This is a genomic window from Leptospira alexanderi serovar Manhao 3 str. L 60 (assembly GCF_000243815.2).
In the GTDB taxonomy this organism is placed as follows: domain Bacteria; phylum Spirochaetota; class Leptospiria; order Leptospirales; family Leptospiraceae; genus Leptospira; species Leptospira alexanderi.
This window is the reverse complement of record NZ_AHMT02000017.1, coordinates 100,001-157,671: the sequence shown is the minus strand read 5'-3', so window position 1 is coordinate 157,671 and position 57,671 is coordinate 100,001. Positions and strand designations below refer to the sequence as shown.

Genomic DNA, 57,671 nt, shown 5'->3' with positions numbered 1-57,671 from the left:
CTCAGCTTTAATTCTTTGACCTTCGCTTTAACGAGATCTCCCACTTGAACCGCGTTGGCTCCTTTGAGTTTTTTGATCCCAATCGCAACGGCAGAAATTCCGTTAAACCGGGAAATTCTTCTGATCTCGCCTAACCCGTCTTCGACGGTTGCGATATCTTTGAGTCGAATCGATCTAAAAAGAGGAGAGCCACTTCTTGAATTTAAAAATATGTTTCCAAATTGTTCCGCGGTGGGAACCTCCCCCACCGCTCGAAGACTGATTTCATTCGTTCTGTTTTCCAATCTTCCCGAAGGAACTTCCAAGTTCTGTTCCTTGAGCGTGTTGACAATATCGTCCACGGCGATTTCGTTTCTGGAAAGTTTGAGCGGATCCAAATAGACGTTGATCGTTCGATCGACGTAACCTCCGAGGATGATTTCACCGACTCCCGAAATTTCCTGAAACTTATCTTTCAGAAAATCCTTCACGAAAAGCATCTTTTCCTTTTCGGTCTTATCGACCGCGGTCACGGAAACCCAGATGATCGGAACATCGTCCGGATTGGATTTTGTAATCACCGCCGGGTCCAATTCTTCCGGAAGTTTATTGGAAACCTGAGCCAGTTTTGTTTGAATCTCCTGAACGGCAACATCCACGTTCCGACTGAGTTCCAACTCTACGGTTATAGTTGCGGAACCGTCCGAAGAAATTGAACGAACCTCGGTAACTCCTTCGACAGCCATTAAAGCTTCTTCGATCGGATCAACTACGTCGGTTTCCATAACTTGGGCGTTGGCGCCGACGAGTGTGAGCGAGACGTTGACTACCGGAAAGTCAACGTCGGGCATTTGAGAAACGCCCATTCTGGAAAATCCGACCGATCCAAAAATAATAATCGCGGCCATCATCATCCAAGAGAAGATCGGATTTTGTATCGATACAGTGGAGAGCAAGAAAAACCTCTTCAGAATTTAACAAAAACAAAAGTTCTAAAGCAAACTTTGAATATCAATTCGACCTGACTTTTCGACCTCGGGTCCTATTTTTTATCCAGCGAATCTATTATAATTAATTCTCAACTCCCCTTGACAGGAAAAACAATACGATCTCATTCTGGAAGATATGGAACAACTTAGCTCCAGAGAACGATTGATACAAACCACAGCGCAACTTTTGCAAGAGAAAGGTTATCACGGAACCGGGTTGAAGGACATTCTTAAATTAAGCGGAACTCCGAGCGGTTCGCTTTATCATCATTTTCCCGATGGAAAGGAAGAATTAACTGCAGCCGCGATTCAGAGAGCGGGGGAACGTCTCGAAAAACAAATCGAAGCTACCATTGAAAATCATCCCGATCTTTATAGAGCTTTGCGAGAATTTACGAATCATCTTTCGCAGGAACTAATCGACTCCCGCTTTCAAAAAGGTTGTCCTATTGCAACTGTGGTTTTGGAAATCGCAGCTGAAAACGATCGAATCCAAAAGGTTTGCTCGAGTATATATCTCAAATGGCAAAATTTATTGAGCTCTTTCCTACAAAAATCGGAAATGAAAGAAGATCAGGTGAAATCTGTCTCGATTCTTCTTTTGGCAGTCGTAGAAGGGGCTTTGGTATTATGTCGTGCTCACCGTAGCATAGAACCCTTGGAAATCGTTAGAAAACAACTGGAAAGTATTTTGAGCACTCTAATTCCTGCTTAAGGGAATGTAATTGACCGCTTTTATCTTCCAATAAAATCAGTAGATCGATCTATTTACTTTTAGGGAGCGAAGAATGAATATTTTTATCACAGGAGCTTCCGGTTTTGTAGGGGAAGCGGCGACCCGAATTTTATCTAAAAAACATACTGTTAAAGCAATGTCCCGGTCGGAAAAAGCCGACGCCATTATTTCCATGGTAGGAGGAAAGCCGGTTCGTTGTGAACTCAATTCCGTGGATTCAAATTCTTTGAAAGGAATCGACGTCGTCATTCACAGCGCGGCTTATGTGGAACAATGGGGACCGTTTCAGGATTTTTGGAAGGTCAACGTGGACGGAACCGCTCAACTTCTGGAGGCGTCTCGCAAAGCGGGAGTCAAACGATTCATCTTTATTGGAACCGAAGCCGCCCTCTTTTACGGACAACCGATGATCGACATCGATGAGTCGTATCCTTATCCGAAAAACTCTCCCTTTCCCTATTCAAAGACCAAAGCCGAAGCAGAGAAGCTTGTATTAAAAGCGAATTCTTCTGAAATGCAAACTCTTTCCATCCGTCCTCGTTTGATTTGGGGACCAGGTGATAAAACAGTTCTCCCCGTTCTTTTAAAGATGATCGCAGATGGGAATTTTTCTTGGATCGACGGCGGCAAGGCTCTTACCAATACGACTCACATTTATAATCTAATTCATTCGATCGAACTTGCTCTTACAAAAGGCCAGGGCGGTAAGGCTTATTTTGTCACCGACGACGAAGTATTCAATTTTCGTAATTTTCTAGAATCTCTTCTCGCGACTCAGAAGGTAGTTGCTCCGAATCGTTCTATCCCGGGTTGGCTTGCTCGTTTTTTAGCGAGGATTTTAGAAGGAGTTTGGAAACTTTTTAGAATTAAAAACGAACCTCCTTTGACTCGTTTTAGTGCGAGTATCATGTCCCGAGATTGTACGATCAAAATCGATCATGCTAAAAAAGATTTGGGTTATTCTCCCCTGCTGACGGTTCACCAAGGTCTTGCAGAAATGCCGATTCTTGGTTCTTAAATCTCGGAATTTTTTCGTTTTTGGTATCGGAAATTCCGATCAAGATATAGGATTTTTCTTGTACTTTTTTGATTCTCCCAAAACCTGCATTTTATAAGGCATTGAAAAAGGTCTTTACGAAATCGAATTCAAATATAAAATGCGACATAATAAAATTATAAGAGCCCAAGTTGGATATGAGTAGCATCGAAACTGAAATTTCGGAAAAAAATCTTAAGAAAAAGACAGAAATCGAATTTCACAAACCTACTCTATCCAGGGAAGATTTGAAAACAGTTCTTGAATGTCTAGTTGAAGACCACCTCACAACCGGAAACGTGACGATACGTTTCGAAAAAGCGTTCGCTTCCACCTTTCGTTATAAACAAGTCATTTCCAGCAACAACCTCACCTCTGCATATCACCTTGTCCTTCTCGCACTTGATATCCAAGCAGGTGACAAAGTAGCCCTCTCCACCTTTGCGCCCGTTTCCGCGCTAGATGCGATTTTTCTCTTAAAAGCAATTCCAGTCGTAATCGATTTGGATAAAAATTCTTTTCATTTGAGTCCAGAAGGACTCACAAAAGCACTCCAAAACTCTTCCATAAAAGCGGTTCTTTTGGATCATCCTTTCGGGTCCGTTGTAGACGCAAAACGTTACGATTTTCAGGAAATTCCAGTCATCGAAGACATTTCCGAAGTTTTAGGCGCTCAAAGCGCAACATTCACTCCGGGAAAACAGGGTAATATCGCTGTTTGCGGACTTTCCGTAGATCAGATGATTACAACCGGAAACGGTGCGATGATTATTACCGATCAAGAATCTTTGGCTAAAAAAATCCGCACAATGAAGGCCGGTAAAGAACCTTACCAAAGAAAAGAAGGACAACCTAAATTAGACTACAATCTCATCGACTACCAAGCCGCTCTCGGAATCGAACAACTTTCCAAAATCGGAATCATCTTAGAAAGAAAAAGAAAGATCGCACAAGTTTATCTTCAGTCTATTTCGGGAAGTTCGGTAAAAACTTGGTATGGGGATCCGAATCTGGATACGTTTAACCGTTTTATCATTCTTGCACCGGGAAGTTACGAACAGGTTGAAAGATACTTTCGTTCCTTACAGATTGGAACCCAAAAAGTAGCAGAAGAACCGATTCATCATATTTTGGAACTTCCAAATTCGGATTTCCCGAATGGAGAAAAACTCTTTCAAAGAGGTCACTGCATTCCAATTTATCCCAACCTGACAAAAGATAATATCCAAAGAATCTCTCAGGCGATCCGTAGAATTTATTGAACGATTACCCTAAACCAATGTGGCTGGCGTGAGCCATAGAAGAACAATGGGATTAAACTCTAAAGAGTAAAATTTAGTTCTTTATATCAAGAATCTTCCATCACAAATACAGATTTTAACAAAATCGAATTCTTTTCGAATTTGTCTTCGAACAAGCTCATCTCCAAGCTAAACATACTCACTTACTGAATTCGTAGATTCGACAAAACATTTTAAAATGCGCTCCAAAAGTCCCTTCTTCCCGAAGCGCTTGTTTCAAAAATATGATCAATTATTTTTAAGAGATGCTTAAAATTTCCTCACAGAAATTTGATATTGATTTCTTTTTTAAGAAGCTCGACGTTCCTTGGTAAGTTATACTGAGGTAGTCCATGAATATCGCCCAGCTTTCGATCAAACGACCTATTTTTATTTGTAGTATCGTTCTTCTGATGCTTCTCACTGGTTGGGTGGCTCTGGGAAGAATGGGAGTGGACCTTTTTCCAGACGTAAACATCCCGATTGTTTCCGTTACCACAATTTACCCGGGAGCGGGTCCCGAAGAAATAGAAGAACTCGTTTCTAAACCTTTAGAGGAAGAACTCTCCTCTATTGCCGGTTTGAAAAAAATTTCTTCCAGAAATCAGGAAGGCGTTTCCGTCGTATTCGGCGAGTTTACACTTGCAACAGACATCAAATACGCGGAACAACAATTCAGAGATAAAGTCGGGCTCGTAAAACCGAAACTCCCGACCGGAATCAAAGAACCGAAGGTAGTCCGTTTCGATCCGGCGGATCAACCGATCGTTCGACTCGCACTTTTCGCGGAACTAGATCAAGCAAAACTCTACGACATCGCTAAAGAAACGGTAAAATCTAAATTAGAACAAGTTGCGGGCGTCGGTTCAGTTAAGATCGTCGGTGGAACTCGAAGAGAAATCCAAATCGAATTAGATAGAAACAAACTAACTTCTTATCAAATGCCCGCGGTTGTAATTGCAAACCGTCTGAAAACCGCAGGTTTAAACGTTCCAGTCGGAAAATTTGAAGCAGGTGTTAAAGAAACTTCTTATAGAACTCTGGGAAGATACGAATCCTTATCTCAAATTGAAAATACAATCGTTTCCTTCAGCGGTGAAGTTGGAAATGCAGTTCTCATCAAACAACTGGGAATCGTTCGAGATGGAACGGAAGACGAAGAAACGATCGGTTACCTTTGGGCGTCGAAGGAAGGAGCCGTCGAGGAAAAAGTTTCGTTCTTCACCAAGATCGGAAATTTCTTCAGAGGTAAGAAAGAAAATACCGCCATTGCTAAAGAAACAAAACCTGCTTTGTTCATCGACGTTTACAAACAATCGGGAGCCAATACAGTCGCGGTTGCGGACGAAGTTCTAAAACGAATCGTTAAACTCAACGAAGGAATTCAAAACTTAGACGGAAAACCAAGGATCCGTTTGATTCGTGACGGATCCAGATGGATTCGTTACAACGTCGAGGACGTGACCGAAGCGATCATAATCGGGATTCTTCTCGCTGTCATTACGGTTTATTTCTTTTTAGGAAATTTCCGTTCTACGATCATTACGGGACTTGCTCTTCCGAACTCCATGCTCGGCGCATTCGTTTTAATGTGGGCGATGGGTTTTACCATCAACGTGATGACTCTTTTAGCTCTTTCCTTGGCGGTAGGTCTTCTCATAGACGACGCAATTGTAGTTCGAGAGAATATCTTCCGGAAACTGGAGGAAGGAAAAGGGGTAATGGAAGCGGCCGAAACGGGGACCACGGAAGTAACGTTAGCCGTTATCGGAACGTCTTTAACGGTGATCGCCGTGTTCTTACCTGTAGGGTTTCTTTCCGGTATTGTAGGTCAGTTTTTCAAACAGTTCGGCTTAACCGTAGTTTTCGCAATGCTCATTTCTCTCTTCGACGGACTTGCAGTAGCACCGATGCTTTCCGCCTATTTCGCCGGTAAGATTGATCACCATGCAAAACCGAATAAGGCAGTAGAACTTTTCGATAAATTCCAAACCTGGCTCGAAAGACAGTATGGGAAAGTAATGAAAGTCGCTCTGAAAAGACCAGGAATGGTACTTTTGGCCTCCCTTGGAATTTTCATTCTTTCGATTTTATCTTTGAAGCTTGTAAAGAGCACGTTTTTACCCGCAAACGATCAGGGAGAATTTCTAGTTACCTTGGACCTTCCTCCCGGAACGAGTCTTCAAGGAACCAAACAAGTCGCGGATCAAGTTCTTGAAATTTTGAAGAAAATTCCCGAAATGGATATGATCGCGGTTACGATAGGCAAACCGGACGGAGGAGAGCCAAACGCGGGAACTCTTGCAGTTGCATTAGTACATTCTAAAAAACGAAAACGCACTACAACTCAGGTCAAGGACGATATTCGTGAACTTTTAAAACCGTTCGCATACGCAAGACCAGCAGTATCCGATTATAGCGCGGTCGGAGGCGGAATTCAGTATCCGTATCAGCTTGTAATCAAAGGGGAAGATCTGGCTGAGATGGACGCGTATTCCAAAAAGGTCGTAGCGAGATTGAAATCTCTTTCCGATCTGGCGGATATCGATACGGATTACAGAGCGGGAAAACCGGAATATCAAATTCATTTGGACAATTTGAAAATGCAACTTGTCGGGGTGCTGCCTGGCGTCGCAGGTTCCGAACTTCGTTATCAGATTGCGGGGGATCAAGTCAGTAAATTTTACGACAATGGAATCGAATACGAAGTGAAGATGAGACTTCGTCCCGACCAAAGAAACCTAAAAATGGCCTACGGACAAACCAAAGTGCCGAATATCGCCAATAAACTCATTCCACTTTCCGCAATCAGCGTTGGAAAGGAAGCGGCAGGTCCCTCTCGAATCAACCGGATTGACAGAGCGAGAACGATCGTCATCAATGCGAACTTAGCACCGGGAGGAGCGGTTCAGGATGCGACTAAGATCACCGATGAAATTTTAAAGAAAGAACTTCCTCCGCCTCCGGGGATTCGATATAATTTCCAAGGACAATCGGAAGACTTCAAAGAACTTTTGGCAAATATCGTACTCGCGTTCGGACTGGCGCTCGTATTTATCTATCTCGTGCTCGCCTCCCTATACGAATCGTTTATCACTCCGATCACGATTCTATTTGCAATTCCTCCGGCAATTTCCGGAGCATTCTTCGCGCTCGCATTGACGAACGAGATGCTCAACCTCTTCTCAATGATCGGTTTGATTCTCCTCATGGGACTTGTGGCAAAAAACTCGATTCTTCTTGTGGATTATGCGATGCAAGCAATGAGAGAAGGAGGAAAATCTCGAAACGACGCGATTTACGAAGCGGGGCTCGTTCGACTCAGGCCGATTTTAATGACTTCCCTTGCGATGATTATGGGAACGGTTCCGATCGCTCTTGGATTCGGGGAAGCGGCAAAATCCAGAACCGCTATGGGGATTGCGATCATCGGAGGGTTGATTCTTTCAACCATCGTAACACTCGTGGTCGTACCTGCGATCTTCGGATTCATCGATCGATTTAGAGAATGGATCGAAAGTAAATTCCGACCGGACTACGATATGAACGCTTCGTTGATTGAACACGAACATTTTTCCAACGGACAAGAGTTCTACAAAAAAGAATGGGCTGTCACTCCGGAAGTGAAAGTGGAACTTCCTAAAAAATCAGTTTCCAAAAGATCTAAAAAATAATATTAAAATTCTTGAATGGAAAATTCGCTTGAAGCGAATTTTCCGTAGATTTCCAACCGTTTACGAACAAACCTAATTGAAACAACATCGAAATCACATTTCTTTCCGAAAATTTTGATCGATATATGACAAAATGATATTCTTTATGATTTTAATTTGTTCGTAAGAATTACGTAAAAACGGAGAGAAAAACCAAAGTTGATCTTGAAAAAACAAAATCCATTCCGGTTATTCTCCTAAATGAACAACATTGCCAAACCCTTTTGAACTTTCTGTAAAAAAGAGCCACTCTACGAGTCGTTCGACAAATTGTGTAGAGTTCATTAAAAAAATGGAATAAAAAAATTCAATTTTGAAATAAACCGTAATTTGGAATCAAGTATGACAAGGCTTCGGAAAGATATGTTACTTCCTACGAAACATTTAAGAATCAAATTCCTGAATATCATTCATTCTTCTCCGTCCAATAAAAAAAGTATCTCTAAGAAAAAATTAAAATTTGAATCCTAAAATTTCAGTTATCATAGAAGAGACGTTCTTTACCAAATAACTTTTTCCATATTGATTTGTGAGTTTCTTTTTGAGATATTTCTTATAGCTCAAAATCAGGGGAAGATTTTTGTAAAAAATAGAAAGCTCTAAGCAGTTCAGCGGAGTCACTTTTTTCGGAGACGATGAGAGAGTTCAGAGATTGGAAAATTGATCAATAGAGTTGTTGAAAAATTAATTCTCTATCCGTTTCTGCCCTATTGAAATGGACGTTTGAAGCAGTTTTGTTAATCTGAATCATGGAATTTTTCAACAACTCTAATAATCGGTTCCAACAACTTTTAGGCATAGGAGTAGAATCCACAAAACAAATATACTGTTACGATTTTAAAATAAGAATATACGAGTTCACTTAAATCCGACCAAAGAATAAAAAGACTGCCGGAATCCTCATATTTTTCAAGACATCAGCAAGCAAATCGAGTTATCCGAACAACGGGGGAAACTAAAAAGCACTGATGGAAAACACGCAAAACGCAATCTGGTCCGTGGACAAAAATTACAGGATTCTAACGACGAATCGTCTTTTTCAAGAATTCATATTCAATATATATAAAATAGATCTGAAAATAGGAAATAACGCTTTAGAACAATTCGGGTTCGATACCTCCGCCACTTGGAAGGATATCTACGATTCCACTTTCGACGGCGTTCCAGTTCGAAAAGAGTGGGAAATTCCAAATCAAGAGGGAAATTCAAGTTATTATGAAATTCTAACTTCTCCTATTTATAGTTCAACTGAAAACACTCGAATATCATATCCGAAAGATCAGGCATCTCTTTCGGATATTTTATGCGACGAAGGATCAAAAAACGTAGGAGAGATCCTCGGAGCGACGCTTTACATTCGAGACATCACCGAAAAAAAGGTATTAGAACAAAAAACCGCCAACCTCATCAAGAATAAGAACCGGCTGTTGACTACGGTAGTGCATGATCTTAAGAATCCGATTAACGGAATTCTGAGTCTAATCGAACTTTTAAAAGAACAAACTGATAATCAAAACAGCACGGGACTTCTCAACATGATATCTCGAGCGGCCAATAAATCCTTAAACATCGTACAAGATCTGTTACAGATTGCGGAGATGGAAAATGAAAATTTCAAACTTAAAACGGAAAAAACGAATTTAAACTATCTTATTGAATCGCTCGTAAAACAAAATTGCCCTGAAGCTGAAAATAAAAAGATCAAACTTCACACAAGACAGGAAATCAATCCACTCCCAGTAAAGATCGAACTGTTGAAATTCCAAAGAGTTTTGGAAAACCTAATTTCCAATTCATTAAAGTTCACGAAAGAAGGCGGAGAAATCCTCATTCATTCTTACACTCAAAATAATAAAGCGATGATGATAGTGAAAGACACGGGGATCGGAATTCCTTACGGCCTTCAGTCCTCAATCTTCGATCAGTTCACAAAAGCCAGAAGACAAGGACTTAAAGGAGAAGAGACTACAGGGCTCGGAATGTTCATCGTCAAAGTTATCGTGGAACTTCATAAAGGAAAAATCACTTTAGAAAGTGAAGAAGGACTCGGAACTAAATTCATTGTAGAAATTCCATTGGATGCTTGAATCAATAGTTTAAATTCCAAACCATTTATTTCTTTTTGCAGAAGGAATTAAATTTGATCTAAAAATATCAAACATCAATTTTGGAAATCAAGAAAACCAACGGATTCAAAAATCCGGAGAAATCGAGAGGAATCGTATGAAACTTGCAAAGGAAATGATTACTTCTAAGGATTCAAAAATCGGAGTGATGAAGTTAGTGCCGGAGGGACCGATGACGCTGACACTTCCGTTGATACATGAGATGGGTAACATTCTAGGAGAATTCGCCACGGATCAGGATATCCGAGCAGGAATCATTTCTGGACCCGACGGAGACTTTTGTCTCGGGCTCGATCCGGACGCAATTCTCAATTCTTCTACCGACGAAATTTCAAAGATAATGGCCGGAATTTTTGAAATGTTCGGATCACTCATTAGCTTTCCAAAACCTTTGATCGCGGAAGTCGGCGGAAACGCCGTCGGAGGCGGAGCGATCATTGTGTACACATGTGATTACAGATACATGGTGGATGGAAAAGGAAGAATCGGATTTGCGGAACCTCTGGTCGGCTTGCCCATCACAAAAACGTTGATCCTTAGGATGAGACAGGTTATGGTACCTTCCTCCGTATCCGAAGCAGCAATGGAAGGCGCGCTTTACAAACCGGCGGATGCGGTTCAAAACGGATTGTTAAGCGAAGTAGGAACTTCTTTGGAAGAACTGAGAAAAAAATCGCTGAGTAAAATCAACGTCCTTAACCGAATTCCCGCGTCGGCAATGGTCGAAACAAAAAGAACTTTGAACAAAGAAGCCTTAGAAGCGGCAAAAGCCGCACCGAAAGAACTCGCGGAACTTTTTAAAAAGCAACCCGCAATGATCAAAAACCTTCTGGAAGCGATGAAGGCAAACAAAGAAAAAAGAAGGCCTTCGCTGACTCATGAAGCAAATTACACATAAACCGATCATAAAAATTGAAAACTCAAAGAGTAAGCTATACGATCGATAAACTACGCTCAAAAATGATTTTGAACTCTCACAAATCATTTCGGGCGTTCCCGCTTTAATTTTCCCAAATTGAATATCCGAAAAAAACGCGGGGCCAGGCTGTTCCAGGTTCCTCGCGAACGACTCATCTCTCGCCGAAGTAATCGATAAGATAAAGTAAAACGCTCGGAAACGACAACGTTGTGTGCCTTTCACATCTCCGCAATAATCCTCAGAGTCCGGCGCTTGAGTTCAAAGAACGAAGTGAGTGGCCGCAATCTGAAAAAATCAATACGATTCTCTCAAACGGATTGCAATTTCAATACTTAGAACATTACTTTTTTCTTCTATAAAACTTCAATCCAGACCAAATATCCGAAACGGCACATACTTTTACGTCCACGATTCCCAATTCCAATCCGATATTACGAACGATATTTTCATTCAGATCGGTCGGGACCTTGGAAGAACCCTTCGGCCAGGAAATCCAAATCATCCCCTTTTCACTCAAATGCTCAACCAGTTTCGGAAATCGTTTCCGAAGTTTTTCGGATTCTTTTACAAATACATGCAAATAATCTAATGAATCTTTTAGAGTTTTTGAAATTTCCACATCTGCAAGATGATCCTTAAGTTCTTTTCGAACGTCCTCTGGCAGATCTTCGAAAAAAACTTTCATACCGGCCTTGAGCCCGAGTTTATCTCCTAATGATTTATTCGAATATCCGGCCATCACCTTTTTCCCTTTTCCATTCTATCTTCAACTACCGATTGTGCGGCCGATCCTCTTCGAGTTTCTTAAATCTAGAAAGATGGTCCTCTTTAAGTTTTTTATCCATAAAGTCCAAATATTCTTGTATCGAAGTCGTATGACCAAAAACGAATTTAGAAAAGAAACGAAATATCGGAGAATAGACTTTGCCGTTTTCTGTAATTTTCAGTTTGGTTCCGCTGTAAAACGGAATGATTTCAAAAGTCCAAGAACCGCTGAAAGGTTTATCTTCATCCATAATTTTAGATTCGATCTTTTCATTTTTTTGATCTTGAACGAAAGAATACGTCAATATTTCATTATAAGAATCCGTTTCTTTCCAAGAAGTAGAAGAAATCTCTTCTATGTTTTTTAGGTTCGGTCTCCAAGACGGATATTGTTTGAAATCCCGAATCGCAGAATAGATCGTTTGAGGCGAAGTCGAAAAAACTTTTTCTAAAGAAGCGGAATGTTCGATCGGAAGTGCGGAACCGATTCCATAAATACTCAAAATCAAAAGTATTAAAAATCCGACTACATACATTAAAATCGAATAAATCATCCGTTTAACTTCCGGTTATTTTACAAATATTGAATTCGTTTCTATTAAAATTTATCTTTAAAGTTCACTAACTTACGTTTAATATCGACTTGAATCATTGCAAGATATGCAAACATTACTTTCTTTTCGACCAGTATCTATAAATACTTTTGTTTTTAAAGTTTGATTTCGAATTCATTTCACTGATGAATATAACCCCAACTTTCCAAAATCTTACGCACCTCTTGCCCCATAGCGACCTCTTCTTCGGATTCCTTTCCACCGGAAAAACCCGTGTGATAGTATAAAAACGGAATTTCAGAGGAAGAATATCGATACGGACTTTTTCCGAGAGAAACGTAATTTGGTTCGCTCAAAAGAATTTCTGCTACGACATCGGAACGAATCCCCCATTTACCGACGCGATAATACTCTGGTCTTCCATTTTTCAAGATCTGAAGTTTGAAATTTGGGGAAGGATCTACTGTCTTTACCGCAAGTATTTGATCGGAACTACCTGATTCATTCAAAATCTTTAAAGTAATATTTTTCGAATCCTCCTGTAAGACATTCAAACTTCCTGTAAAATCGTAACGATAAATTCCTCCCTTTGCAAAAAGCCGAATTTCTCTTTCACAGATTTTCTCACATTTCGGAAGTCTTAAAAAGAAGGCATTTTTATTAAGTTGATTTTCTTTTAAGATAGATCTCGCTTCGCTTAACAATTGAAAATCAACAGCAGAGACATTTTGCAATTCTTTCGGATCTTTTTTGAGATCGTAGAGTTCTTCGGACATTTTGTGAGGCGCGCCTTCTCGCGTTCTGCGAACGGAATCGTAACCGGGATATCTTCGTATGTATTTAAAATCCTGGGTCAAAATGGATTCGGAATATCTTCCCTCCGTATAAATGACAGGCTCAAACTCCGGTCCTTTTTTACCGAAGATCGCGTTAGAATAATCGTTTCCTTTTAATTTTCCTTCCGGATAAGAAATCTGATTGAGCCCGAGCAACGTCGGCATTAAGGAAAGAAGTGAAACCTGGTCTTTAAATTCTTTTTTTTGAATCTGTTTCTGAAACGATTTGGGTGGACGAATGATCCAAGGGACTCGAATTTCTTTTTCATAATGCGTTTCTCCGTGTGCATAAACGGTTTCGGTGATAAAATGATGGTGATAATAATGCGACCTCTCTAGAAGTTCCCCATGATCGCTCGTAATTACGATCCAAGAATCTTCGAAAAGTCCCTGTCTTTTTAGTTCTTCGAAAATTTTTCCTAAAAGAGCATCCGTATAACGAACCTCTCCCAGATATTTTTGTTGGTATTCGTCCAGTTCTTTCCAAAGTAAAGAATCGGACCGATCTTTTAATTCTTGCAAATATTTTGGGGGAGGTCGGTAACCCCAATGCGGAGTATTCAAGTTTAAATGTAAAAAGAACAGATCTTCTTTGTGTTCTTGAAAGAATGTTCTCGCTCTAGAAACTAATTCTTCCGTATCCAAAGTGTCTTTGCCTACCTGTTGAATTTTATGAAATCCTAAATCAACTCCTACTGAGGTATAGTCCATTAGAAAAACGTTATTCATTATGCTTTCCGTGAAATACCCTTCCGCCCGAAAAGCGTTCGGTAATGTTAAGGGTTTTTTGGAATAGAAAAGTTTTCTTTGTTGGCTGGAAGTGTAAAACCAAGCATTTCCAAGTCCGAGATTGGATGCAATTTCCGACGTAAAAAAGGAAATCATGGATGGTTTGGTCCAATTTCCGTTTGCGATCGTTTTTTTGAAGACGATCGATTCCTTCGATAAGGAATCCAAAATCGGAGTCGTAGGGAACGGAGAACCGCCCGAAGACAAAGAATCCTGTCTAAGCGCGTCGATCACGATCAAAATCACGTTCTTTTTTTGAGTATTCTGTTTTTCTAATATAATAGGTGAACCTAAAAATAATCCAGAACCGAAATCCGAATCCCATCGGATTTTAAGAAGGGAATTCGGTTTACAATTCTTTTTTTCTTGTACATCTTTTCTTTCGAAAAGTTTCCAACTTTTCGGATTCGACTTTTCACTTTTTCCTAAGTTGTTATCATTCTGATATTTCAAAAGAACGGAATAATAAGTCCAATTTTCTTTCTGCGACTTCAAGTTTTGCTCGAAGATTTTAGAATCATCCAAAAAAAAACGTAAATTTCCTTGACCGAAAAATCCATTTGCTCCGTTCGAAAGCAACCCGGCATAAAATTGAAAAAAATTTCCACAAACATCCGAAGACAAATTCTCCAATTTCAGAACACATTCTCCTCCGGACGGAATGAACAGGGAATCTTGTGATTCGTTGATATAAAGAGACTCGTCCGTATAGAAAGTCATTTGAACGTTCTTCCAACGATCTTGAGAATTCAGATTAGAATATCTTCCCGGATTTTTTTTCCAATGATAACGGAATTTTTCGATTTCACGATTCGTATCACCCTTGCAGATAAAATCACCACCTTTCAGCAAACGGGTCAAATCCCCTTTCACAACGTTTTTGTTCGAACTTGGAATTTGATTACATCCTTCAAAAACTGGAATCGAAAGTGTAAGAATCAAAAACATTCCGCAATGGAAGAATGTTCTGTAGGAAGACATGAGTCCAAGAAAATCATTTCGCTTTATGAGACAACAGAAAAGAACCTTCTCATTGGAATGAATTTTTTCCAAATGAAATTTTTTTCTCTTTTCAAAGGACCGTTTGTGTTTATAACACGTTTCGCTATGTCATGGATTAATTCTTACAATTTAGAAGACGATACCTTCGCGGGAAGCGAAGGAACCAAGATTTTCTATCGAACCTACCAACCCAAGGAAGGTAGGAAAGAAAACCGAGTGCTCGTGGTACAACATGGGATAGGAGAGCACAGCGGACGCTATGAATTCTTAGTGGAAGCTTTTGCAGGAACCGGAACGGTGTTTTATCTTATCGACTCTCGTGGACACGGACGTTCCGAAGGGAAACGAGGCGCGGTGGATTCTTTTTCGGATTATCTTTCCGACTTGGATAAGCTCATTGAAATCGCAAGGGAAAAAGAAAAAGTTTCCAAAGTTACTCTTCTCGGCCATTCGATGGGGGCCGCTATTTCCACTTTCTATGCAGAAGAAGGAACAAATCAAGGTAACTTGAATGCGCTGATTATTTCCGCCCTTCCTATAAAAGTAAAATTAGACCTCCTGATGAAACTCAAAAAAGGAATCGCGCCCTTGATGGCCGACATTTTTCCGAATCTTACTCTTCCGACCGGTTTGAACGTAAATCATTTAAGTCATGATAAGACGGTGGTCGACGCTTACGTGAAAGATCCTTTGGTTCATGGAATGGCTTCGACTTATCTTGGAAACATGCTTCTAAACAGCGAAGAACCGATTCTCACCAACGCAGGGAAAATCAAAATTCCGATTTATATCTTTCACGGAAAAGAAGACCAAATCGCCGATTCTGCTGGAAGCGAGGTCTTCTTTGAAGTTGTAGGCTCTTCCGATAAAACCCTCAAAATCTACGAAGGACTTTATCACGAAACGATGAACGAACGTATAGAAGATAGAACCAAGGTTTTAACCGATTTAAAGAAATGGTTTGAATCTCACGCGAACTGACAGACAGAACGTTTGTTCTGTTTTTCTCTAAAAAAATCATCGACCGGGGCTTCCCCTTTGATAAGATTGAATTCGGTCAAAAGCCTTTTTTAAAAATAAAATTCAGGAATTTTATATGTCAGCAAAAGGAATATCCAAAGACCTGATCGGTACCAAGTTGGATCGCTACGAATTCGACGTAGAAAGAGGAAAGATTCGCGAGTTCTGTCAGGCGATCGGGGAAACAAATCCGATCTACTTCGATGTAGAGGCCGCTAAGAAAGCGGGTTACGAAGACACTCCCGCTCCTCCAACGTATCCGACCGTAATTCAATTTTGGGGTTATCCTAAAATTTGGCAGGATATGGAAAATATGGGAGTAGACACTTCTAGAATTCTCCACTTAAAAGAAAAATACACATACCTGAAACCGATCTATCCGGGAAGAGTATCTTCCCAAGGAGAATGTATCAACGTTACAGTCGGTAAAATGGACACGATGACGTTTAAAACCACGGTCAAAAACGCAAAAGGCGAAACGATCGTAGAACAAGAGATGTCCATCTTTATCAGAAAACCGGAGGCATGATAATGAGTAAAATTGATTTTGATAAAATCGAGGTCGGACAGGAACTTACTCCCTTAAAAACGGACGTAATCACTCATGCAAATTTAGTTCGTTACGCTGGCGCATCCGGAGATTTTAATCCGATTCATAATGATCCCGACTTCGCTCGTAAAACGGGACTGGATGGGACAATCGCACACGGTATGTATGTGATGGCCCAGCTCGGAAGACTTTGCACTTCTTGGGCAGATCAAAAACAAATCAAAGAATTCGGGGTTACATTTAAGAACATGACCAAGCCGGGTCAGAAACTTACTTGTACTGGAAAAGTAAAACGTAAGAAAGAGGAAAACGGCGAGAAACTAATTACGGTTGCAGTCGAGGCTGCCGATGATTCCGGAGAAATAAAATGCTCCGGCGAAATGGTAGTTATTGCTTAAACGAACCTAACTTTCTCGAAATCGGAAAATAAAAAAAATTCGAATCCGATTTCGAGAAGGTTCCTTACTCTCCTCTTTTCCCAACGCCGAAAAAGAAATTAACATTTTTTTAAAGATACAGATAGGATGCCTCATGTTTCAGTCTAATGCCTTATTCTTTGAATCGTTTTGTTTTTGATTCAATGCTCTGCAAATCACCTCGCAAAGACAGAAGCAGTGTCGGTCGAAAGCCAAAACAATTCGAACCCCGGACGGTTCACTTCGGAAAACCTAACTTCTTTTAATCGGATAGGACTCCACGGCTATGACGGTGATATCGTCGTAGCGTGGATTTTCTCCTCTTGTTAACTCTTCTATTTTAATGAGTTCTTGGATCAAGGCGTTCAGTTTACTTTCTCTTCTTTCGTGAAGAGCTTTTGTGATCAGTTCCATATTGTGCTGTTTTGTATTTAAGGAATCCTTCATGCGATTTTCGATAAGTCCGTCCGAAAACAATAAAAGCCTTGAGCCCGCCGGAAATAGAACGGTCTTAGAAACGATTTCGAGAGATTCAAACAAACCGAGGATCGGGCCGGTTTTTTGAAGTAAGGAAGGAAACTCCCCAGGTGGTTGAAGAATCTGGTCAGGGTGTCCGGCGGATGCGTAGGTAAACTCCTCTTTTTTTGTATCTATGTCTCCTATCATACAAGGGAATATACTTTCCAACGAATCGAATTTCTTTAAGAATCTAGAATTCAATTCTTTAAGAATCTGAGCCGGGTTCTCCAAATTTTTCAATTCTTCATACTCCGTTTTCAAAGCCATGGTCATCAAGGAAGCCTGTACTCCATGGCCGACCGCATCGGCGATCAACACTCTTACTTTTCCTGGAAGAATTTCGGATATGTCCAAAAAGTCGCCTCCCACTTTTTCAAGCGGCATATATTCGTAATAAAACCGTATTCCCGAAATATCTCGATCCAAGGGAGTCAAAATCTTCCTTTGGACGTTCTGAGCGATTTCTAATTCCCGATTGATCTGAGCGATATTATCGTTTAAAACACGAGTTCGATCCTCGATTTTTTGAACCAACTGTTCCTTCATCTCGAAAAGTTCCAGATTCGAAGTTCTGAGATTGAGAGCCAACTCTCTCGTTTCGGCGAACTTTCTCGATCTTTCAGAAGCGAGAAGAAGCGATTGTAGAAATACGAAAAGGACAAGAGCATAATGTGAGGTTTGAATACTTCCCGTTTTTAAAACTCTCACGTAAAAAAGATCCACAAGAACCGCGATAAAAAGAATTCCGGAGCCGTAGAGAATATACGTGTAATTCCTTTCCTTATCAAAATCGATTTTCAGAATCGCGTAAAACAAATAACAAATCGTAATAAGAATAAAATAATGATAGATTGAAATATTCTGGTTATTGAATTGCATATTACCGAACAAGGTTACAACAGAGAATAAAATCGAAAAAACCACTCCCGCATTGATAAGCTTTCGGTTCACATACGGAGGAAATAACGAACTAAAAAACAAAAGAAAAAATGGAACACTCATCGACAAAGTCAGATGATTGAGCTTATTAACCCAAGGCCAAGGAATTTGAGGAAAGAATAACATTAAAATTTTAGAATTTATTAAAGAAGATCTGAGACAGATCACAAGGCTATACATTCCGAAATAAAGCGGGGATACACTGCTTCTTAAATAAAGATACTGGAATATATGATAAATTCCCATGATTAGAAGACTGCTGAAGGAGAATATATCGAAAAATAGAGTGATCGCTTTCGAAACTCCCGCGGAATCGGAAGGCCCTATGGAAATCGGAAGTAAAACTCCGGCCATCGTGGAGCTGTAGTTCGATGTGAAAATTTCGATTTGTATTTCGTTTTGATCCGCAAAAAATAAAAATTCTTTCGGCTCGACTCTTGAAATCGTAGAACCGGCGTCGATACCGGGTACTCCGCATTCTCCGATGATCTGACCGTTGATTTTAACTCGATACGCGGAAGCAATCGCTCCTAAGGATATGGAAAGAATTTTCTTTTTCCAAACTTCCGGAAGAAAAACCTTAAGTCCGTACTTCGCATAACCGAATTTCGGATAAGCCCGATAATTTTTGAATTCGTTAGTCCAAGAACCGGGAACTTCAATAAATCCTTTGGAATGACTTTCAATTCCTTCATCCGGCTCTTGAAGCCAATTAAATTCCCATTCTCCGTTGAGTTTTGCCATCCCGGAATCGGGGTTTTGTATTCCTCTAAGATCGATTTTACCTTGATAGGCCTTGAATCCATCTCCCGTCTGCCAAGGAGAAGCAATCATGACAAGAATAATAAGTGCAAACGGACCAACTAAGAAAAAAAATATTTTTGAAAATTGCATTTCGAATTTAAATCCGCTCTGAATTAAAATTGAAATTCAAATCAGGGGCGTCAATTGCATATAACAACTGACGCAAGATTAAAGTTAAAAAAAATACAAAGAGTTTAAGTCTTTTTTGTTTTTTTAAATAATATTATGTAAAAATAAACAGAATATTGTCAAAATATTGGAATTATTTTCATACCAAACAAAACCTAAAGAAATTTACCCTTCTTTGAAAAAAATGAATCGGCCTTTACATCGTCGGATCACGGTGGAAAAACAAGGATCGGTTTCTAGAAGAAACTCTGAAAGCAGCCCTATCACATATCGGCATGATTCGATTTTTTCGAATGAGGCTTATAAGTATCTCACTTTCAAACTTCTGATAAAAATACGAAGCAGCCATTACAAACGTAAATCACCATAACTTATTCTTGTTCCGTTTTTTGGAAAAGAATAATCTTTACTCATCTCTACATAATAGAGTGTCCAAAATTCTGCGTCTAAACGTGGGATTTGTGCTCAAATTAACGATATTCTATTTTATAGGGATCAGTAATAAAAACAAAGAATGAGAAATTAAAACGTCCAGGGTCGTGTTCGAAAATACTAACGTTATACAAATCTTATTAATCGGACGTATGAAAATAGTACCAAGAATTAACGAGCGATTTTTGCAAAGATATAAAAGCGCTCACAAAATTGCACCGAATCCAGAATTGTTGGCTTTTTTGAAGAAGATCTAACATTCTAAATTTTGAAACAAACTGATTATAGTATTTTTCTCATGCGCCCGAGTACTAATCAATAAATCGCCGGAGATTGTCGGATACTATCGACCTACAATCCAAAAAGATATGTCCAGTGGAATTTTCTAGAGAGCCAAAGAACGAATCGAAACAAGAAAAAACCTGTCGAATCGGTCATTGAATTTCCGAAGAACCCGTATGAATTCTTTTTTCGGATTGCGTTTATCAAAACGATCTTGGATTCTTTCTGAGTGGGGAGGATCATCGGGCTCCGCGAAATTTTGAACAGTCGTATAACTAAAAAGATAGGATTCGAGATAAAATATGAACAGATTCAATCTTCGCTTAAAAATTCTTTTGAATACCTTCTTTGTCACAATTGAATTATTTTTTTCGATCGTAAATTGTAATAAAAAAGAATCGATCCCCATCTTGGAAATCCGGGATCTTACCGAAAAAGAAAATCTCGTGGAAGCGCTTCAAAAAGCGGAAGAAAATCTGAAACTCAAAGGTAATACCGCCGAGTTACTTTACATCCGCGGTTGGATTCGTTATCTTCAAAAGAATCAAATCGCGGCGATGAACGATTTCAAAAAATGTCTTGCTCTCGATCCTAAATCTTTGGATTGCAAAAGAGGGCTCGGTCTGATATACGAATCCAACAAAGAATACAAAGAAGCGGCAACCACTTACCAAGAGGCCCTCATACTCGCAAAGAAAAAAGGACCGGACTTTGAAGCGCTTATTCATGAGAATATCGGAAGCCTTTACCTCAGGCAGAATTTGAGAAAAGAAAGTTTAGGCGAATTTCAAAACGCGATTTCCCTTTCCGATAAAGGAGACGCGTACTACGGTTTTAGTTTGTGCCTGATCATGGAAGGGAATTGGGAAGAAGCAATTTCTTATTTGGAAAAAGGAGTTTCCAAATCGTTTCGCGCCAAAGCGTTTCAATCCGAATCTCATTTCCTATTATCCAAGTTCTACTTTGAAAAGAAAAAAGATCCTGTAAAAGCGGAAGCGGAAATTAAAAAAGCAATCGAGATTTTCCCTCTTCATAAGGAATACTTGGATGCGTTACAAACTTATATGGGGGAAAGAATTAAATCCGGTCTCTGATTTCAAATATGATAAAAGCAGTATATAGATTCATTCATCAACAAGTAATAGTTCCCTTTCAAAAATCGCACGCTCCCGTTCAAGAAGTATGCCTAGGTACGTCCATCGGACTTTTCTGGTCGCTTACACCTTTGGTCGGAATTCAGATGTATCTCGGATTAATTACCTGGATGCTTTTGGGATTGATCGGAATCCGTTTTTATATGCCGATCTCGATCGCCATGATCTGGATCACAAACCCGATTACTTTTCCTTTTTTCTATTACATCTTTTACATCACAGGAATTGCCGCATACAACGTGTTAGGTTGGAATATGTCCGCCATGAACTTTGCGAGAATTTCGAAAGTCATTGATCATTCCGACTCCTTGGGATTCTACGAAGGTTTGAAATATTGGAGTGTGTTTTTGATAAACGATATGGGGGCGCCTATGTTTTTAGGCGGTTTTTTAATTGGAGTTCCGTCGGCAATCGTCGGTTATCCGCTTACAAAAGTTCTTCTCAACGGGTTTCGTAAAAAACAAGCAACAAAAGAGGGAATCAGCCTGAAAGAATGGGAAGATAAATACGTCCGAAAAGAGGCAAACAAAAATGTATCGATTTGGAATATTCTAAAAAGTTAATTTAATTTGATCTCCAGTTTTTCGGCTAAATCTTCCAAGCTCAGATTTAAAATTTCAGGATTCGATTCCGCTTCTTTAATCAATCTTACAATTTCCCGATTTAAAGGAGCGGGATGTCCCATAACGTCCGCGAGTTTAACCACTTCCCCGTTCAAAGAATCGATTTCTGTCGATCTTTTTTGAACCAGATCTTCCCACATAGAAGATCGCGCCTCTGGATCGATTTTTACCATGCTCGAAGCGATTTTGAAAAACAGAAAGTCCGGGAGATTCAAAATGGTCGGAGCCAGACTTGGAATCATCCTTCCGGAACGAATCGGTCTAATTTCAGCAAGTCTTAAAATATCAAGGGATTCTTTCATCAATTTAGAAAGAATTTTTCGATAACCCAGTTTTGATATTTCGGTTTTTAAGGTGAGCCCCGAAAGTGCGTTCAAGGAATTATTCAAATTGAAGATGAGTTTGCCCCAAAGAATTCCACCTATATTTTTATGAGTGTTGGTCGGAAGTCCAGCCCGATTAAAAATCCTCTTCAGAGAACGAGAAGATTTGGAATGTTCGATCACGAGATTTCCGCTCGTACCTCTGTGAAAATGACCCTTTCCTTTGGAAACAACGTTGAAGGGAACCATTCCCGCTAAAACTTCCACAGGAATACCTTCGAGCCCTTTCTTTAAAATTTCAGCGTTTCGAACTCCGTTTTGAAAGCTGACTATGACGGGAATTGAATACGAAATGGAATGTTTACTTTGCCTTTTTTCAAGAATTCCTTTGAGTTCCCCGACAAGATCCTTAGTGTCCTTGGACTTTACGGTAACTAAAAAAACGTCTGCGTCTGAGACGCTCGAAAGGGAGGTAGGAAAAAGAAATCGAACTGGGAGGGAGAAAAATCTCTTTATTCGTATAATCGGTGATTTTCGCGCCGAAAGTTTTCAGTTCATTCCGAATTCTTTCCCTACCGTAAAGCGTCACTACATTCCCCGCCGCCGACAACCTACAACCAATATATGTTCCAATACTTCCGGAACCTAAAACTGCAAAAGAAAGACTCATGGGAATACGCATCAAATCAGAATTTAAGATTTAATTCTACAACTATTGCAATTAATCGGGAAAAAAATAAAAAGCTCACCCTTCATAAAATTAATTCGTAATAGTTTGAATTATTCCGGTTTCAAATCAGATTGCTGAAAAGAGTATGCTCTTTCGGATTCTGAGCCTACGCGATCGCTCAAAAGTTTGCGGGATACCCTTCCGCGCTTTACAGGCAAGTCGGTGTTTAGTCTTTGCCCGAAATACGCTGACTTTTTTCGAGTGGAAAAAGGGAAAATGAACAAAAAGCAAAAGTTAAAACAGCCGAGATAAGAATCCAGTCGTCAATTGCGAAAGTATAACAAAAAGGACTTGTAGCGTTTAGATAAGTTCATGGACCCGATCAGGTCTGTATTCAAAAATAGGAAAGTTTATCGTAAATTCTACCCATTTCGATGATCCGGAATCGAAGAATCTAATTGAATCCTGATCTTCTTCGCATTAGGATTGTTCGGATCCAATCGTTCGGCTGCTTCCAACAACTTAAGAGTCGCTTCCCTTTTATGGACTAAAAGATAAGATTCCGCAAGATGCACAACGTTATCCAAGAATTCCGGTTCTCTTAATAAAACTCTCTCACCTAATTCAATCGCCTGATGAAAACGTTCGAATCTTTTGTAAATCAAAGAAGCGTTAAATATCATTTCCACATCTTCCGGAAATTCCGAAATTAACTCCTCAAATAAAGATAAAGCTTCTTCATACTTTCCGGCTTTATAATATACCTTAGCCAGTTCTTTTTTAAAAACGGGAGGCATTGTTTCGCTAGAAATCTTACTTGTTATATTTTCGAGGTGATAAATCGTGTCTTCCCAGTTTTCGAGTCGAAGATATTTGAAATACGTTTCGTCCGGAAATTTAAAAGAAAGGTTATTATTGGAAATAGACCCCAAACGAACGGGCTCCTTGAGATAGGATAATTTGACGATACTCAAATCGTCCGTTAGTTCTCCATAATTCTGGATTCCCTTAACCAGCAAGTCAAGATCGCCTTTGGATTCTTCTATCCTTTTTAAGAATTGAAGTTCGTCTTCGTTGATCACAGGAATCCCCTCCGGACCGACTCCCAATAAAAGATCGTCCCTTCCGTCCGAACCGACAAAAATAGAATCTCCTTTTTCGAGAAAAAAGGTCTTTACTTTCATCTTACTTTCCAAACCGGTAATCCCTATTTTACGGAGTTCTAATTTATCCTCAATGAAGGAAGCAACTCCGTTTCTATAAAGAACCGTCGGAGGATGTTCTGCATTTAGAAAAAACAGGATCCCGGACTTCAAATCCACTAAACCTAATACGACGGAAACTAACATCGAGCCATCAAAAGCCTCAAAAATATTTTGAAGCTCCAAAAAGCATTCATTGAGCCATAGCTCGGGAGGCTGGGAATAGTAAGAAGAAACGGTTTTCGTTCTAGACACAAAAGAACGAAATACAACTCCTAAAACTAAGGCTCCGCTAGCTCCTTGAATGGATTTTCCCATCGCATCACCGTTTACAAAAACGAGATACTTTCTATCTTTTAAAACGATCTCATCGGCGATAACAATATCTCCGCCGATTTCTTTTTTCCACTGTTTAAATTCGAATCTTTTTTTTTGACGACTAAAACCTTCCACGACGATGAAATCATTTCGAACATTATATCGATTTAAAGGGTCCAGAATAAGAGAAGTTAAAAAATAATCCCCGTCCTGATGAATCTTAAGCTCCCGAATTTGATTTAATGTATCTTGCAACCGGCTTGTTCTTTCTTTCACTTTTCGGTCCAGGTTTAAATTCAATTCCTCCACCTGGTTATGAACTCTCAAAAACCGATTCGCCAAAATGAACACAATTCCGAGTTCGAACGCAAAAAAACCATACTTTAGAAGTCCATAATTTTCTAAACCAGGAACCAACCGCATCGAACCTAAGAGATCGGCGATCGCCGAAGCCAACAGAATGATAAAACCCGCAATCAAACGAATGGAATCCCGATTCTTTCGAATCAAAGCCCGTACCATGATGAGGAGAGAATACAGAGCAAATACAAAAACGGAAAGTTGCCAAATCTGTAAAAGAAATAAACAAACAGCTCTACTTGAAAAAGGTATTAAAGACGTAAGTATAAGCGCGAAAAATTGATAGAACCTAGAGACAAAACTCACCTTCGATTCAAAAAACGTATCCAGAAACAAAAGAAAAAAAGCCGTTATGTTGAAAATGACCATATATTCCAACTTCATCTGCAAAAGCGGATCTAAGTCGAGCTCGTAGACGGCGTTACTTCTAAGGTAGATATAAACCGAAAAGAACATCGAAAACAATCCGAAGAACAGATCGTACCTTTGCTTGGGACGTTTAAAATAAAACAAGAAGTGGTAAAATCCAACGAATAGATATAAGAACGACAATATAAGTCTAGGACGTTCGGACAAAATCGATAGGTTCCGAGATTGCAAATCCACCACAAGAGGCGCGGAATCAAAACTCGCATAAACATCCAATTCCTCACCCGGATTCCACGACAAAATTATTCTGATTTCATTGCTACCGATCTTCACTTTATTTTCGGGAATCGAAAGAATTACGTGCCTCTTAAATCCGTTCCTAACGATCTTCCCATTTAAAATGAAACCCCCTTCGCCGATTTTTTCTCCGTTAAAGAAAACTTCGTAGACATTCGACAATAAAGGGAAATGAACCGAAAGTCCGTCTAAAGCAAGTTCTTGAACTTCCTGTGCGGAAATTTCAAAAGTTTTCAATAAAGTTAAAGTATAAATTGTATCTTTCGTCAAAGAAAACGATTGAACCGTCTCTTTTGGAATCGGAAGGGATTTTAATTCTTTCCAGGAAATATCTTCGACCGAAGCATCTAGATTTCTTCCCGAAACGAGTTTCCAATCCTTTGTGAGATTAATCGGAAATGCAAAAACCGGAGTGGATATAAACAATATAACAAGCCAAAGAAATCGATCGTAAAAAAATTTCCCATTCGGTTTCATAACGTTATTCTACATTTTCCCTTCAAAAAATAAATGATAGCATAACGTATGATTCTTATTTTGCAAGGATTAATAAACGTATTTCAAAATAAGAACCCGCTCCAGAAGAATCGGATGGCTGCCTTATTTCCACACTCAAATCAAACGCCCTCAATACCCAAAACCCATCCAGTGAGGCGTTACTTGAGTTTGTCACTGGATAATTACAATATTCTCGAAAGTGAAATCACTTCTTCTCGAGTGTAAGCATCAGGTCTTTTTAAGATTTGAATCAATGCTTTAAATTGATTTGTGTCCAAATCGATGGGCTTTTTTTTAAAATAATATCGAGACGCCCGATTCAAACCGTTCATTCCTCTACCCCAATAAACGCAATTGAGGTAATATTCCAAAACTATGTTCTTTCCGAGTTCATCTTCCAACGCGGAAGCGATCTGAATTTCCTTCCATTTCCTAGATAAAGATTTTTCTCTAGATAAAAAAAGCGTTCTGGCCAATTGTTGAGTGATCGTGCTCGCGCCTCTCATTTTTCGAAAAAATAAGATGGAGGAAATAAACGCAGAATGAATATCCGAAATGGAATACCCTTTGTGGGAATAAAACCTTTTATCCTCTACCTGAACGGTATATAAAATCCATTCTTCAGGAATCTCCGAAAGCCGAATCCATTCCAATTCGAGCGGAACCGATTCTTTTTGATCCGGCAAATAGACCAATCGATCCTGCCGCACCAAAATTTTTCTTTCCGGAAAGAATTGTTCATAAATTAAAACAGATACAAAAAAAATCGGGAGAGTTCTCAAAAAAAAAGCGTAAAATAATTCCTTTTTTTCCATAAATTCAGAGTTTAATTTTAGAACTTCGAAGATTTTTGATATATTAGAAAAACTTCATTTTCTAATACTTCCGAAGAAATTAGGTCCCATTTTTTTCGATCAAAATTCAAATACTCCTTAGGCCCGCCAGTAATCGAAGGAAGATCCTTTTGCCCGATTAGAAAAGGAACGATCGTGAGATAAATTCTCGAGATAAGTTCCAATCGAAAAAAGGAATCGTTAAGAGAAGGACCGCCTTCCAAAAGAATCTCTCGATAACCCATTTCAGAGAGAACCTTAAGAACCTCCAGAGGACTCAAATCGTTTCCGGGAAGAGAAATAATTTCCGCAACAGAACAAAGGTTATTTAACACAGAAGAATAATTCTCATTCAGACAAAAAATCAACGGAGGCTGTTTAGAAAAACGGAATACTTTTTTATCTTCCGGAAGAGTTCCCGATCTGAGAAGAATCACGGGTCGCGGATCTTTAGCGTTTTGAACGTAACGAAGATGAATGACCGGATCGTCGTTGAGAATAGAATTTTTCCCAAGAATTAAAGCGTCCGCCTTGGAACGAATCTCATCCATTCTCTTCTTATCGTTTCTGGAAGAAAGTCCGTACCACCTTTTATCCGGACGAGAAACTTTCCCGTCAAGGGTCATCGCCATATTGATTGATACGTTAGGAAGTGAAGTCATATCCTCGGAACGTTCAGTTCTCGAGCCAAGATTTTACAGATCGAATTCATGCAGGTTCCGCAGCCGGTAGAAGCGCCAGTATCGTCCATGAGTTTTTGCAAGGTATTGTTTCCGTTTCGAATCGACATTAGAATTTCTTCCTCAGATACTTGATTGCATACACAAACCTTACGAGGACGCATAAGTTGACATAGGTCTACTTGACTAAAAAAAGAGGAATCCATATTCTTATACTTAATTGGACAATCAAAAAGTGATTTCTCATTCAGATTAGAGACTCTAAAAATCTTATGCAAGAGAAATTTTTTAAGGTTTTCATTTGACACTCGGTTTTCGAAAAAATATATTTCGAAATTTCTAGTTAGAAACAAAAAGGCAAGCTATGCAGAATATCAAAAGAGCCCCATTTCGAGAAATTCTCGGCTGGTGCATGTTCGATTTTGCGAACTCATCTTATACGACCGTCATTATCAGCGTAACATACGGAATCATTTTCAGTCAATTGGTAGTTCCTTCCTCCTCAAACCAAGAAAATCCGTTTGAATACGGAAATCTCCTCTGGTCGATCGCTCTTGCAATTTCTTACCTTCTCGTGGTCATAACGGGGCCCGTTTTTGGGGCAATTACCGACTATTCCGCGCGTAAAAAGCAGTTCCTATTTTACAGCTATATCTTTTGCATTATTTCAACGGGCGCCCTCTGGTTCGTAATTACTCCCGGGCAATATCTATTGGCCTTCATTCTCATCATCTGTTCCAATTTCTTTTTTGCCTCCGGAGAAAACTTTGCTTCCAGCTTTCTTCCCTACTTAGGACCGAAAGAAGATCTGGGCAAAATCTCAGGTTACGCTTGGGGAATCGGATACTTCGGCGGAATCGCTGCCGTAGCATTAGTCAATACTTTGGGTCCTAAGACCATGGCAAATTTCAATAGCCTTCGTTTGGTCGGTCCTTATACCGCATTTTTCTTTTTGTTTGCGGGAGTTCCCACCTTCCTTCTTTTGAGAGAATACACCGCAGGAAAAGAAAAACCGGAAGGACTTTCCTATCTCAAAATCGGAATCGAAAGAGTAGCTTCCACAATGAAAGAAATTCACAAGTTCCGCGATATGGCCTTATATCTTGTGTCTCTGTTTTTTGCGATGGCCGCACTTGGAATCGTAATCAGTTTCGCCTTTATTTACGGCGCACAGGAGATCAAAACGGAAGAAAAACACGAGATCGCAATGTTTCTATTGATCCAACTTTTTGCCGCAGTCGGAGCGATTGTATTCGGCTACATTCAAGATAAAATCGGTGCGAAGAGAACCTTCAATATTACGCTTTTATTATGGATCATCTGCTTGTTATTAATCTATTGGGTGAAAGACCTAACCGCGTTTTTGGTCGAAATCGGGGTTCCGACAACACAACAATGGGTGTTCGTAGGAACAACTGTATTTGCAGGAACCGGACTCGGAGCCACACAATCCGCAAGCCGCGCGATCATAGGTCTTTTTGCTCCGGAATCCAAATCGGGAGAATTTTTCGGTCTTTGGGGCTTATCCGGAAAGATAGCGGGAGCATTTGGTCTCGTTGCAGTCGGGGGATTGCAAGTTCTCTTCGATTTAAGAAATTCCTTTTTGGTAGTTTCCGTTTTTTTTATCGTCTCTCTTCTCATCAACTTTCTCGTAGATGAGGAAAGAGGAATTCAAGCCGCTATCGATTATCAGGAAACGTAATCGTATCTCAGTTCAATTAAAAATTTAAACTTGTACCAAAAGCTGGTTCTAAACCCTTAGAATGTGGGAACTACTATAAGAATTTAACAACGAAAAAGACTGTTCGAGAACCATAAATATCTTACTTTACTTCTATGAAGTAAAGTGGCTTGCTTTTTTCCGGAATTACGCTATCCTTTCGTAAAGGTAAAGGATCGGAATGGCTTTTCAAATCGAGGACGAGTTCGAATCACATCAGAGTCAGCGTAAATTAGCCTTATCTACGATTGACGAGTTGACTCAAACGAAATTGGATTTATTGGAAGCTGGAAAAGAAATTCCAAGATTTATCAACCTCGCAATTTCCTATCTCAATAAGAAATATCTTACCGAAGAAAAAGTCATCAGCGACTTCCTAATCAAAAAGTAATCTCAGATCGATTTTCCCTCTTTTCCTGATTATCATCGAATTAACAACTTCATCCAAAAACGCCTACTTACTACTTCGGACGCATGAATAAAATACTATGATAAACTATTTCGAAAATTAGAATGTTGGAATCTTCCTCTAAAAAGTCGAGATTTCTCGATTTGACTTAATTTTTGAGAACCGTTGTACTTTTGCAAAACCGACCGCCTATTTTCGAGTATCATTTTCATGCGTCCGAGTAGTAACTCTAATACTATTTTGACGTGTCTACAAAGTAAGGTTCCTTTTTTAGGCAAATAGTTTATTTGTGGGAACTATCACAAATCACGATTTTACGAACAATTCTAAAATTGTAGGAACTCCTACTTTTAGAGAATTCTTTCTCATTTTCTCCACGAACTCACGTTAAATTAACATTTTTTAATGAATAGATTCCAAATAAAAAAACGAAAATCAATGAAACTCGAGCATTTTGGAAATCATGATTTTTTGATCCAACTCCATCGCGTGGAGTTTAAGAGCTACCATCTTATCCACTTTTCTCAAATATCTTTTGTATTGAAGAATGATCTGTCTTTGTTTATTATAAGGAAGAGGATTCGTAGCATCGTGCAATTTTGTGACCACACTTGCCGGAACGGGTTGAATCGGATTATCTGGCCAAAGGAAATCCGTGTCATGGCTCGAAAAGAACTCCAAAAGAATTTCACTGTTGTTGTTCGGAGTTCTTTTTCCATCCCCTAAAAAAGTCGGTCCTTTGGGAGAATTATTAATCAGACGTCTCATCTCTCGTATAAAAACTTCCCCTTTTGCGTTCGTTCTTTTAAACTGAAGAATGATTTTGTCCAAAGATTGTCCGTCCGTTCCCGGATAAATATAAATTTTGGATTGATAGAGATACGTTTTGGGATAATCGGCAAATGATTGACCGAGACCTAAATCAAGTTCAAGATATTGTTTATTCTCTTTATCCTGAAATAAAAACTTTACGGCTTTACGAGGTTCGTCCTCGATATAACGAAGGGCTTTTTTATAGGTTTCGTTTCCAAGAAGATTATTGATCCTTAGAATATTCCCGGCAATCGACGCGTGAAGATTATCCACTTCGATATCCGTAAAACCGCCTTTGCGCACGGTTTCGATCTGCTTTAATTCTTCCTTTTCTTCCAGAGTTAGTACCTTATTTGGCGCGGCTCCCAAACCTGCGATGGAAAGAATTACCAGAAATGATAAAATACGGATGTTCATAGGTTTACTCTTATCCAAATTATCGAAATTCTGATCCCCCATTCTTGATTTTACAAACCAAAAATTTTCAGGATATTATGACTCGTTATTGTAGATTCAACGGATTTTTTGAGGAAGAGTTAAGGTCCGAAAATATCGCTCCGGAAAAACTGGATTTAAAAAACCGATCCTTGGAAAATCTATTTTTTCTCTTCCAATCGATTTATGACACATCAACGACGGTTTTCTTAAGTGAACCTCCCGATCCAAATTGGATCCGATTTTGGGAAAAAAGAGGAATTCGATTTTGCAAGTCTCAATTCTTAAAAAGAAACTCTAACAAAAATCTTCAATCTTTACCGATCGATCCGATCCGAACTTGGGAAGAATGGGGCTCGATTTCCGATCTGAATGATTCGGGTGAAATTCTTTATTCTCCTCAAAAAGCGGAACTTTCTAAAAGGCTAAATTCCAAAATCCTTTTGACCCGTTGGAAATCGGAACGGGGTTTTCAAGATATTCCCGCCGTGATTTTGGAAAAACCTCCTTACCTTTCCGCGTTAATCTCGGAACTACCACCGGACAAAATTGTCCTCAAACCGGAGTTTAGTTTTTCAGGGAGACATAAAATTTTTCAATTCTCTTCCATTGCTTTGGAGAATTGGGAAGAGCTTGATTCAAAGAAAGTTTTTTCTTGGTTTCCCTGTGTCGCGGAACCTTGGGTTTTAAGAACGTATGATTTTTCAGGTCTCTATGATTTTTCCCACGGAGTTTCCACCTTTTGCGGAAGTACGATCCAAATCTGCGATGAAAAAGGAAAGTACAACGGCGCTTATCTTCCTTCGAAAAAAGAATCCGAACTTTTCTTTTCTCTTCTTGAGCCAGTCGTGAAAGAACTATCCAAAAGTTTTTCTCCCAAGTACGAAGGACCAGTTTCACTCGACGGCTTTGAGTTCTATTCTCAAAATACGAAAAAAATACAAAGAATCAGTGAAACGAACCATAGATGGTCCATGGGAAGAATTTTGCTCGAACTTTCAAAATTCCCTATTCTTAAAGAAAGAAGAAAGGAATTCGGTAAGAATCTTTCTATTCTTCCTTTACAACTGAAAGAAACAATTCCGGAATATTCGGAATGGATTTCAGACTGGGGTAAAACAAGAGGAATTGAAATTCTCCCTTTAACTCCAGATCGATTTACATCCGGAAAACCTTACGGAATTTCTTGGATTCTTTTGAGCTTTTTAGAAAATTCTCAAGAAACGATGCAAAGGAGAATTGAAAAGTTTTATTACGAGTGGAGGAAACGGATTCTCCACTGAAATGTACTTGAGGCTTTTTTAGACCTTGCCAAGATGTCCTTTAAGGTTGCGGTTTACCCGCCCGGAAACCATCCGCAATTTCTGCGGTTCACATTCAGGATAAAAAATGGAACTGTTTTTAAACTACGCTCTTTACATAATCGTTAGCATCGGGTTTCTGATTCCCTTTACCGGGTTTGTAATCGGAGCCGGAGCAATCGTCAACGCGACTCTCGCGGGGTTTACTATTAACTTTCTTTCCCAAGTTTTAGAAGAAAATAAACTCCAAGACTTCATCGCTAGAAATAAAGATAATAAATTTGGAAAGGCTCTTCAAGACGCAATTTCAAAAGGTCAGGAAAAGTTAAAAGGCTCTGCGACGGCCCCCGCTCATGCGGAAGAAAGCCATGGCTCACACCACATCATTTCGGTAAAAACCTATTCTATAATTTTTGCTACTTTGATTTTCTTCACTTTCGTTACTGTGTGGGTTGCCGGAATCGACTTCGGAGCTATGAACGTAATTATTGCGATGGCCGTAGCAACCGCAAAAGCTTCTTTGGTGCTTGGTTATTTTATGCACCTTAAATACGATACGATCATGAACCGAGTAATTTTCGGTTCCGGTTTTTTCTTTCTTCTTCTCCTCTTCGGATTTTCCGCTGCGGATATCTTTACAAGATTTAAGGTCTTACTTTCTTTCGCGTTTTAATCGATAAACCGATTCATTTTTGAAAATCCGAAAAGCCGATCTTTAAGGTCGGCTTTTTTATTCCTTCGAATATATTTCAAAATCCAGAGAACAACTACCGACAAAGTTCTTCCTCCCCTTATTTTAGTGAATTGGAATAAATTGATTGACTCGCTATTCCCACCGAAGAAGTTCTTTTTCATTTTCTAGGAGCATTTATCGTATGGAACAAAGTTTAATTCGTATTCTCTCGATATCCTTTATCTTAGCACTTGCCATACTCAATTGTAAAAAGGAACACGTACAGAATCCAAACGCGAAAATAGTCGAAATTCCATCTCTCGGGCTCGGACTCGATTACGAAAATTGGAATTTTAACGACGATCCAAAACTCATAAACCAAGCCGAACAAATGGCATCAAACTCGGATAACTCAACCACAATTAAAAAAGCTTTAGAAGTCGTAGGAATCAACTTTTTTCTTTTTGAATATCCCCAAGGAAGTCCGGAAGTGAGAACATTCAATACGAATATCAATTATACGATGGAAGATCTTTCCAAACAACCGAGAAAGTTTACGTTAGACGATTACATTGCCGCAATCACAGGTCTTTATCCTTCCGTGTTTCAAAAGTACGAAATGACCAATCCTCCAAAAAAATCAAAAATTCACGGTATAGAAAGTGCGCTTTTAGAAAGTAGATTCGAACAATCGGTCGACGGTAAAAATCTAAAACTTCACAACTATCAAAGAATTTTTATCGTGAACCAAAAAGCTCACGTCTTTACCGGAACTTTTTTGGAAACAGACATACAATCCAAAGGACCGAAAGTCCGTGAAACTTTAGGAAAATTCGTGAAATTGTAAGTTAAGCGACATGGGCGAAAACCGATTGACAATGCACGAAAATCGTGCTTAAAATGAACTATGAAAAATATTACTTTTAGAGCAGACGATCAATTGCTTGAAAAAGCGAGACTACGCGCGGCAAGTGAACGAAAGTCTTTAACTGACGTTTTTAATGAATTTCTTAAAAACTACTCAAACTCTGTTAAGGACGTTTCCGATTATGAAAATCTTTTACAAAAACTAAATTACGTTAAAGTTGGTCGAAAATTTTCTAGGGAAGAGATGAATGAAAGATAAAGTATTCTTGGATACTAATCTGTTCGTTTATAATTTCGATACAGAAAACAAAACGAAATATGAGAAATCAAAGGAAATCGTTTCAACTGCTTTGGCAGAAAATAATTACGTAATCAGCTATCAAGTTATCCAAGAGTTCTCAAATGTTGCATTGAAAAAGTTTCAGATACCTCTAAAACCAAAAGACTTAGAAATATATTTGAAAAGAGTTATGTTTCCATTATGCAGTGTTTATTATACTAATGAGAATATTCTAAATGCAATTGAAATCAGGGACCGATATAAACTTTCTTTCTACGATTCTGTTCTTATCAGCTCCGCTATTGAAGCAAATTGTAAAATATTATTAAGCGAAGATTTGCAAGATAGACTTCAAATCAAGGGCCTGCAAATTGCTAACCCGTTTCATAATACAATAAAAAAGAAAAAGTAGTTTGATACCCACTTCGACTTCTCGCTTCGGGAACGCAAACGTCGAGAAGCCTACTTTGTTAAGCGACATTCCCAAAAAGTTAAGGGCGGTATTTAAGGATGAAACTTTTTCAATCAAAACGAATTTAATTACTCTTATGGATATTTCTTCTGTCTCCATTTTCAACGGACAAAATATGGAGTCATGATATTACTCTTCCGGATTATTTTAAAGAAGAAGAAACTTCCAGTTATCCATTTTATTTAAACTTCAAACTGAATAACAATCTTTCTGCGATGGTTCGATTACCCACTAAAATACCGGGCAATTATCGGATCGTACTTGGCGGAAACATTCGGTTTCCCTCCGAATTTATATCTTTATTCAAAATTTCGTTAAACGGAGAAGGTCACAAAGAACTTCCGTTTCAAATCAGAAAGCCAACCAAACAAGGTAGAATTTTTTCGAGCATTGATTTTTCAATTCAGGAAGAAGACGCTTATCGAAATGATTACGTCGATTTTAGTATTGGGGTTATAGAAAAAAAAGTGAAACTTCTCAGTCCGAAAAACGCAGCCTTATTTCGCAAAAACTTCTTGGAATTCGGGTTCGGGAAAAAAGACTGATCCAAAATTTGAAGGCCGTCCCAAAACCTTAAAAAACGTGAGTTCGATGTAACCCAATGCGAAAGTGATTGAAATCCTGTTCAACACAAATTGGAACGACGAAAAGTATTTCATTTTCCAAAGGATTTGTTGATCAGAGCAAAATTAGGAAACTCAATGTAGAGCTTTCCTATGGGTCGCGTTGATTTTACAACTACGTTGTAAGCCTATCACGTCGCTTTTGCTGTTCGATGGATTTTTAGGAATACTACACTTCCTATGAAACATTTTCGAGCAAAACAAATTCACCTTCTTAATTTCAGTTTCATTCAACGGAAAACATTACAAGAAACTCAATTCCAAAAAATAATTCAACGAAGAGTAAGTATTCAAAGGTCGCTCAATCATTTTCCTTCAGGTTCAGCAGTACAGCTCCCCCTTTTTCCATTTGGTAATGTCATATACCCTAATCCACCGAGATACAATGTAAGTTTATAATTCCCGGAAGAGGTAGTAAATTCAATATCATACCAATGACTATAATGCCCCTCATTAACATTTTATCGCCTGGTCGAATTCTTTCGGCCTGTCAAGTAGTGTTAAAAATTTTGTTCGATTCAAAACCGATTTTACACTAGAAAGAGACCTCATTCTAAATGTATTTATCTCATTCGATCTCGGTAATTTTTCTATGAAAATAAAATGGTCCGTAAGGGTTTGTCTCTTGGGAAGGCAAATAACTGCTCATAAACAAAATTACAGTGCGTGTAATTTTAAATAAGGATATCATTTTTATAGTTTCTAAAATCCTAATATTATATATTAACGATATTCTTGTTTCGAATTAGCCAATACATCTTATTCATTCTTCATTATCCCCATTCCCTTTAAAATTTCTTTTGCCTTGTTCTGAAATTCAATTTCTTCTTCCGATGTGAAAGGACCGAAAATTCCTTTTTTAAATCGATCGGAAAGAGCGATGTATTCCAAACATCCGGCTACGCTCAAAACGGGCTTTGCTTTTCCTTCGAAAATTTTTAGTTCTCCATTCTTTTGTATGACCATGGCCCTAGGTGGAATCTTCTTCCCACCGCGAATCATACAACCGGCCATCACCATTGCACCGTCTCCGATTTCGGCCTCGTCTAAAACGATACTTCCGATACCGATCAGACAACCTCTTCCGATTTTACAACCATGCAACATTGTGTTATGGCCGACTAACGTATAATCTCCGATCGTAATTCCTCGACTCGAATCCGTATGTAGAGTAGAATTATCCTGAATGTTCACTCCTTCCCCTAAAACAATCCGATTCATATCCGCGCGGACGACCGTTCCTGGCCAAAGGGAAGAATACGGTCCCATTTCCACAAGGCCTATCACAGCCGCTTGAGGATGAATAAATGCAGTTTTATGAATATTCATGTTTTTTTATGTCCTTCCCGAAACCGGGTATTTCCCGTTCGAAAAGACGGAATACGTTCAAAAATTAATCTCGAAACTTAACAAACCAAAATTAGGAAAGAGACTCTTCAATGACACTGAAAAATAAAACTCTTCGAATTTTATCTCGAAAGAATTAGAGTACAGTTTCGAGCAATTTTTCAGAGCGACAATCTGCTGAAATAGGTAAAAATAAATTTCTACCTAAACAAAAAAGCGAAATTTTAAAAAATCTCCTTTGAACAAAGACTATCTTAAAACGAACCCGTTCTTTCCGGCAAGAGCAACTAATTGATCGGAAATTTCCTTGATTCTTTCCTGAGTGAATGTCTTCTCGTAATTCACCAATCGAAAACGATAACTCACGGATCTCTTTCCATCCGGAACGCTACCACCTGCAAATTGGGAATATACCCAACCCTCCTGAAGTTCCGGAATATTTTCTTTTTTTACGAGATCGGTAAACAAGTTGGTGTTTTCCTTTTCTCCTATCAAAATCGAAAGATCAATTTCAGCTTCTGGAAATTGGGAAGGGGTGTTAAATCGCGAAACCTTACGGTTGGCATTCCAAATTTCCACAAGCTTTTCGAATTCTAAAGAACCATAGATCACTCTTTTTTTGAGCTCGAAAGAATCCAAAACCGCGGGATGAACGTACCCTAAATTTCCGATCTGCTTAGAATCCACGATCAAGGACAAACTCGCTCCAGGATGAAAGAAAGTTTCCGGTTTGGCTTTCCATACATATTCGAAGATACTAATATATTCCAAAAGAGATTCGATTTGCTTTCTCACTTTTAGGAAATCATCTTCCAGAAGTCTTAGATCCGATTCGGAATTTTTTCTATCAAAGGAAATCGCAAAAGAAAAAAACTTTTTTTCGTTATCCGGTTCGGGTATATTAAAATAAGCGCGACCGAATTCAAAAATTTTGATTTCTGAAAATCGGTCCTGATTTGTGCGAACGTTTTTCAAAAGAGAAGGTAAAAGAGAATTTCGAAGTACCGATTGTTCTTCCGGCATTTCATTTTTAATCTTTACCGAAAATTTAGGATCTCCATCCAATTCGTTTTCTCTGGGAGATTGGAACGAGTAATTGAAAACTTCGTGATAACCAAGGTTTCCTGCAAAAAATAACTTGCACTTCTTTTCCAACTCCCTGCTCAGATTTCTAATCGGAGTTTTGACTTCAGCTAACAAAGGAGCAACTTGAATCGTATCGTAACCTCTGGTTCTTCCGATTTCCTCCACAAGGTCCTCCGGGATAGTCACGTCGTAGTTATGGCGAAATTTTGGAACCAACGCTTCAAGATGGTCTCCCTTCCAAGAAACCACAAAATGCAATCTTTCTAATATATCCGTTACGTCCCCTTGAGACAAGGTAATTCCTAACTTTGTATTGATAAAATGAATATCCGTGTGGATACGAACTTCCTTATGTGGAGTATGTAAAAATCCGACCGGCTCGGAAGCCTTCAAAGACGGACAACCGTTTTCTTTCAAAAGATTGAGGGCGCGACGAATTACAGGAAGAGTCGTAGTAGCTTCGAGTCCCTTTTCGTAACGAACGGAAGAATCGGAACGAATTCCAGTAGAACGAATGGACTTACGAATTTTTTCTCTTGCAAACACGGCGGATTCCATCACGATTTCCGTCGTAGTATTTTGAACGGCGGATTCCTTTCCACCCATGATACCGGCAACCGCAACCGGTTTTCCTTGATTACGAATGAGAAGAATTTCCTCTTCTAAAGAAGGTGATGTTTCGTCTAAAAGCGCAAAACTTTCCCCTTTCTTCGCGTAGGAAACTTCAAGAGAAACCCCACCTTGACTTTCCAAAAACTTCTTATCAAAAAAATGGGTCGGCTGTCCCATCTCCAACATTACGTAATTGGAAACGTCTACAACATTGTTGATGACTCGAATCCCGCATTTCTGCAATCGAGATTGAAATTTTCTTTTGGAAGGAATTACGGAAATCTCGCAAATCGAAGAGGCATAGTAGGAATGCGCATTCTGATTTTCTAATACTCTTGGAAGTTCGACCGAAAGATCAAAGTTCCAAAGAGATTCGAACGGATTGAACACAACAGGCAATCGAAGTTGAGAAGCGAGTTCTCTCGCAAAACCGAAATGACTCCAAAGATCCGGCCTGTGTGTTATAGATTTATTATCGATGTCGAATATAATATCATCATAATGTAACAAAGAACGAATCGTTTTGCCAATCTCGGCTCCTTCGATTCCGTTCAAAATCCAGACTCCACTACTTTCTTCCGACAAGGAAAGTTCCTTTTCCGAACAGAGCATTCCCGAACTTTTGATTCCTCTGAGCTCCGATTCTAAAATTTCCCTATCTCCCAGTTTCGCTCCCGGAATCGCAAGAGGAACCGAATCTCCCACTTTTACGTTAGTCGCTCCAGTTACGATTTGAGATTTAGAACTTCCGTCGAACACTTCCGCAATCTGAAGTTTATCCGCAGAAGGATGTTTGTCCAAAGATTCTATTCTTACAATTTTTACGAAGTCCAGTTCGGGACGAAACGGTATGGCGCCGTCGATCTCACAAACGGAGACCGCGATCTTCTTTAAGATCACATCAAGCCCCACCTCCTTCAAAGGTGTAAAATCATTCATCCAATCTAAGGAAAGTTTCACGTCGTCGACTCCGTTCCAATTACTAAGGTCCAGAAACTTCGATTAAAATCGGATGTCGAGCAGGAAAACTCTTCTAGACTCAGTTCGGAAGATATACTTGAAAGAGCTGAAAACGATGCTGAATGGTTTTACCGTTTCTCACCTTACGAAGCTCAAGATCAAAATCTTCTTTTACCTTTTGAATCTCGTTTCGAGTCCGATTCATTGCCGATTTTTTTTCGGGCTTTCCTTCCCATTTGAAAGCGGCTTCTTGACGCATCAATTTTTCTTCAAGCTGTCGAAGCGTGTTTTGATTGCTCGTTCTGATTTTGAATTCTTCCTTTTGGAAAAGATCCAAAGTTTGATCCCCGAGTTCCTTTTTTCTAAATTCAACAATTTCATCCAAAACCAAAAAAGTCCGAATTAAACTCTCTTCTAAATTAGTAGGAAGTCCGACATGAGAAGACGTGGAAACAGAAGACTTTGAGAGAGAATGAGATTTTCTAAGTTCTTCGGGTAGTTCTTCGATTTGTCTCACCGAACCTGTTTTTGGATTCGTCTCGAAATAGAAAAGTTCCGCTCGATTGAGGGTAAACTGAAACTCCACAAGAAAAACATAATATTCCTTATTGGAAACAGAGTGAAAAGAAGTACTCCACCCTTTTTGATTCTGAATCAGATACGAAACGGTTTTGTCGATCAGCGGGTGCCCGAAGGCCAAAAACTCCAAACTATCGTTCTGAAGCGCGAGTTCGGAATCGAAGGTTCCGTATTTCCCCTTATACTGGGGAGAATCGATCTCGTAAATCTGAGGTTTTTTCCGAACCAGTTTAAAACCCGCTTCTTCCGGAAAGATCTCGGTAAAACGAGAAATAAATTCTTCCAGGTGAGTATTATTAAACGAACGTTCTTCGAGTGTGTGATTGTAATAATCCAAAAGATTAAAGTCAATCAGCTTCGGAGTTACAAGAGCGCCTAACTTTTCAAAACCTTTCTTGGCGATTTTGATACGATTATCAATCTCTTCCTCCATTTCCGTTCTGGATTTATTTCCGGTGACAAATTTCATAAAGGAAGAATTAAAATCCAATTCGTCCTCAATTGCACCGAGCAATTCGTCTGAAGACCCGATCGATTCTTCAAAAAGACGGATTTTATTCGTGAGCACTTCCAAAATTCTTTCCGCAACTGTATCCTTGCTAGCAAAGTTGAAGATGAACACGTTGTCCTTCTGACCAAACCTATGGATCCTCCCAATTCTTTGTTCGATTTTGAGCGGACTCCAGGGCAGATCGTAATTGAATAAAACGTTCGCAAATTGAAGATTTCTTCCTTCTCCGCCCGCCTCCGTGCAGATCAGAATTTCCGTTTTCGTTTTAAATTCTACGATCGCCCTTTCCTTTGCGTCGGCGCTAAGAGAACCGTGAAACAGAGTGACTTGAAAATCGGAAAGAACGGAGGCCAGAAAATCCTGAGTCGTCCTAAATTGGGTAAATATAATGAATTTCAAATGTCCTTCTTTTCGAAGCTTGAGGATCGTTTCTTTTAACTTGATCGACTTTTTGTCTTCTTTAATTTTTTTTCCCAAAAGAATCAGTCGATTCAAAGAAAGAAGCTCCCTTTTTAAACTTTGAAGATCGAGTTGCACGGATTCGTCCAAACCGGAAACAAATTCTTCCACGTCCTCGGTTTCGTCCAAATCCCATTCTTCCAATTTAGATTCCATTTGCTGAATATGATGAAATCGATTTTCCAAAAGGAACTTTCTTTTGGTAAGGGCGGAAATAAGCGCAAACACGGAAGAATCCAATAACTTTTGGAATACGATCATTACGAACCCGATCGCCCGGTTTTGTGTTCTCATCGCAAGATTGTATTCTCGTCTAACGTAGTTCGTAGTCTCTTCGTAAAATTCCCTTTCAACGGTAGAAAGCTCGATTTTTACAGTTTTAGCGAATCGCTTCGTAAACCCGCCGACCTCTATTTTCCTTCTCCTTAAAAGAACCTTGGAGATTTTATCTTTGAGGTCGGTTTTGTTTCCTAGAATATAATCGTTTACGAATGTATGGTACGGACCCAAAATATTCGGATCAATCAGATGCATAAGATAATAAAGCTCTTCGAGTTTTCCTCGAAACGGAGTCGCGGTCAAGAGAAGAAGACATTCGCACTTTTTGGAGATTTTTTCGGCAAAAAGATAAGAACGAGTAATTTTATGATAATCCCTTCTGAGCCGATGGGCCTCGTCGAAGATAACAATATCCCACTTCGTTTTGAGAATTTCTTCTGCGTACTTCGGATTTTTGATAAAGTCTACGGAAGTGATGATGTGTTGAAAATTTTTCCAGTTTTTGTCGCCGTCAGTGCTAAAGTTCCTTCGTTTAACAATTTCAAAATCTTCGTTAAACTTATTCTTTAACTCTTGCTGCCACTGGACCAAAAGTGGAGAAGGTGTTACGATCAAAACTTTCTTGTAACCTCTTCGAAAGATCAGCTCCTTCATCACAAGAGCGGCTTCGATCGTTTTTCCTAGACCAACTTCGTCCGCGAGAATAAAACGAGGACGAAGACTATTGACTACGATGTAAGTCGACTCGATCTGATGCGGAAGAAGCCTAGTTCTCGAATTGGAAAGAGCGGAAAGTTTATCGAATGCATGGGTCAGCTTCAACTCGTACGCGGTCAGGGCGAGATCCATCAATTCTCCCCATTCACCTACGTTTCTCAAAGGAGAGGGATAATCCGGAAGAATTTTTAAATACGGGGAATTTTCCGAAACCGTCTTTTTAGAAGAGATCGCCGCAAACTCGATCGTAACCTTCCCATCAATCGAAGAGACAATCTTTCCAATTCCAGACTCCGGAGAATTAGTAAGATAACAAAAATCCCCTCTATATCCCGAACGCGATTTGGATTCAAAATCGAGACTGAGTTGTAAAGCGCCTTCCAACTAAACTCCCCTCTTATCGCCCCAAATGTATTTATGAGTTTGAAGGGAAAGGCGGAGTCCCGAACTTAAAGAGGATTTCAACCATTCTGAAAGAATTTCGGGAGACAATTCTCCTTGTACCGGAGAAGCCAGGAGATTCCCGGATAATCGATGAGTTTCAATCACTTCAAGGCATCTTTTAAAATCGTTTTTATCGCGGATCACGAACTTAATCTCATCCAATTCGTTCTTTCGTTTATTATAAATTTCTAAATTTTTTAAATTCATCCGATTTTCCATTCCCGAACCCGGAAGCTTATAATCCAAAGTAAAAACGAATTGATCCAATCCCTCGATCGATTCCGCTCCATTAGTTTCTACTCTCGGTCTCGGATATATATTGGAGGATTTTCTAGTTCTAAAAATTTCGTTACCTAAAACGAGGCTAAAATCTCGATTTCTTCCTTCAAGAGGCTCTCCTCCCGTTAGAAGAACCTGTGTATATACCGGACTCAACTCCTGAATTCGATTCAAAACCCGTTTTAAATCCATTTCCTCACCAGCGCTCGGAGACAAAGCATACGGTGTATCGCACCACAATTTTCTTCCGGTCACCATTCCGCACCGAAGAGAACATCCCGCCATACGTACAAATACTGTCGGGATACCCGTCGAAATTCCTTCTCCGGAAAGAGAAAGATAAATTTCATGTACGGAAGTTTTCAAATTGTCCATGGGTTCTTTCAAGTACAAGGTTTTTCTTCGAGTAAACAATAAGATCGTAAAAAAATAAAAAGGCAAATTCCAGAATTTCCGACCCACCCTTTAAGGTCAACTCCCGGAGCTTTCATTTTCAAAACGTGGATTTTTTTCCTTAGACAAAATGGCGATCTTGCCTAGAAGACGTTGACCTTTTTTTGACTTGATAAAAGGAAAAATACTTTTCTACAAACAGCGGGAACTCAGTAGGTTTATCGTAAATCCACCTTATACTACAGAATTTCTCGTAGAAAAGTCAAATGACGAAATCATTTCTTCTGTCTCTAAATAGTCGATCTTTTGCTTGTCAATCCGGACAGTAATCGTTCCTTTTGTATTAAAAGAATGATCTCGGAGTCCTCTTGATTCGTTATATACCATCATTTATCTTTGTTTATTTATTTTATCTTCCGTTTCGAATCCTACCATATCGTTTCTGTCTTTTATATGGAAGGTTCCTGGTTTTTCTTCTTTATCCGTTTGCAAAAAAACACAGAAGAATTGCCTACGAAAATATTACTCACGCGTTCCCCGAATATACGGAAACACAAAAGAAAGAACTCGTTTGGAAGAGTATTCTTCACATTGGAAATCTTGTCGCAGGCACTTTATTCGCTCCTCGTTTGAATCAAAAATGGATGGATCGTTATCTCGTTTATGATCCCGAATCTTTAGCGATCGAAAAGAAAACAAACGAAGAAGGTATCGGAGTCGTTTTAATTTCGGGTCACTTCGGAACTTGGGAAATTTTAGTTCAATTTATGGGAATTCGTATGAAAGGCGGAGGGATTTATAAAAAAGTAAGAAATCCGTTCGTGGATAAATTGATCTACAAACTCAGAACGAAAAACGGAATCAAACTCGTTTCCACAGAAGAATCCAGTCAAGTAACCAAGATGTTAAAGCAAGGTTATTGGGTAGGATTCGGTTCAGACCAAAACGCTGGCAAAGTCGGTATTTTCGTAAACTTTTTCAATCGCCCCGCATCCACCTATCAAGGTCCCGCCTTGATGGCTTATCTCACAGGAGCAAAAATGCTTTTGTATTCGGTTCTCTGTGGTGAGAACGGAAAGGTAATTGTTCGAGTCAAAGACTTAGGTTGTGTAGATAAAAAAGCCTTTCCGGATCGCGAAACGGCCATTCGTCATTACACAGAGGTCTGGACAAAAGCCTTAGAAGAAGAAGTAAAACTCTATCCCGAACAATACTTCTGGGTTCACAGACGTTGGAGAACAAAACCGGGAGATTTCCCGAGTCAAATTTGAGTTATCGTAGTTAGGAATGCCTTCTCTCAAATATTAATATATTATAATATATAAATAATAGAGATGTTCTATTGCTGTAAAAAATAAAGTTTTGAAAAATTACCAATTAAAACGTTTACCAAAAAATAAATGAAGGTTCCAAAGTCCTGCGGCTAAAACAAAAACGAGATATTTAAAATATTTTCTTAGGGCTATTTTTCGGTTTGATAATATTCGTTTTCTTTGATGTCTTTTCAATTCCTTCAAAACTAGACGCCTAGGCACATGCAAAAGAGGAATTTACAAAGCATATTTATCATCTTTGGGCCTTTCTGTTTGTTCGGTCTGCCGGGCGGTGCAATTTTGCATTACGACGCTTTTGAAATCAAAGCCGGTCTGATCCCAGGACGGAAAATTTCTTTTATCAATCGGGTTGTTTCTAAACCTTTTTTAAAGCTCATGAGAAAGTTAGATCCGATGAGATTCGTCCAAAAAAGTTCAAAGGCAAAAGAGGAAATCACGAGACAAATTCTGATTCAAGACTTTCATCTTGCCGAAAGTACCGGTGAAATATCGGTCGATGAAAGGGTCAAAATTCTTTCTAGAAGATTCGGAAAGTATTTTAAATAGTTTTATTCTATGTAGAATTCGAAAATCCACATCTGTGATAACATATATTGATACTTATCATAGATGTGGAATATCCTATCGTATGTGCGACTTTTTCGAACCTATATCAGAATCAACTTTTTGTAATGGAATCCGGATAAACGAACTCGATCTGAACCGATATACAAGCAACTCCCGGATACTAAAAGTCGTCGATATTGCTCGCGCAAACGGAGGCGGCTATGTCGAAGTGGTATGACTCTTCAAGGCTAGAGAATTATTTAGGCTCGTTGCCGAAGTTTCGAAACCGACTCGGTCTCGTGATCCAGTATAAAGATCGTCGAGAGAAAGTCCCAAAGGAACTGAGATTCGTCATCCTGATTCAAAGTTTGTATCCACAAAAGAAAATTCTTTTAAGACGAGCTTTCAGAACTTATTCGATTATTTTTTTGGAAACGTTTTTTTATACAATTCCAAAGAATCTAAAACGATCTTACGAGCAAGAATTGCGTTTTGGAATTCTTCAATAACGACAGTTTTATTTTCCAGTTTTTTATAATCTTCAAAGAAATGTTTTAGTTCCAATGTGAAATGAGGAGGAAGTTCCGAAATGTCGTTGATATGGTTAATCGACATATCGTTTGCAGCAACCGCAATAATCTTATCGTCTTCTTCTCCCGAATCTAACATTCTCATTACACCGATTACTTTAGCTTTCACTAAACAAAGGGGTTCCAATTCCACTTGGGAAAGAACCAAAATATCCAAAGGATCGTGATCTCCACAGTAAGACTGAGGAATAAATCCGTAATTTGCAGGATAATAAAAGGAAGAATATAAAACTCGATCCAGTTTCAAAATTCCGTATTCTTTATCGACCTCATATTTAGCGCGACTACCGCGCTTGATTTCAATGACGCCGTTTACAAATTCCGGAATTTGATCGCCCGGAGAAATATCATGCCAAGGGTGTACCATATCAGAAAACTATTTAAACGTTCCGATGAAAGGCAAGTTTAAAATATGATCTTACTCCAATAGAAAAACGGTTCTTGCCGCAATATGTCGAAATCAATCATAAATATCATAAATGTAAGATTTAAAACCAAATTAAGCCTTCGGTTTCCAACTCCAAGTAATAGCCAGCAAAGCGAGAGCGATCAAAGTTGCACCTATGATAAGATACAAGGATTGTTCCCAATGAAATCCTGGTTGTTTACTCAGCCATCCCACTACTTTTGAAAGAGCAGTTCTTCCCAAATATCCGAACAAGCCGATAAAACCCGCCGCAGTTCCGACCGCTTTCTTCGAGGTAAAATCAAGCCCGGCAACACCTAACAGCATAACAGGCGGATAGATAAAAAAACCGATGATGCCGAATAAAGTAAGATCCAGCCAAAGAAAACCGGGAGGCGTAAATAATAATGCGACAAGAGCCGATAGAATCGGGAGTATACACAAGAAGCTCACCATTCCTCTTTTTCCACCCAATTTATCCGAACCCCAACCGACAAGAAGGGTAGAACCGATCCCGGCAAATTCGTAGATGAAGGTGCTAATCCCTCCTCCTTCCAAGGAAGCTCCTTTGGCGAATTTTAAGTAAGTCGGACCTATATCCGTTAAGCTATAACGAACCACATAAACAAAAAAGTTTGCAAAAGCGAAGGTCCAAACATAATAATTTTTTAATACCGATTGGAAAATAATTTCCCGAAAAGACAATTCCTTCTCTTGTTCTTCGGAGGAAAGTCTAGATTCTTTTTCAGGATCTTCCTGATATTCTTCAATAGGAGGAAGACCCACCGACTGAGGAGTATCCACTAATCGAAATAGAAGATAAATTGCAGTTACGATCGCTATTGAGGCTGGAATGTAAAATGCGTTCCTCCATCCCCACCAAGAAGCACTATAAGCAGCCACAACCCCCACTAAACCGCCACCCACGTTATGAGCTATATTCCAAATTGCGAATTTAGCTCCTCTTTCCGATACCCCGAACCAATGACCCAAAGAACGCCCGCAAGGAGGCCATCCCATTCCTTGAAACAATCCGTTCAAAGCCCAAAGATAAAAGTGAACTTCGTAATTACTCGAAGCTCCGAACAACAAATTACATATCGCGGTTAAAATCAAACCCAATGACATGAAGTATTTTGGATTACTTCGATCGGATAAGGCTCCCATCACAAATTTTCCGATCCCGTAAGTAATCGCGGTCACCGCCAAAATATTTGTGATTTGTTCCTGATCATAGTGCAGAACTTCTCCCATTTCTTTGGAAATAACCGGAAAATTATTCCTTACGAGATAAAATACCGCATAACCGATAAAAGTCGCCTCTAAAACCCTCCATCTAAAACGAGGATAAGATCGATCAATCATTTCTTTCGGTAAGAGAGGTTTTGGTTTTGCGGGAAGTATCCAACGTAACGGTGAAATCATTAGGTCAATCTCAAGGATATAGAATCTCTTACAAGGTCATTTTCACCGATGAATGACTGTTTCATTGTTAGTAACGTTGAAAAAGATCGTTAGAATTTTACGGAATTTGTAAATCATACAATGGAAATTCTCCGAGATTTTAGAAAGTTTTACTAAGAAAAACTTATTAAGCCGATTCGCGGCTCGTTTCATGGAAATCGAATTTATATTTCCTTTTTTCATTTGCATTTTTTAAAAATCTACATTTTCTTGCGCCTTATGATAGATTTGAATCCGGACTTAATCAAAAAGATGAAATTCAAGGAAGGGAACCGACTGATCGTCATCAATAAAGAAAAAGTACATAAGCCCTCTCCTATAGGAGGAATTATAACTACAAATGAGATTTCCGAAGCAGACAGAATTCTACTTTTTGCGGATTCGACTTCCTCTCTCCAATCTTCTTTTTTAAAAATTCTCAAATCGATTTGTAAGGAAACCATTCTATGGATTGCGTACCCTAAAAAATCTTCCGGAATCAAAACAGACTTAGATAGGGACCACGGTTGGGAAATCCTTTCCAAAAACGGATACGAAGGAGTTGCGTTGATTTCCTTAAACGATACTTGGTCTGCGGTTCGCTTTAAAAAAGCCGACGAAGTCAAAAAAGGAGGTTCTAAAGCGGAAAAACAAAAACGTCCGGAACTATCCAAATACATCAACTACGAAACGAAAATCGTAAAACTTCCGGAAGACGTAAACAAAGTTCTTTCCAAAGATAAGAATGCGAAAAAATCTTTCGAATCCTTGTCTTGGTCTCATAAAAGAGAATACATCGAAGCGATCTTAGACGCGAAATCATCGGAAACCAGATCAAAACGAATTCAAAAATTAGTTCAAGCAATGAGTTCTCAAAAAGATCAAAAGAAGAAATAAGAGTTAAAAAATCCCGTCAAATTTAAAGAATACGAAACCTACCAATTTTGAGTTTATAAAAATACAGGGCACCTCTTTTCGATCTACGATCGAAAGGATTACGTTCTTTTCGCGACTCAACTCAATCTCAGTCTCCACGGGGTCGACAGTGCTTTTGCTTCGATCGCTTCGTGACCGCGCTTCGCCTCACTCCAGTGGTGTATCGGATAACAGATAGAAAAATTCCGTAATCAGTTATAGAAGTATTTACTGAATTTCCATAGCGCAATGCCTTATTATAAAGAGACAACGTCCACTTAAAGAAACGTCTCTACGGATCAGTGCTTCAGTTCAACCTCTCTTAGGCAAGATCAGTCCATACCCGCCAGCTATCCACCAATAAACACCTTAAAACATCAAACTGGGACTATCCGACATAATCTATAAAAATTTTTCATCGTTCTATTCGTCCATTTACCCATAACGCTCCATATTCAATTTTTAATTTTATCATATTTATTTTTTATAATATGATAAATTAGAATTATAAATATTTGGGGCAATTCGATGGTTTACGAATATTAGTTTATAACGTTGCTCTTACGTAATTTCTTCCATAGCCATCCAGAAAGGAAATAAAATTAAGAGAGGCTCAAATTGAAAACTTACAAATTGAGAATCATCCAACTTTCGCTCATTCTTATTGTTTTCTTATTTTCGGAAATTGACGCAAAAAAAACGAGAAGGGTCAAACGCCTGAAAGTTCGTAATACTGCAACACAAAGAATTCAAAAACCGGTCGAAGTTCAAAAACAGAAAGCGGATACTCAAATCGTCCCAATTGAAACCGAAATTAAAGAATCTAAAAAAGAAACTCTCTGGCACGAATCGGTTAAACTTGGCGGCTTGATTCGAATTCGCCCGGAAGCGCGATACAATTACGATTTTGATAAATTCAAAAATGATAATATTTCTTTCGTTGGAGCCAAAGCTCAAATTTGGATCGAAAAAGAATTTACCCAAAATATGAAAGCAAGAATCGTCCTACAAGACTCCGCACTTTGGGGAGGAGAAAAAGGTTCTCTTATTGGAATCGATACCGCAAACGACAATACAAGACAATCTGTAGGAATTCGAGAGGCTTGGGTAGAATCCAAGGAATTAATCGGCCCAGTTACATTACAAGCGGGAAGACAAATTCTAAAATACGGAGACGAAAGACTCGTAGGCGCATTGGAATGGAATAACGTAGGAAGAAGTTTTAACGGTTTTCGTTTGAAAATCGACAAAGAACTTTTTTCCACTCACGCTTGGGTTATGATCGTCGGAGAGCAGGATTCGGACGTAGCGGGCAATTCTACAAATTTAGGAAAAAGAAATTCATTCCCGATTCAATACAATTGTCCCCCCAATTCTCTTTCACCTTCGGCCTGTACATTGTCTGCTGAACTTTCAAAACAACAACAAGGAGACGCAACTTTCACCGGTTTTTACAACACGTTTAAACCTTCCGACTTACTTCACATAGACACCTATTACATCGGATTGTATAAGAAATGGCTTCCTCAGAACAACTCTACGATTTTGCTTTTTCCCAATCCGGAGACGATTCCGAAAAATTCCAGGTACGACCAATTACATACATTCGGACTCAGACTTTCCAATAGAACAACTCCCGATAAAAAGGCAAAAATACCATTCGATTTTTCGATCGAATACGCGATACAAAGCGGAAAAAACGGGCTGAACGTCACACCAAGTTGGGACACTTTAAACACAAACGTTTCCACCGTCGACCCCCTTACCGGCAAGACAGTAACCAATAGCATTTACAAAGAAAAACAAAGTTACGATGCTTATGCGTTCGCATTCGATGTCGGTTATACGATCGGGTCTTTTCGGTTTGGAGGGACTTACGACGTCGGTAGCGGAGATCCAAATCGAAAAGACGGAAAAGTTGCGACCTTTTCAAATTTATTCCACTCTAATCACGGATTCTTAGGAGAAGCGGACCAAGTAAGTTGGGTCAACATGGTTGGTAAATCCGCAAACCTTACATGGGACGGTGGGGAATTTGGTAAATTAAGGATCGCATATTGGATCATTGATAAGCAAAAAAGACAAGACGGTTGGTATGATGTCACGGGAAACCTCAAAGAAGGAGCCAGTACGGAATCAACCACAAATGAACGTTTTAAGGATCCTTATGTTCAAAGTGAAAAAGGCGCCCTAGATCAAAGAGGGGTCGGAACTCTCGGAAAAAATTTATTTAGAGAAATCGATGTGACTTATTCGTTCAAATACAAAGATATTCTTTGGTCGTTTGGTGGGAGTTGGATTTTTGCAGGCGATGCGGTTCGGCGTAAACTCAACGACGACTCAATGTATCCCGAATTCAGAAAAACCAATTTTCTTCCGCAAGCGCAGTTCGGTTACTTGATGATGACGGTTCAATTTTAAATCGAAACGAAAATAACTTTAATAATTTTGAATGTCTGTGATAAATCTGAAAATAAAATTTCGCTAGTATATTTTCAAATAGAATCCATCTTGAAATCGATGAGTTTCGTTTCGAAGTTTAGCTTTTAATAGATTCGAATTTATTTTTGAAATCGATTTCACAACTCTCTCGAAACCATCGGATACAAATCGTTTTGCTCTTTTGTCCTTGTATAAATAACCGATTCTAAAATCGTAGTAAAAATAAACGTCTCATTAACGAAGACGCAGAATTTTTCCTGGTTCCAATTTTCCTCTCTTCGATCCGCTTTTTAATCTTCCGGATAGTTATCTTGAAAATTCAAAGTATTAGAGGTTCCCGGAAGCGGGCGATTCATCGTTTTAAAAGGAACACCTCTATGAAAAAACTCAAGTTTAGCGAACTAAACTTATCCGCCGAAATCCAAAACGCGATCCTGGAAATGGGCTTTGAAGAAGCCTCTCCCATTCAGTCAGAAGCGATTCCAGTCATATTAAAAGGAAAAGATATCATCGGACACGCTCAAACCGGCACCGGTAAAACAGCCGCATTTGCAATTCCGACGATCGAACTTCTCGAAGTGGAAAGTAAACATTTACAAGCCTTGATTCTTTGTCCGACTAGAGAGTTAGTCATCCAAGTCAGCGAACAATTCCGTAAACTGATGAAATACAAAGGAAACTTCGAAGTCGTCCCCGTTTATGGCGGTCAAGAAATAGAAAGACAACTCAAAGCGCTTCGTAAAAATCCCCAGATTGTAATCGCAACTCCCGGAAGAATGATGGACCACATGAGAAGAGGTTCCATCCGTCTCGACGATATTAAGATCGTGATTTTGGACGAAGCCGACGAAATGTTGGATATGGGTTTTCGCGAAGACATGGAATTCATTCTAAAAGACACTCCCATAGATCGCCAAACGATCATGTTTTCCGCTACGATGACGGACGATATTCTTACCTTGATGAAAAGATTTCAAAAACATCCTCAGATCATCGACGTAACTCACCAGAAATTGAGCGCTCCCAAAATCGAACAAATCTACTATGAAATTCAAGAGAACACCAAAGGAGAAGCTCTCGCGAGATTGATCGAATACAGAAACGTAAAACTCGCATTAGTATTTTGTAATACAAAAGCGCAAGTAGATACCGTCGTAGAATTGTTGAAATCGAGGGGTTACTTTGCGGAAGCCCTTCACGGAGATCTGAATCAGAAACAAAGGGATAAAGTAATGAACGGATTTCGAAACGGAAATATCGAAATCTTAGTCGCGACCGACGTTGCCGGAAGAGGAATCGACGTCAACAATGTCGAGGCGGTATTCAACTACGATCTTCCAAGAGACGGGGAAGACTACGTCCACAGGATCGGAAGAACAGGAAGAGCCGGTAAAAAAGGGATCGCATTCTCCTTTATCGTCGGAAAACAGATCTACAATCTTAAAAAAATAGAACGGATCAACGGAATCAAAATTGAGGCAGGAAAAATTCCTACGTTAGACGATCTCGAAGAAACCAAAATCCATTCTTACACTTCCAAGGTTAGGTCCATCGTGGATGCGGGTCATATTAGTAAGTATGTAAACCAAGTGGAAAAATTGATGGGGAATGACTATACCGCGTTGGACATCGCCGCCGCTTTGTTTAAAATGACGATTCTCAAGGACAGCGTCACTTTCGATGATTCCGTACAATTCGAATCCGATTTTAAATACGAAGAAAGAAATTCTTTCAAAAAGAAACCCGGAAATGGCAGAAAATACAAGGATCGGAATTTTGGAAGACCCGGTTCGGGATCTAGAACCAAATCAAATTCGGGTTCACACTCCGGCAACAGTTCCAATAACGGATCCCATTCTAAATTCTCCAAAGGAGATAAAAATCAAAAATCAGGCGGACCATCTTCCTTCAAAAAAAAGAAGAAATAAGATTCGATTTCAAGGAAAGAATTCGCTTAAAATTCTTTTTTAAACCGGAAATTTTTGCCGAAATTAGAAATAGAAAATCGTCCTTCTGTCGAAAGGACGATCGGGCATTATGATTTTCAACTCCATTCTTAAACTCAAACGACTGATCGTAATTCTTTTCGTTTTTTCCTTAGGATCGTTCATACAAGCTCAAGAAAAGGAAGAATCTTCTCTTAATACGAGAATGGTTCCCCTTTGGAAAGGAGAAGTAGAAGCGGTTTATAGCGGAAAAGGTAAAGTGAAAATTCGAATCCGAAAAGGTTCTATATTTTACGGAAAGGAAGAAGAGGAAATCAAAACCATCCTTGAGAAAAAAAATCAATATACAGTCTTACAAAAAAATCCCGAAAAAGAAATCGGCTCCTTTTACATTCGTCAAATCTCCGTTTCCTATCAAACTAATTTAGGAGGAAAGAAAGCCTCGGAAATCGAACTCTACGGTTCATTTACCGCAAATCCGGGAGTGCCCGAACATCTTCTTACAGCGGGAACCTTCATTCAAGATTATAAACAAGAAATAGCTTACATAGAACCCGGAGCATTTTTCGCGGAAGACAGAAGAAGAACTAGACCCGCAAGACAATTCAGACATCCGAAAGACGGAAAAGAAATGGTCTTCGTATCCGGGGGATACGAACAAAACGGAGAATTGTTTTACGAGTCGATGGGATTCTTTCTTCACGGACAAGGGAACGAACCTTCGGAAGACAACTACAATCCGTTTTACTTTAAACCCGAACGAGGTAACCTTCAAGACATCTCCTCTTTTTACATCGATAAATATGAGGTTACAAATCAGGAATATTCAAAATTTCTAAAAGAAACAAATACCGTTCCGCCTCCTCATTGGAAAGGCGGAAAATACCCGATCGGAAAAGAACATCATCCCGTAAACGGAATCACCTATAGAGAAGCGGAAGCATACGCGCGTTGGTCCGGTAAACGACTTCCGACCGAGATGGAATGGGAAAAAGCCGCCCGTGGAACCGGAATGACTTGGAAGATCAATCGAGACGAATCTTATTCTTTTTTTCCAAATACATTGGAATATCCGTTCGGAAACGATTTTGATTCTTCCTTATGCAATACTATCGAAAGTAAAAAAATGGATACGATCTCCGTTTACGAACTAGCAAAAAAATCAGCAAGTCCCTACGGAGCAATCGGAATGTGCGGGAACGTAGCCGAATGGACGAGTTCCGACTATCTTCCGTATCAAGGACACTCACTCAAAAGAAACGCATTCGGAAAAATGCATAAAGTCATCCGAGGCGGATCGTTTTCATCTACAAAAGAAGAATCCACAACGTATTTCAGGTCCTTCGGAGGAATTCCGAATTTAAAAACGGATCGCAGAGCCGGAATTCGACTCGTTTGGGATCTTCCCGGAAAATAAAAATAGAACCGCAAATTAAGTAACTCTCGCTCTTTTCAAAAGTTTATCCAAAAGCGAAGGTGAAAATCGACTGATCCAATACGCTAACATCTCTCTAAATTGAGAAGGATATACGTCTCTTTTCTTTGATTCGATCGCTTTTAAAATGATAGAAGCCACTTTCTCGGTAGACAATCCGTTTTTAATTCCTTCATCCATGATTCCGTAGGTGGATCCGTCACCGGACAAAGCCTTCACAGAAATATCGGTTTTCACGTAACCCGGAGAGACCGTCATAACGTGCATTCCGCTTTCGGATGTTTCCAGTCGAATACTATCCATAAACGCTTGTACCGCGTGTTTACTCGCCGCGTAACCCGAACGGTACTGAGTGGCAAATCGTCCTTGTAAAGAAGAAACCGCAATAAAATGGCCCTGATTCTGTCTAAGTTCCGACTCCAAAAGTCTGAATAGATGAATCAAAGGGTAGAAATTTATATTCATTAGACTTTCATAAACTTTAATATCAGTCTCCCTCGCAAGACCACGCATGCTGATTCCAGCGCTATGAATCATTCCATCAATACGTCGAACTTTCTTTCTAAACTCTTCCGCAATTTTCTTGAGTTGAAAAGAATCGGAAACATCTCCGGGAAGAGAGATCACCTTATCCGGAAATTGGACTTCGTTTTTTAATTCTTTTAATAACTCTTTCCTCCGGGCAACCGCACCGACCACGGCTCCGTTTCGATTCAGTTCTAAGACGAGAGCCTTTCCGATCCCAGAACTTGCACCGGTAACCAAAAACGATTTTTCTAAAAAGAATGAAGTCATCATAAAATCGAACTGAAAGTACCAAAAGGTCACAAAAAAGCAAATGAAAATAAACGGAAAAATCTTTTAGCGAATCCGGTCTTATTAAAAGATGCCCCAGAAGAATCCGAAAAATGTTTTGTTTAAAAATGTTCCTTCGGAAAAGAGGTTTTAATGAATACGTTGCAGGAACTCAAGGAGCAAATTCGTTTTCGGAACACGGACTTTCAAAGAAATTATGAAAGCAGATACTATTGGTTTCCGGAAGAATCTCCCCCATTTTGCATCATCGAAGTCAATCAATACGACCCCTATCACGATATCACTTTGTATCTCGAAGTCGATCTAACCACGATGAAAATTGTAAAATCAGGGGTAGAAGAAAAAAGGGTTCCATACGAAACCTGTCCCGCCGCAATTAAAGCATACGATTATTTGGTGGGAGAGGATATGTCTTATGTAAAACTTATGAATCGTTTTCCTACAGATAAAACGTTAGGCTGCCTTCATATCAACGAATTGATCCAAAATGCCGCTATGAATTTTCATTCCGCATATGCTTTTTATCTCAAAGAAAGAAATTTTCCGGCTCGATTCGACGAATATAAAATGTACGAGGGGGACCTTCCCGCTCAAGAAAGAAGAGAAATCGGAAGACATTGGTGGATGAAAGACAGAGGAGTCAGAAATTCTTGCTATTCTTTTTCAGGACGTCACGAAAAACCAGAACTCAAGGATCAGGTGAAACATCTTGACAGTATCACGGCAATGATGGTAAAAGAATTTAAGAAGTCGAAGAAAGACGGTCCCTAAATTATTTCCGTTGTTCTTGTTTACAACCGATCTATAATACTTAGGTATAGTTTTCATGAACACGACCGATAATACTGTAGTCTTCTAAAGCGAACGTTGAATCCTATTTTTACGGAAACTACAGCAAAGGTTCTTCTTGCTTCGGATGACCCAATGCCCGCTTAGCTCAGGGGTAGAGCATTTCCCTCGTAATGAAAAGGTCGCCGGTTCAATTCCGGCAGCGGGCTAATCCTAAATCTCTTGCCCTATCACGTCTGCCGTAAACTCTGTACATGTGTCTCATCTAATACTCATTCCGGTTTGTATTGCAGGAGGTTGGATACTCAAACGAGGAAAAATTTTTCCGGAAAATACGGGACTCGTGCTCGGAAATTTCGTAGTTTATATTTCTCTTCCTTCTCTTATTTTAGCCAACGTCCCAACGATGAGACTGGAAACCTCTCTGATTTATTTGGCCTCGATGCCATGGATTCTCTTCGGACTTTCAGTCGTATTTTTTTATATAATCGGAAAATTCTTTCATTGGAATTCGGAAACAAGAATCGTAACGACACTTTGTTGCGGATTGGGAAACACGTCTTTTTTAGGACTTCCCATTTTAAGGGTGTTTTACGGAGAAGAAATCACCAACTCGGTGCTGATCATCGATCAATTCGGAACTTTTCTCTGCCTTGCAATTCCGGGATTTATCCTTTCGCTGAGTATCTTATCCAAAAACGATCGAGAAAGAAACGGAAAACCGGTCGAATCCATTCTGAAAAAGCTCTTTACTTTTCCTCCTTTTCTTGCTTTACTTTTTTCGTTTTTGCTCAGATTTTTCACCATTTCGGAATTGATCCATTCCGTACTAAAAATTTTGGGAGAAACATTAGTGCCAATCGCTTTATTTACCGTTGGATTTCAAATGGAATTCCCTACGTTAGATTCTAAATCCGAAAAATCAGAGAATTTCATACAACCTTTATTCATCGGCCTTATTTATAAATTGCTTCTTGCTCCGATGGTGATATTTCTAACCTATCGTTTTTTAAACGTAAACCTAAATCATCTGCGAGTAGTTGTATTAGAAGCGGCAATGGCGCCTATGATTACCGCGTCTATCGTTTCTATTCAAATGGGTTTCAGACCCGCTCTTTCGGCAGTTTTCCCAGGGGTTGGTATCTTAATTTCGATTCCGACTTTATTTTTATTTTATATGTTCTTGGAGAATTTTTTCTGACTGATTTTTCCGAATCACTGATCGATCTATTTTCCGCAGTCAAAACCGGAAAAACGGATGAAATTCAAAAACTCCTTACTTCTATGGAAGGAGAAGAAATCCTCATCGATTGGCTGAGAAACTATAGAGACAATTACGGATCAGGAGTTTTATCCTGGGCCGTAAAGAATTCGGATCAGGAAACGGTCAAACTACTACTTGAGGCCGGGGCCGAGCCCGACGAAACAAACGCAAGGGGAGAAACTCCACTCTTAACCTCTTTGGATCAGGGTAATGAAGATTTAATTCGAATCTTTTTGGAAGCGGGCGCAGACACCGGAAAAAAAGATTTCGCCGGAAATACCCCACTTACAAAAGCGGTGAGCACAGGAAACGTTCGGATCGTAGAAATGGTTTTCGTAAACGATCACCCAACCCCGAACTTGGAAGAAAGAAACGGAGAAGGATATACCCCGCTTCTCTTAGCTGTGGATCTAGGACACTTTGAAATCGTGGAATATCTTCTCGACAAAGGTGCCGACTTTTTAAAAAAGAACTCAGAGGGAAGAACCATTCTCCATCTTACAGCTCTTCATAACGATTCCGAAATATTGGATCTATTTTTAGAAAAAGAAGAAACGAAAACAATTTTAGAAGATAGAGACGCGGACGGAAATACCGCCCTTCTTCTCGCTGCTTCACACGATAGTGTTGAATGTTTAGAAAAACTTCTTAAAATCGAAGCAAACTTTTTACAAGTAAACGCATCTGGAAAAACCGGATTAGAAGAAGCGGAAAGACAGAAATACCATCACGTTTCTAAAATTCTTAAGAAAGCTCTTGCCGAAAAATTATTCTTTGCCGCCAAACACGGAGAAGACGAATTATGCCGAACTATTCTTAAGCTTGGAATTTCTCCAAACCCGATTGATCAGGATGGGAACACACCTCTTCATATCGCGGCCATTCATGATCAGATTTCCACGGCTCAATTACTGTTGGACTTACACGCGTCTCAGTTTTTAAAAAACTTGGAAGGAAAGTCCGCTTTGGATATCGCGAAAGAAAAAAATAAGGAAGAATTGATTCAGCTGTTGGAACTAGAAAAAGAATAAGGGCTTATCCCAAAATCTGTCGAGCGGCCGTAGAGAAGCAAGACGTTTTAGGGGTCAGATTTCAGTAAATTTACAGAAGAGGAAAAATTAACCTTTGTTAAAGTCTGATCCATCTATTAGGAAAATGTAGCTAAACCCTGAAATCTGAAATCTAAAACGTGGGAACTACTGCATTTTGTTATTAACGAATTGACAATAATCATGATCGTGGTTCCTCCTAAAAAATTCTAAACTTTGTTTTTCACGGTTCGAACTAAAAATATAATTTTGCGTTTTTAAAAACGTATTGTTACGATTCGACACAACCTCTTCA

Annotated in this window: 46 protein-coding genes, 1 tRNA gene and 2 pseudogenes (2 of these 49 running past the window's edge); 30 read left to right on the top strand and 19 right to left on the bottom strand. The window is 39.3% G+C overall.

Features of this window, described 5'->3' with window-relative positions; all coding sequences use genetic code 11:
- On the bottom strand, nt 1-935 hold the beginning of the coding sequence (locus tag LEP1GSC062_RS06380; protein ID WP_020983724.1) for an efflux RND transporter permease subunit. 2,221 nt of this gene lie to the left of the window's left edge; the window shows 935 of its 3,156 coding nt (coding positions 1-935); the start codon lies at nt 933-935; its stop codon lies off the left edge, out of view.
- Between the two features lie 169 nt (nt 936-1,104).
- Between LEP1GSC062_RS06380 and LEP1GSC062_RS06375 the strand changes: the two genes are divergently transcribed.
- From LEP1GSC062_RS06375 to LEP1GSC062_RS06350, 6 genes are all read left to right on the top strand, one after another.
- Nucleotides 1,105-1,683 carry a TetR/AcrR family transcriptional regulator gene (locus tag LEP1GSC062_RS06375; protein WP_010577667.1) on the top strand — a complete coding sequence of 193 codons (579 nt, stop codon included), beginning with the start codon at nt 1,105-1,107 and terminating at the stop codon, nt 1,681-1,683.
- 73 nt (nt 1,684-1,756) lie between these two features.
- Nucleotides 1,757-2,722 (top strand): NAD-dependent epimerase/dehydratase family protein, encoded by a 966-nt coding sequence (locus LEP1GSC062_RS06370; RefSeq protein WP_010577666.1) that lies wholly within the window; start codon nt 1,757-1,759, stop codon nt 2,720-2,722.
- 176 nt (nt 2,723-2,898) lie between these two features.
- Nucleotides 2,899-4,002 (top strand): DegT/DnrJ/EryC1/StrS family aminotransferase, encoded by a 1,104-nt coding sequence (locus LEP1GSC062_RS06365; RefSeq protein WP_010577665.1) that lies wholly within the window; start codon nt 2,899-2,901, stop codon nt 4,000-4,002.
- Between the two features lie 371 nt (nt 4,003-4,373).
- Complete coding sequence (locus LEP1GSC062_RS06360; protein ID WP_010577664.1) at nt 4,374-7,694, top strand: efflux RND transporter permease subunit; 3,321 nt, start codon at nt 4,374-4,376, stop codon at nt 7,692-7,694.
- 1,007 nt (nt 7,695-8,701) lie between these two features.
- Nucleotides 8,702-9,820, top strand: a complete 1,119-nt coding sequence (locus tag LEP1GSC062_RS06355) for a PAS domain-containing sensor histidine kinase (protein WP_010577663.1) — start codon at nt 8,702-8,704, stop codon at nt 9,818-9,820.
- Nucleotides 9,821-9,956: 136 nt separating this feature from the next.
- Nucleotides 9,957-10,757, top strand: a complete 801-nt coding sequence (locus tag LEP1GSC062_RS06350; RefSeq protein WP_010577662.1) for an enoyl-CoA hydratase/isomerase family protein — start codon at nt 9,957-9,959, stop codon at nt 10,755-10,757.
- Nucleotides 10,758-11,118: 361 nt separating this feature from the next.
- Here the strand turns inward: LEP1GSC062_RS06350 and LEP1GSC062_RS06345 are convergent, their stop codons facing one another.
- The 3 genes from LEP1GSC062_RS06345 to LEP1GSC062_RS06335 form a co-directional block, all read right to left on the bottom strand.
- A complete protein-coding gene (locus tag LEP1GSC062_RS06345; RefSeq protein ID WP_010577661.1) occupies nt 11,119-11,517 on the bottom strand; it encodes a DUF3052 family protein in 399 nt (132 codons plus the stop codon).
- A 31-nt stretch (nt 11,518-11,548) separates the two neighbouring features.
- Entirely contained in the window at nt 11,549-12,097 is a 549-nt protein-coding gene (locus LEP1GSC062_RS06340; RefSeq protein ID WP_010577660.1) for an LIC10604 family protein, read from the bottom strand.
- 179 nt (nt 12,098-12,276) lie between these two features.
- Entirely contained in the window at nt 12,277-14,670 is a 2,394-nt protein-coding gene (locus LEP1GSC062_RS06335; protein WP_170875655.1) for a sulfatase, read from the bottom strand.
- 105 nt (nt 14,671-14,775) lie between these two features.
- Here LEP1GSC062_RS06335 and LEP1GSC062_RS06330 point away from each other — a divergent pair, with 105 nt between their 5' ends.
- The 3 genes from LEP1GSC062_RS06330 to LEP1GSC062_RS06320 all read left to right on the top strand — a co-directional run bounded on the left by LEP1GSC062_RS06330 (nt 14,776) and on the right by LEP1GSC062_RS06320 (nt 16,692).
- On the top strand, nt 14,776-15,705 hold the full coding sequence (locus LEP1GSC062_RS06330) for an alpha/beta hydrolase (protein WP_039941363.1): 930 nt from the start codon (nt 14,776-14,778) through the stop codon (nt 15,703-15,705).
- 115 nt (nt 15,706-15,820) lie between these two features.
- Nucleotides 15,821-16,273 (top strand): FAS1-like dehydratase domain-containing protein, encoded by a 453-nt coding sequence (locus LEP1GSC062_RS06325; RefSeq protein WP_004505991.1) that lies wholly within the window; start codon nt 15,821-15,823, stop codon nt 16,271-16,273.
- Nucleotides 16,274-16,275: 2 nt separating this feature from the next.
- Nucleotides 16,276-16,692 carry a MaoC family dehydratase gene (locus tag LEP1GSC062_RS06320; RefSeq protein WP_010577658.1) on the top strand — a complete coding sequence of 139 codons (417 nt, stop codon included), beginning with the start codon at nt 16,276-16,278 and terminating at the stop codon, nt 16,690-16,692.
- A gap of 270 nt (nt 16,693-16,962) precedes the next feature.
- Here the strand turns inward: LEP1GSC062_RS06320 and LEP1GSC062_RS06315 are convergent, their stop codons facing one another.
- Entirely contained in the window at nt 16,963-19,062 is a 2,100-nt protein-coding gene (locus tag LEP1GSC062_RS06315) for a SpoIIE family protein phosphatase (protein WP_010577657.1), read from the bottom strand.
- Between the two features lie 1,055 nt (nt 19,063-20,117).
- Here LEP1GSC062_RS06315 and LEP1GSC062_RS06305 point away from each other — a divergent pair.
- Together LEP1GSC062_RS06305 and LEP1GSC062_RS06300 are read left to right on the top strand one after the other, a co-directional pair.
- Nucleotides 20,118-20,909 (top strand): tetratricopeptide repeat protein, encoded by a 792-nt coding sequence (locus LEP1GSC062_RS06305; protein ID WP_010577655.1) that lies wholly within the window; start codon nt 20,118-20,120, stop codon nt 20,907-20,909.
- Between the two features lie 8 nt (nt 20,910-20,917).
- Nucleotides 20,918-21,532, top strand: coding sequence for a DUF2062 domain-containing protein (locus tag LEP1GSC062_RS06300; RefSeq protein ID WP_010577654.1), 615 nt, complete (start codon nt 20,918-20,920; stop codon nt 21,530-21,532).
- Here LEP1GSC062_RS06300 and LEP1GSC062_RS06295 read toward each other — a convergent pair.
- From LEP1GSC062_RS06295 to LEP1GSC062_RS06275, 5 genes and pseudogenes are all read right to left on the bottom strand, one after another.
- A pseudogene (locus tag LEP1GSC062_RS06295) lies at nt 21,529-22,585 on the bottom strand (2-dehydropantoate 2-reductase). The gene LEP1GSC062_RS06300 and the pseudogene LEP1GSC062_RS06295 overlap by 4 nt on opposite strands.
- A gap of 422 nt (nt 22,586-23,007) precedes the next feature.
- The gene (locus LEP1GSC062_RS06290) at nt 23,008-25,608 is read right to left on the bottom strand and encodes a SpoIIE family protein phosphatase (RefSeq protein WP_010577653.1); all 2,601 of its coding nucleotides are present in this window, start codon (nt 25,606-25,608) and stop codon (nt 23,008-23,010) included.
- Between the two features lie 203 nt (nt 25,609-25,811).
- Nucleotides 25,812-26,444, bottom strand: coding sequence for a biosynthetic peptidoglycan transglycosylase (locus tag LEP1GSC062_RS06285; RefSeq protein ID WP_020983745.1), 633 nt, complete (start codon nt 26,442-26,444; stop codon nt 25,812-25,814).
- A gap of 17 nt (nt 26,445-26,461) precedes the next feature.
- Nucleotides 26,462-27,124 carry a RibD family protein gene (locus LEP1GSC062_RS06280; RefSeq protein WP_020983718.1) on the bottom strand — a complete coding sequence of 221 codons (663 nt, stop codon included), beginning with the start codon at nt 27,122-27,124 and terminating at the stop codon, nt 26,462-26,464.
- Nucleotides 27,121-27,348, bottom strand: coding sequence for a (2Fe-2S)-binding protein (locus tag LEP1GSC062_RS06275; RefSeq protein ID WP_051201231.1), 228 nt, complete (start codon nt 27,346-27,348; stop codon nt 27,121-27,123). The genes LEP1GSC062_RS06280 and LEP1GSC062_RS06275 overlap by 4 nt, the downstream gene beginning before the upstream one ends.
- Nucleotides 27,349-27,506: 158 nt before the next feature.
- Here LEP1GSC062_RS06275 and LEP1GSC062_RS06270 point away from each other — a divergent pair, with 158 nt between their 5' ends.
- Together LEP1GSC062_RS06270 and LEP1GSC062_RS06265 are read left to right on the top strand one after the other, a co-directional pair.
- A complete protein-coding gene (locus tag LEP1GSC062_RS06270; RefSeq protein WP_020983709.1) occupies nt 27,507-28,844 on the top strand; it encodes an MFS transporter in 1,338 nt (445 codons plus the stop codon).
- A 199-nt stretch (nt 28,845-29,043) separates the two neighbouring features.
- Complete coding sequence (locus tag LEP1GSC062_RS06265; RefSeq protein ID WP_010577649.1) at nt 29,044-29,253, top strand: hypothetical protein; 210 nt, start codon at nt 29,044-29,046, stop codon at nt 29,251-29,253.
- 453 nt (nt 29,254-29,706) lie between these two features.
- Here LEP1GSC062_RS06265 and LEP1GSC062_RS06260 read toward each other — a convergent pair whose 3' ends face one another.
- Complete coding sequence (locus LEP1GSC062_RS06260; protein WP_139357258.1) at nt 29,707-30,501, bottom strand: LIC13212 family protein; 795 nt, start codon at nt 30,499-30,501, stop codon at nt 29,707-29,709.
- Between the two features lie 44 nt (nt 30,502-30,545).
- Here LEP1GSC062_RS06260 and LEP1GSC062_RS06255 point away from each other — a divergent pair, with 44 nt between their 5' ends.
- The 6 genes from LEP1GSC062_RS06255 (at nt 30,546) to LEP1GSC062_RS06225 (ending at nt 34,657) form a co-directional block, all read left to right on the top strand.
- Complete coding sequence (locus tag LEP1GSC062_RS06255; protein WP_010577647.1) at nt 30,546-31,802, top strand: hypothetical protein; 1,257 nt, start codon at nt 30,546-30,548, stop codon at nt 31,800-31,802.
- Between the two features lie 106 nt (nt 31,803-31,908).
- The gene (locus tag LEP1GSC062_RS06250; RefSeq protein WP_010577646.1) at nt 31,909-32,493 is read left to right on the top strand and encodes a cytochrome C oxidase subunit IV family protein; all 585 of its coding nucleotides are present in this window, start codon (nt 31,909-31,911) and stop codon (nt 32,491-32,493) included.
- 202 nt (nt 32,494-32,695) lie between these two features.
- Nucleotides 32,696-33,340: an LIC_13215 family putative lipoprotein gene (locus tag LEP1GSC062_RS06240; protein WP_020983744.1), complete on the top strand. Its 645-nt coding sequence runs from the start codon at nt 32,696-32,698 to the stop codon at nt 33,338-33,340.
- A gap of 60 nt (nt 33,341-33,400) precedes the next feature.
- The gene (locus LEP1GSC062_RS06235; RefSeq protein ID WP_010577644.1) at nt 33,401-33,619 is read left to right on the top strand and encodes a hypothetical protein; all 219 of its coding nucleotides are present in this window, start codon (nt 33,401-33,403) and stop codon (nt 33,617-33,619) included.
- A complete protein-coding gene (locus tag LEP1GSC062_RS06230) occupies nt 33,609-34,052 on the top strand; it encodes a PIN domain-containing protein (RefSeq protein WP_010577643.1) in 444 nt (147 codons plus the stop codon). The genes LEP1GSC062_RS06235 and LEP1GSC062_RS06230 overlap by 11 nt, the downstream gene beginning before the upstream one ends.
- 140 nt (nt 34,053-34,192) lie before the next feature.
- The gene (locus LEP1GSC062_RS06225) at nt 34,193-34,657 is read left to right on the top strand and encodes a hypothetical protein (protein ID WP_244265088.1); all 465 of its coding nucleotides are present in this window, start codon (nt 34,193-34,195) and stop codon (nt 34,655-34,657) included.
- Between the two features lie 837 nt (nt 34,658-35,494).
- Here the strand turns inward: LEP1GSC062_RS06225 and LEP1GSC062_RS06220 are convergent.
- The 4 genes from LEP1GSC062_RS06220 to LEP1GSC062_RS06200 all read right to left on the bottom strand — a co-directional run bounded on the left by LEP1GSC062_RS06220 (nt 35,495) and on the right by LEP1GSC062_RS06200 (nt 42,395).
- The gene (locus LEP1GSC062_RS06220) at nt 35,495-36,064 is read right to left on the bottom strand and encodes a gamma carbonic anhydrase family protein (protein WP_010577640.1); all 570 of its coding nucleotides are present in this window, start codon (nt 36,062-36,064) and stop codon (nt 35,495-35,497) included.
- Nucleotides 36,065-36,331: 267 nt separating this feature from the next.
- The gene (gene pheT, locus LEP1GSC062_RS06210; RefSeq protein ID WP_010577639.1) at nt 36,332-38,740 is read right to left on the bottom strand and encodes a phenylalanine--tRNA ligase subunit beta; all 2,409 of its coding nucleotides are present in this window, start codon (nt 38,738-38,740) and stop codon (nt 36,332-36,334) included.
- A 79-nt stretch (nt 38,741-38,819) separates the two neighbouring features.
- Complete coding sequence (locus LEP1GSC062_RS06205) at nt 38,820-41,669, bottom strand: DEAD/DEAH box helicase (RefSeq protein ID WP_010577638.1); 2,850 nt, start codon at nt 41,667-41,669, stop codon at nt 38,820-38,822.
- The gene (locus LEP1GSC062_RS06200) at nt 41,670-42,395 is read right to left on the bottom strand and encodes a 7-carboxy-7-deazaguanine synthase QueE (RefSeq protein ID WP_039941359.1); all 726 of its coding nucleotides are present in this window, start codon (nt 42,393-42,395) and stop codon (nt 41,670-41,672) included.
- A 374-nt stretch (nt 42,396-42,769) separates the two neighbouring features.
- On the opposite strand from LEP1GSC062_RS06200, the gene LEP1GSC062_RS06195 reads away from it, so the two are divergent.
- The 3 genes and pseudogenes from LEP1GSC062_RS06195 (at nt 42,770) to LEP1GSC062_RS21205 (ending at nt 44,790) form a co-directional block, all read left to right on the top strand.
- Nucleotides 42,770-43,672 carry a lysophospholipid acyltransferase family protein gene (locus tag LEP1GSC062_RS06195; RefSeq protein WP_010577637.1) on the top strand — a complete coding sequence of 301 codons (903 nt, stop codon included), beginning with the start codon at nt 42,770-42,772 and terminating at the stop codon, nt 43,670-43,672.
- 274 nt (nt 43,673-43,946) lie between these two features.
- Nucleotides 43,947-44,281 (top strand): annotated as a pseudogene (locus LEP1GSC062_RS06190) (LIC10906 family membrane protein); the annotation flags it as partial.
- A 221-nt stretch (nt 44,282-44,502) separates the two neighbouring features.
- On the top strand, nt 44,503-44,790 hold the full coding sequence (locus LEP1GSC062_RS21205; protein WP_078127405.1) for an LIC_10907 family protein: 288 nt from the start codon (nt 44,503-44,505) through the stop codon (nt 44,788-44,790).
- Here LEP1GSC062_RS21205 and LEP1GSC062_RS06185 read toward each other — a convergent pair.
- The gene (locus tag LEP1GSC062_RS06185; RefSeq protein ID WP_002762030.1) at nt 44,702-45,238 is read right to left on the bottom strand and encodes an inorganic diphosphatase; all 537 of its coding nucleotides are present in this window, start codon (nt 45,236-45,238) and stop codon (nt 44,702-44,704) included. The genes LEP1GSC062_RS21205 and LEP1GSC062_RS06185 overlap by 89 nt on opposite strands.
- Nucleotides 45,239-45,370: 132 nt before the next feature.
- A complete protein-coding gene (locus LEP1GSC062_RS06180) occupies nt 45,371-46,702 on the bottom strand; it encodes an MFS transporter (protein ID WP_010577634.1) in 1,332 nt (443 codons plus the stop codon).
- Nucleotides 46,703-46,960: 258 nt separating this feature from the next.
- Between LEP1GSC062_RS06180 and LEP1GSC062_RS06170 the strand changes: the two genes are divergently transcribed.
- From LEP1GSC062_RS06170 to LEP1GSC062_RS06155, 4 genes are all read left to right on the top strand, one after another.
- Entirely contained in the window at nt 46,961-47,617 is a 657-nt protein-coding gene (locus LEP1GSC062_RS06170) for a YdeI/OmpD-associated family protein (RefSeq protein WP_010577632.1), read from the top strand.
- 636 nt (nt 47,618-48,253) lie between these two features.
- Nucleotides 48,254-50,056 (top strand): alginate export family protein, encoded by a 1,803-nt coding sequence (locus LEP1GSC062_RS06165; protein ID WP_010577631.1) that lies wholly within the window; start codon nt 48,254-48,256, stop codon nt 50,054-50,056.
- A gap of 398 nt (nt 50,057-50,454) precedes the next feature.
- On the top strand, nt 50,455-52,005 hold the full coding sequence (locus LEP1GSC062_RS06160; RefSeq protein WP_039941333.1) for a DEAD/DEAH box helicase: 1,551 nt from the start codon (nt 50,455-50,457) through the stop codon (nt 52,003-52,005).
- A gap of 109 nt (nt 52,006-52,114) precedes the next feature.
- Nucleotides 52,115-53,440 carry a formylglycine-generating enzyme family protein gene (locus LEP1GSC062_RS06155; RefSeq protein ID WP_020983686.1) on the top strand — a complete coding sequence of 442 codons (1,326 nt, stop codon included), beginning with the start codon at nt 52,115-52,117 and terminating at the stop codon, nt 53,438-53,440.
- Nucleotides 53,441-53,455: 15 nt separating this feature from the next.
- Here the strand turns inward: LEP1GSC062_RS06155 and LEP1GSC062_RS06150 are convergent, their stop codons facing one another.
- Entirely contained in the window at nt 53,456-54,256 is an 801-nt protein-coding gene (locus LEP1GSC062_RS06150) for an SDR family NAD(P)-dependent oxidoreductase (RefSeq protein WP_039941357.1), read from the bottom strand.
- 150 nt (nt 54,257-54,406) lie between these two features.
- Between LEP1GSC062_RS06150 and LEP1GSC062_RS06145 the strand changes: the two genes are divergently transcribed.
- From LEP1GSC062_RS06145 to LEP1GSC062_RS06130, 4 genes are all read left to right on the top strand, one after another.
- Nucleotides 54,407-55,045, top strand: a complete 639-nt coding sequence (locus LEP1GSC062_RS06145; RefSeq protein WP_004505892.1) for a DUF2889 domain-containing protein — start codon at nt 54,407-54,409, stop codon at nt 55,043-55,045.
- A 155-nt stretch (nt 55,046-55,200) separates the two neighbouring features.
- Nucleotides 55,201-55,272: transfer RNA gene (locus tag LEP1GSC062_RS06140), tRNA-Thr, on the top strand.
- Between the two features lie 47 nt (nt 55,273-55,319).
- Nucleotides 55,320-56,264 (top strand): AEC family transporter, encoded by a 945-nt coding sequence (locus LEP1GSC062_RS06135; RefSeq protein WP_010577628.1) that lies wholly within the window; start codon nt 55,320-55,322, stop codon nt 56,262-56,264.
- An 83-nt stretch (nt 56,265-56,347) separates the two neighbouring features.
- Nucleotides 56,348-57,358 carry an ankyrin repeat domain-containing protein gene (locus tag LEP1GSC062_RS06130; protein WP_010577627.1) on the top strand — a complete coding sequence of 337 codons (1,011 nt, stop codon included), beginning with the start codon at nt 56,348-56,350 and terminating at the stop codon, nt 57,356-57,358.
- Nucleotides 57,359-57,668: 310 nt separating this feature from the next.
- Here the strand turns inward: LEP1GSC062_RS06130 and LEP1GSC062_RS06125 are convergent, their stop codons facing one another.
- Nucleotides 57,669-57,671: the final stretch of an LOG family protein gene (locus tag LEP1GSC062_RS06125; RefSeq protein WP_010577626.1), read on the bottom strand. Its footprint extends 555 nt past the window's final position; only the last 3 of its 558 coding nucleotides appear in the window; its start codon lies off the right edge, out of view — the gene reads right to left on this strand; it ends in the stop codon at nt 57,669-57,671.

Coding starts and splice junctions, on each gene's coding strand:
- LEP1GSC062_RS06375 (WP_010577667.1), top strand. CDS start 1,105: ATGGAACAACTTAGCTCCAGAGAACGATTGATACAAACCACAGCGCAA.
- LEP1GSC062_RS06370 (WP_010577666.1), top strand. CDS start 1,757: ATGAATATTTTTATCACAGGAGCTTCCGGTTTTGTAGGGGAAGCGGCG.
- LEP1GSC062_RS06365 (WP_010577665.1), top strand. CDS start 2,899: ATGAGTAGCATCGAAACTGAAATTTCGGAAAAAAATCTTAAGAAAAAG.
- LEP1GSC062_RS06360 (WP_010577664.1), top strand. CDS start 4,374: ATGAATATCGCCCAGCTTTCGATCAAACGACCTATTTTTATTTGTAGT.
- LEP1GSC062_RS06355 (WP_010577663.1), top strand. CDS start 8,702: ATGGAAAACACGCAAAACGCAATCTGGTCCGTGGACAAAAATTACAGG.
- LEP1GSC062_RS06350 (WP_010577662.1), top strand. CDS start 9,957: ATGAAACTTGCAAAGGAAATGATTACTTCTAAGGATTCAAAAATCGGA.
- LEP1GSC062_RS06345 (WP_010577661.1), bottom strand. CDS start 11,517: ATGGCCGGATATTCGAATAAATCATTAGGAGATAAACTCGGGCTCAAG.
- LEP1GSC062_RS06340 (WP_010577660.1), bottom strand. CDS start 12,097: ATGATTTATTCGATTTTAATGTATGTAGTCGGATTTTTAATACTTTTG.
- LEP1GSC062_RS06335 (WP_170875655.1), bottom strand. CDS start 14,670: ATGTTTTTGATTCTTACACTTTCGATTCCAGTTTTTGAAGGATGTAAT.
- LEP1GSC062_RS06330 (WP_039941363.1), top strand. CDS start 14,776: ATGAAATTTTTTTCTCTTTTCAAAGGACCGTTTGTGTTTATAACACGT.
- LEP1GSC062_RS06325 (WP_004505991.1), top strand. CDS start 15,821: ATGTCAGCAAAAGGAATATCCAAAGACCTGATCGGTACCAAGTTGGAT.
- LEP1GSC062_RS06320 (WP_010577658.1), top strand. CDS start 16,276: ATGAGTAAAATTGATTTTGATAAAATCGAGGTCGGACAGGAACTTACT.
- LEP1GSC062_RS06315 (WP_010577657.1), bottom strand. CDS start 19,062: ATGCAATTTTCAAAAATATTTTTTTTCTTAGTTGGTCCGTTTGCACTT.
- LEP1GSC062_RS06305 (WP_010577655.1), top strand. CDS start 20,118: ATGAACAGATTCAATCTTCGCTTAAAAATTCTTTTGAATACCTTCTTT.
- LEP1GSC062_RS06300 (WP_010577654.1), top strand. CDS start 20,918: ATGATAAAAGCAGTATATAGATTCATTCATCAACAAGTAATAGTTCCC.
- LEP1GSC062_RS06290 (WP_010577653.1), bottom strand. CDS start 25,608: ATGAAACCGAATGGGAAATTTTTTTACGATCGATTTCTTTGGCTTGTT.
- LEP1GSC062_RS06285 (WP_020983745.1), bottom strand. CDS start 26,444: ATGGAAAAAAAGGAATTATTTTACGCTTTTTTTTTGAGAACTCTCCCG.
- LEP1GSC062_RS06280 (WP_020983718.1), bottom strand. CDS start 27,124: ATGACTTCACTTCCTAACGTATCAATCAATATGGCGATGACCCTTGAC.
- LEP1GSC062_RS06275 (WP_051201231.1), bottom strand. CDS start 27,348: ATGGATTCCTCTTTTTTTAGTCAAGTAGACCTATGTCAACTTATGCGT.
- LEP1GSC062_RS06270 (WP_020983709.1), top strand. CDS start 27,507: ATGCAGAATATCAAAAGAGCCCCATTTCGAGAAATTCTCGGCTGGTGC.
- LEP1GSC062_RS06265 (WP_010577649.1), top strand. CDS start 29,044: ATGGCTTTTCAAATCGAGGACGAGTTCGAATCACATCAGAGTCAGCGT.
- LEP1GSC062_RS06260 (WP_139357258.1), bottom strand. CDS start 30,501: ATGAACATCCGTATTTTATCATTTCTGGTAATTCTTTCCATCGCAGGT.
- LEP1GSC062_RS06250 (WP_010577646.1), top strand. CDS start 31,909: ATGGAACTGTTTTTAAACTACGCTCTTTACATAATCGTTAGCATCGGG.
- LEP1GSC062_RS06240 (WP_020983744.1), top strand. CDS start 32,696: ATGGAACAAAGTTTAATTCGTATTCTCTCGATATCCTTTATCTTAGCA.
- LEP1GSC062_RS06235 (WP_010577644.1), top strand. CDS start 33,401: ATGAAAAATATTACTTTTAGAGCAGACGATCAATTGCTTGAAAAAGCG.
- LEP1GSC062_RS06230 (WP_010577643.1), top strand. CDS start 33,609: ATGAAAGATAAAGTATTCTTGGATACTAATCTGTTCGTTTATAATTTC.
- LEP1GSC062_RS06220 (WP_010577640.1), bottom strand. CDS start 36,064: ATGAATATTCATAAAACTGCATTTATTCATCCTCAAGCGGCTGTGATA.
- LEP1GSC062_RS21205 (WP_078127405.1), top strand. CDS start 44,503: ATGTCGAAGTGGTATGACTCTTCAAGGCTAGAGAATTATTTAGGCTCG.
- LEP1GSC062_RS06185 (WP_002762030.1), bottom strand. CDS start 45,238: ATGGTACACCCTTGGCATGATATTTCTCCGGGCGATCAAATTCCGGAA.
- LEP1GSC062_RS06180 (WP_010577634.1), bottom strand. CDS start 46,702: ATGATTTCACCGTTACGTTGGATACTTCCCGCAAAACCAAAACCTCTC.
- LEP1GSC062_RS06170 (WP_010577632.1), top strand. CDS start 46,961: ATGATAGATTTGAATCCGGACTTAATCAAAAAGATGAAATTCAAGGAA.
- LEP1GSC062_RS06160 (WP_039941333.1), top strand. CDS start 50,455: ATGAAAAAACTCAAGTTTAGCGAACTAAACTTATCCGCCGAAATCCAA.
- LEP1GSC062_RS06155 (WP_020983686.1), top strand. CDS start 52,115: ATGATTTTCAACTCCATTCTTAAACTCAAACGACTGATCGTAATTCTT.
- LEP1GSC062_RS06150 (WP_039941357.1), bottom strand. CDS start 54,256: ATGATGACTTCATTCTTTTTAGAAAAATCGTTTTTGGTTACCGGTGCA.
- LEP1GSC062_RS06145 (WP_004505892.1), top strand. CDS start 54,407: ATGAATACGTTGCAGGAACTCAAGGAGCAAATTCGTTTTCGGAACACG.
- LEP1GSC062_RS06130 (WP_010577627.1), top strand. CDS start 56,348: ATGGAAGGAGAAGAAATCCTCATCGATTGGCTGAGAAACTATAGAGAC.